Source organism: Paraburkholderia sp. BR10954, from assembly GCF_040965775.1.
Taxonomy (GTDB): Bacteria; Pseudomonadota; Gammaproteobacteria; order Burkholderiales; family Burkholderiaceae; genus Paraburkholderia; species Paraburkholderia youngii.
This window is the reverse complement of sequence record NZ_JBFRCK010000038.1, coordinates 1-57,671: the sequence shown is the minus strand read 5'-3', so window position 1 is coordinate 57,671 and position 57,671 is coordinate 1. Positions and strand designations below refer to the sequence as shown.

At 64.1% G+C, this 57,671-nt stretch carries 50 protein-coding genes and 1 tRNA gene (1 of these 51 running past the window's edge); 30 read left to right on the top strand and 21 right to left on the bottom strand.

Going from position 1 to position 57,671, the window contains the following annotated elements:
- The 4 genes from AB4Y34_RS34645 to AB4Y34_RS34630 form a co-directional block, all read left to right on the top strand.
- Positions 1-234, top strand: the end of a protein-coding gene (locus AB4Y34_RS34645; RefSeq protein WP_176109298.1) for a superoxide dismutase family protein. It extends 303 nt beyond the left edge of the window; 234 of the gene's 537 nt are visible here — the last part of the coding sequence; its start codon lies off the left edge, out of view; it ends in the stop codon at positions 232-234.
- A 180-nt stretch (positions 235-414) separates the two neighbouring features.
- Entirely contained in the window at positions 415-984 is a 570-nt protein-coding gene (gene dcd, locus AB4Y34_RS34640; protein ID WP_013088723.1) for a dCTP deaminase, read from the top strand.
- A 90-nt stretch (positions 985-1,074) separates the two neighbouring features.
- Complete coding sequence (locus tag AB4Y34_RS34635; protein ID WP_176379911.1) at positions 1,075-3,360, top strand: arginine/lysine/ornithine decarboxylase; 2,286 nt, start codon at positions 1,075-1,077, stop codon at positions 3,358-3,360.
- A 2-nt stretch (positions 3,361-3,362) separates the two neighbouring features.
- Entirely contained in the window at positions 3,363-4,109 is a 747-nt protein-coding gene (locus AB4Y34_RS34630; protein WP_176379910.1) for a lysozyme inhibitor LprI family protein, read from the top strand.
- A 31-nt stretch (positions 4,110-4,140) separates the two neighbouring features.
- On the opposite strand, the gene AB4Y34_RS34625 is transcribed toward AB4Y34_RS34630, so the two are convergent.
- The 4 genes from AB4Y34_RS34625 to zwf all read right to left on the bottom strand — a co-directional run bounded on the left by AB4Y34_RS34625 (position 4,141) and on the right by zwf (position 9,487).
- The gene (locus tag AB4Y34_RS34625) at positions 4,141-5,067 is read right to left on the bottom strand and encodes a bestrophin family protein (RefSeq protein ID WP_368718592.1); all 927 of its coding nucleotides are present in this window, start codon (positions 5,065-5,067) and stop codon (positions 4,141-4,143) included.
- A gap of 151 nt (positions 5,068-5,218) precedes the next feature.
- The gene (locus AB4Y34_RS34620) at positions 5,219-7,135 is read right to left on the bottom strand and encodes a bifunctional transcriptional regulator/glucokinase (protein ID WP_176121163.1); all 1,917 of its coding nucleotides are present in this window, start codon (positions 7,133-7,135) and stop codon (positions 5,219-5,221) included.
- Complete coding sequence (gene pgl / locus AB4Y34_RS34615) at positions 7,113-7,829, bottom strand: 6-phosphogluconolactonase (RefSeq protein ID WP_176379991.1); 717 nt, start codon at positions 7,827-7,829, stop codon at positions 7,113-7,115. The genes AB4Y34_RS34620 and pgl overlap by 23 nt, the downstream gene beginning before the upstream one ends.
- A gap of 194 nt (positions 7,830-8,023) precedes the next feature.
- On the bottom strand, positions 8,024-9,487 hold the full coding sequence (gene zwf, locus AB4Y34_RS34610) for a glucose-6-phosphate dehydrogenase (RefSeq protein ID WP_368718591.1): 1,464 nt from the start codon (positions 9,485-9,487) through the stop codon (positions 8,024-8,026).
- Between the two features lie 597 nt (positions 9,488-10,084).
- On the opposite strand from zwf, the gene AB4Y34_RS34605 reads away from it, so the two are divergent.
- The 4 genes from AB4Y34_RS34605 (at position 10,085) to AB4Y34_RS34590 (ending at position 14,505) form a co-directional block, all read left to right on the top strand.
- Positions 10,085-11,332: an ABC transporter substrate-binding protein gene (locus tag AB4Y34_RS34605; protein ID WP_176109293.1), complete on the top strand. Its 1,248-nt coding sequence runs from the start codon at positions 10,085-10,087 to the stop codon at positions 11,330-11,332.
- Between the two features lie 146 nt (positions 11,333-11,478).
- A complete protein-coding gene (locus AB4Y34_RS34600; RefSeq protein ID WP_176121165.1) occupies positions 11,479-12,417 on the top strand; it encodes a carbohydrate ABC transporter permease in 939 nt (312 codons plus the stop codon).
- On the top strand, positions 12,407-13,264 hold the full coding sequence (locus tag AB4Y34_RS34595) for a carbohydrate ABC transporter permease (protein WP_176379906.1): 858 nt from the start codon (positions 12,407-12,409) through the stop codon (positions 13,262-13,264). Before AB4Y34_RS34600 ends, AB4Y34_RS34595 begins: the two co-directional genes overlap by 11 nt.
- Before the next feature lie 125 nt (positions 13,265-13,389).
- Complete coding sequence (locus AB4Y34_RS34590) at positions 13,390-14,505, top strand: ABC transporter ATP-binding protein (RefSeq protein ID WP_368718590.1); 1,116 nt, start codon at positions 13,390-13,392, stop codon at positions 14,503-14,505.
- A gap of 85 nt (positions 14,506-14,590) precedes the next feature.
- On the opposite strand, the gene AB4Y34_RS34585 is transcribed toward AB4Y34_RS34590, so the two are convergent.
- The 4 genes from AB4Y34_RS34585 to trxB all read right to left on the bottom strand — a co-directional run bounded on the left by AB4Y34_RS34585 (position 14,591) and on the right by trxB (position 18,371).
- Entirely contained in the window at positions 14,591-15,511 is a 921-nt protein-coding gene (locus AB4Y34_RS34585; protein WP_368718589.1) for a LysR family transcriptional regulator, read from the bottom strand.
- Positions 15,512-15,641: 130 nt separating this feature from the next.
- Positions 15,642-16,301: a glutathione S-transferase family protein gene (locus AB4Y34_RS34580; protein ID WP_176121168.1), complete on the bottom strand. Its 660-nt coding sequence runs from the start codon at positions 16,299-16,301 to the stop codon at positions 15,642-15,644.
- 114 nt (positions 16,302-16,415) lie between these two features.
- The gene (locus tag AB4Y34_RS34575; RefSeq protein ID WP_368718588.1) at positions 16,416-17,183 is read right to left on the bottom strand and encodes a Smr/MutS family protein; all 768 of its coding nucleotides are present in this window, start codon (positions 17,181-17,183) and stop codon (positions 16,416-16,418) included.
- A gap of 186 nt (positions 17,184-17,369) precedes the next feature.
- On the bottom strand, positions 17,370-18,371 hold the full coding sequence (gene trxB / locus AB4Y34_RS34570; protein WP_176109287.1) for a thioredoxin-disulfide reductase: 1,002 nt from the start codon (positions 18,369-18,371) through the stop codon (positions 17,370-17,372).
- A gap of 391 nt (positions 18,372-18,762) precedes the next feature.
- Here trxB and AB4Y34_RS34565 point away from each other — a divergent pair, with 391 nt between their 5' ends.
- The 5 genes from AB4Y34_RS34565 (at position 18,763) to AB4Y34_RS34545 (ending at position 22,905) form a co-directional block, all read left to right on the top strand.
- Positions 18,763-21,072 carry a DNA translocase FtsK gene (locus tag AB4Y34_RS34565; protein ID WP_176121170.1) on the top strand — a complete coding sequence of 770 codons (2,310 nt, stop codon included), beginning with the start codon at positions 18,763-18,765 and terminating at the stop codon, positions 21,070-21,072.
- Between the two features lie 151 nt (positions 21,073-21,223).
- Positions 21,224-21,967, top strand: a complete 744-nt coding sequence (gene lolA, locus AB4Y34_RS34560) for an outer membrane lipoprotein chaperone LolA (protein ID WP_176379901.1) — start codon at positions 21,224-21,226, stop codon at positions 21,965-21,967.
- Positions 21,964-22,113 (top strand): hypothetical protein, encoded by a 150-nt coding sequence (locus AB4Y34_RS34555; RefSeq protein ID WP_368718587.1) that lies wholly within the window; start codon positions 21,964-21,966, stop codon positions 22,111-22,113. Before lolA ends, AB4Y34_RS34555 begins: the two co-directional genes overlap by 4 nt.
- A 169-nt stretch (positions 22,114-22,282) precedes the next feature.
- On the top strand, positions 22,283-22,513 hold the full coding sequence (locus AB4Y34_RS34550) for a hypothetical protein (RefSeq protein ID WP_368718586.1): 231 nt from the start codon (positions 22,283-22,285) through the stop codon (positions 22,511-22,513).
- Positions 22,514-22,716: 203 nt separating this feature from the next.
- Positions 22,717-22,905 carry a hypothetical protein gene (locus tag AB4Y34_RS34545; RefSeq protein ID WP_309240633.1) on the top strand — a complete coding sequence of 63 codons (189 nt, stop codon included), beginning with the start codon at positions 22,717-22,719 and terminating at the stop codon, positions 22,903-22,905.
- A 119-nt stretch (positions 22,906-23,024) separates the two neighbouring features.
- Here the strand turns inward: AB4Y34_RS34545 and cytX are convergent, their stop codons facing one another.
- Positions 23,025-24,341: a putative hydroxymethylpyrimidine transporter CytX gene (gene cytX / locus AB4Y34_RS34540; protein WP_368718585.1), complete on the bottom strand. Its 1,317-nt coding sequence runs from the start codon at positions 24,339-24,341 to the stop codon at positions 23,025-23,027.
- A 223-nt stretch (positions 24,342-24,564) separates the two neighbouring features.
- Between cytX and AB4Y34_RS34535 the strand changes: the two genes are divergently transcribed.
- From AB4Y34_RS34535 to AB4Y34_RS34490, 10 genes are all read left to right on the top strand, one after another.
- The gene (locus AB4Y34_RS34535; RefSeq protein WP_176121176.1) at positions 24,565-25,878 is read left to right on the top strand and encodes a replication-associated recombination protein A; all 1,314 of its coding nucleotides are present in this window, start codon (positions 24,565-24,567) and stop codon (positions 25,876-25,878) included.
- A gap of 64 nt (positions 25,879-25,942) precedes the next feature.
- Entirely contained in the window at positions 25,943-27,238 is a 1,296-nt protein-coding gene (serS, locus tag AB4Y34_RS34530; RefSeq protein ID WP_368718584.1) for a serine--tRNA ligase, read from the top strand.
- A gap of 196 nt (positions 27,239-27,434) precedes the next feature.
- Positions 27,435-27,525 (top strand) — tRNA-Ser (locus AB4Y34_RS34525).
- Positions 27,526-28,267: 742 nt separating this feature from the next.
- Positions 28,268-29,863, top strand: a complete 1,596-nt coding sequence (locus tag AB4Y34_RS34520) for a hypothetical protein (protein ID WP_176379853.1) — start codon at positions 28,268-28,270, stop codon at positions 29,861-29,863.
- Between the two features lie 487 nt (positions 29,864-30,350).
- Complete coding sequence (map, locus tag AB4Y34_RS34515; protein ID WP_176109278.1) at positions 30,351-31,136, top strand: type I methionyl aminopeptidase; 786 nt, start codon at positions 30,351-30,353, stop codon at positions 31,134-31,136.
- A gap of 92 nt (positions 31,137-31,228) precedes the next feature.
- Entirely contained in the window at positions 31,229-31,762 is a 534-nt protein-coding gene (locus AB4Y34_RS34510) for a GNAT family N-acetyltransferase (protein WP_026227959.1), read from the top strand.
- A gap of 212 nt (positions 31,763-31,974) precedes the next feature.
- Positions 31,975-32,796, top strand: a complete 822-nt coding sequence (gene minC / locus AB4Y34_RS34505) for a septum site-determining protein MinC (RefSeq protein ID WP_368718583.1) — start codon at positions 31,975-31,977, stop codon at positions 32,794-32,796.
- A 105-nt stretch (positions 32,797-32,901) separates the two neighbouring features.
- Positions 32,902-33,717: a septum site-determining protein MinD gene (gene minD / locus AB4Y34_RS34500; RefSeq protein WP_176379851.1), complete on the top strand. Its 816-nt coding sequence runs from the start codon at positions 32,902-32,904 to the stop codon at positions 33,715-33,717.
- 14 nt (positions 33,718-33,731) lie between these two features.
- Positions 33,732-33,986, top strand: coding sequence for a cell division topological specificity factor MinE (gene minE / locus AB4Y34_RS34495; RefSeq protein ID WP_008922443.1), 255 nt, complete (start codon positions 33,732-33,734; stop codon positions 33,984-33,986).
- 270 nt (positions 33,987-34,256) lie between these two features.
- The gene (locus tag AB4Y34_RS34490) at positions 34,257-34,568 is read left to right on the top strand and encodes a YXWGXW repeat-containing protein (protein ID WP_368718582.1); all 312 of its coding nucleotides are present in this window, start codon (positions 34,257-34,259) and stop codon (positions 34,566-34,568) included.
- A 42-nt stretch (positions 34,569-34,610) separates the two neighbouring features.
- Here AB4Y34_RS34490 and AB4Y34_RS34485 read toward each other — a convergent pair whose 3' ends face one another.
- Complete coding sequence (locus tag AB4Y34_RS34485) at positions 34,611-36,047, bottom strand: chloride channel protein (RefSeq protein WP_368718581.1); 1,437 nt, start codon at positions 36,045-36,047, stop codon at positions 34,611-34,613.
- Between the two features lie 235 nt (positions 36,048-36,282).
- Between AB4Y34_RS34485 and waaC the strand changes: the two genes are divergently transcribed.
- Positions 36,283-37,287: a lipopolysaccharide heptosyltransferase I gene (waaC, locus tag AB4Y34_RS34480; protein WP_368718580.1), complete on the top strand. Its 1,005-nt coding sequence runs from the start codon at positions 36,283-36,285 to the stop codon at positions 37,285-37,287.
- A 510-nt stretch (positions 37,288-37,797) separates the two neighbouring features.
- Positions 37,798-37,929, top strand: a complete 132-nt coding sequence (locus AB4Y34_RS34475; protein ID WP_255208797.1) for a hypothetical protein — start codon at positions 37,798-37,800, stop codon at positions 37,927-37,929.
- 30 nt (positions 37,930-37,959) lie between these two features.
- On the opposite strand, the gene AB4Y34_RS34470 is transcribed toward AB4Y34_RS34475, so the two are convergent.
- The 6 genes from AB4Y34_RS34470 to ppc all read right to left on the bottom strand — a co-directional run bounded on the left by AB4Y34_RS34470 (position 37,960) and on the right by ppc (position 46,652).
- Positions 37,960-38,139 (bottom strand): hypothetical protein, encoded by a 180-nt coding sequence (locus AB4Y34_RS34470; protein WP_013088754.1) that lies wholly within the window; start codon positions 38,137-38,139, stop codon positions 37,960-37,962.
- Positions 38,140-38,358: 219 nt separating this feature from the next.
- Positions 38,359-39,666 (bottom strand): MFS transporter, encoded by a 1,308-nt coding sequence (locus AB4Y34_RS34465; protein WP_176379847.1) that lies wholly within the window; start codon positions 39,664-39,666, stop codon positions 38,359-38,361.
- Between the two features lie 368 nt (positions 39,667-40,034).
- Entirely contained in the window at positions 40,035-40,565 is a 531-nt protein-coding gene (locus tag AB4Y34_RS34460; protein ID WP_176379846.1) for an energy transducer TonB, read from the bottom strand.
- A 364-nt stretch (positions 40,566-40,929) separates the two neighbouring features.
- On the bottom strand, positions 40,930-42,336 hold the full coding sequence (gene argH / locus AB4Y34_RS34455) for an argininosuccinate lyase (protein WP_368718579.1): 1,407 nt from the start codon (positions 42,334-42,336) through the stop codon (positions 40,930-40,932).
- A 152-nt stretch (positions 42,337-42,488) separates the two neighbouring features.
- Entirely contained in the window at positions 42,489-43,301 is an 813-nt protein-coding gene (locus AB4Y34_RS34450; RefSeq protein WP_368590271.1) for a helix-turn-helix transcriptional regulator, read from the bottom strand.
- A 192-nt stretch (positions 43,302-43,493) separates the two neighbouring features.
- A complete protein-coding gene (gene ppc / locus AB4Y34_RS34445) occupies positions 43,494-46,652 on the bottom strand; it encodes a phosphoenolpyruvate carboxylase (protein ID WP_368718578.1) in 3,159 nt (1,052 codons plus the stop codon).
- A gap of 543 nt (positions 46,653-47,195) precedes the next feature.
- Between ppc and hemC the strand changes: the two genes are divergently transcribed.
- From hemC to AB4Y34_RS34420, 5 genes are all read left to right on the top strand, one after another.
- Positions 47,196-48,194 (top strand): hydroxymethylbilane synthase, encoded by a 999-nt coding sequence (hemC, locus tag AB4Y34_RS34440; RefSeq protein ID WP_368718577.1) that lies wholly within the window; start codon positions 47,196-47,198, stop codon positions 48,192-48,194.
- Positions 48,194-50,185: a fused uroporphyrinogen-III synthase HemD/membrane protein HemX gene (gene hemDX, locus AB4Y34_RS34435; RefSeq protein ID WP_368718576.1), complete on the top strand. Its 1,992-nt coding sequence runs from the start codon at positions 48,194-48,196 to the stop codon at positions 50,183-50,185. The genes hemC and hemDX overlap by 1 nt, the downstream gene beginning before the upstream one ends.
- 2 nt (positions 50,186-50,187) lie before the next feature.
- The gene (locus AB4Y34_RS34430; protein ID WP_176109267.1) at positions 50,188-51,378 is read left to right on the top strand and encodes a heme biosynthesis protein HemY; all 1,191 of its coding nucleotides are present in this window, start codon (positions 50,188-50,190) and stop codon (positions 51,376-51,378) included.
- A gap of 158 nt (positions 51,379-51,536) precedes the next feature.
- Entirely contained in the window at positions 51,537-52,571 is a 1,035-nt protein-coding gene (locus AB4Y34_RS34425) for an SDR family oxidoreductase (protein WP_176379985.1), read from the top strand.
- A gap of 114 nt (positions 52,572-52,685) precedes the next feature.
- Positions 52,686-54,425: a SulP family inorganic anion transporter gene (locus tag AB4Y34_RS34420; RefSeq protein ID WP_368718575.1), complete on the top strand. Its 1,740-nt coding sequence runs from the start codon at positions 52,686-52,688 to the stop codon at positions 54,423-54,425.
- Positions 54,426-54,565: 140 nt separating this feature from the next.
- Here AB4Y34_RS34420 and AB4Y34_RS34415 read toward each other — a convergent pair whose 3' ends face one another.
- The 5 genes from AB4Y34_RS34415 to AB4Y34_RS34395 form a co-directional block, all read right to left on the bottom strand.
- Positions 54,566-55,168: a hypothetical protein gene (locus AB4Y34_RS34415; protein WP_368718574.1), complete on the bottom strand. Its 603-nt coding sequence runs from the start codon at positions 55,166-55,168 to the stop codon at positions 54,566-54,568.
- 223 nt (positions 55,169-55,391) lie between these two features.
- A complete protein-coding gene (locus tag AB4Y34_RS34410; RefSeq protein ID WP_368718573.1) occupies positions 55,392-56,006 on the bottom strand; it encodes a hypothetical protein in 615 nt (204 codons plus the stop codon).
- A gap of 223 nt (positions 56,007-56,229) precedes the next feature.
- Entirely contained in the window at positions 56,230-56,832 is a 603-nt protein-coding gene (locus AB4Y34_RS34405; protein WP_368718572.1) for a hypothetical protein, read from the bottom strand.
- Between the two features lies 1 nt (position 56,833).
- Positions 56,834-57,049 carry a hypothetical protein gene (locus AB4Y34_RS34400; RefSeq protein ID WP_368718571.1) on the bottom strand — a complete coding sequence of 72 codons (216 nt, stop codon included), beginning with the start codon at positions 57,047-57,049 and terminating at the stop codon, positions 56,834-56,836.
- Positions 57,046-57,671, bottom strand: a 626-nt coding sequence (locus tag AB4Y34_RS34395; RefSeq protein ID WP_368718570.1) for a hypothetical protein, incomplete at its 5' end; no start/stop codon positions are given. The genes AB4Y34_RS34395 and AB4Y34_RS34400, both read right to left, overlap by 4 nt.

The following is a 57,671-nucleotide window of genomic DNA, read 5'->3' as shown; positions in this document are numbered from 1 at the left end:
GCGGCCGAGCGGCTCAAGGCAGGCGCGCGCGTCGAGGGCGATCTCGGCAATATCCATGCGGACGCGAACGGCGTGGCCACCGGCTTCATCGTCGCGCCGGACGTGTCGCTCGACGGCATCCGCTCGGTGCTGCAGCGCGCGGTGCTGCTGCACCGCGACGCGACCGATCCCTACGCATACCCTCAGCATGGCGCTGGCACGGCCATCGCCTGCGGCGTGATTCGCCAGCAGTGAACGGCGAGCGCGCTTTCGCCGCCAGGCCACCGCTCGGTGGCGCACATGACGCCATTGGCGGCAGCGATTCCGTGATCGCGTAAAATAAGCGGCCTTCGCCGGCTGAGCGCCGCAGCGCCGCCGGCAGTTTTCATCTATCTTTTCGTCACACCTGACATTCACGTCGAGCAGCGTTCACCTATGACCATCAAATCTGACAAGTGGATCCGGCGCATGGCCGAGTCGCACAAGATGATCGAGCCGTTTGCGCCCGATCAGGTTCGCGTCTCACAAGACGGCCGGAAGATTGTCAGCTACGGCACCTCTAGCTACGGCTACGACATCCGCTGCGCCGACGAATTCAAGATCTTCACCAACATCAACTCGACGATCGTCGATCCGAAGAACTTCGACGAGAAATCTTTCGTCGATTTCAAGGGCGACGTCTGCATCATCCCGCCGAACTCGTTCGCGCTCGCGCGCACGGTCGAGTACTTCCGCATTCCGCGCAGCGTGCTGACCGTGTGCCTCGGCAAATCGACGTATGCGCGCTGCGGGATCATCGTCAACGTGACGCCGTTCGAGCCGGAATGGGAAGGGCACGTCACGCTCGAGTTCTCGAATACGACACCTTTGCCTGCGAAAATCTACGCGAACGAAGGCGTCGCCCAGGTGCTGTTTTTCGAAAGCGACGAGATTTGTGAAACGTCGTACGCGGATCGCGGCGGCAAGTATCAAGGTCAGCACGGCGTCACGTTGCCGAAGACCTGACGTCGGCAGCGTCTGAACCCACCAGTTATTCGGGTGACCGCTGCGCTTTCTACGTAACGCAGCGGTCGTTTTCTTTTTGGAGAATCGCCCATGAAGTTCCGTTTCCCCGTCGTCATCATCGACGAAGATTTCCGCTCCGAGAACATCTCGGGTTCCGGCATCCGGGCTTTGGCCGAAGCCATCGAGAAAGAAGGCGCGGAAGTGCTCGGGTTGACGAGCTACGGCGATCTGACCTCGTTCGCGCAGCAGTCGAGCCGCGCGTCGTGCTTCATCCTCTCGATCGACGACGACGAACTGCTGCCGTACGTCGACAACGTGGTCGTCGAAGGCGAGACACCCGAGCTCGCGGCCGCGATCGTCGCGCTGCGCGCGTTCGTGACCGAAGTGCGCCGTCGCAATGCCGATATCCCGATCTTCCTGTACGGCGAGACGCGCACCTCGCGCCATCTGCCGAACGACATCCTGCGCGAACTGCACGGCTTCATCCACATGTTCGAGGACACGCCGGAGTTCGTCGCACGCCATATCATCCGCGAGGCGAAGGTGTACCTGGATTCGCTCGCGCCGCCGTTCTTCAAGGAACTGGTGCAGTACGCGGAAGAGGGTTCGTACTCGTGGCACTGCCCGGGCCACTCGGGCGGCGTCGCGTTCCTGAAGAGCCCGCTCGGCCAGATGTTCCACCAGTTCTTCGGCGAGAACATGCTGCGCGCCGACGTCTGCAACGCGGTCGACGAACTCGGCCAGCTGCTCGACCATACCGGTCCGGTCGCGGCCTCGGAGCGCAACGCCGCGCGCATCTTCAGCGCCGACCACGTGTTCTTCGTGACCAACGGCACGTCGACGTCGAACAAGATCGTCTGGCACGGCACGGTTGCGCCGGGCGACATCGTGCTGGTCGACCGCAACTGTCACAAGTCGATCCTGCACGCGATCACGATGACCGGCGCGATTCCGGTGTTCCTGACGCCGACCCGCAACAACTTCGGCATCATCGGCCCGATCCCGCGCAGTGAGTTCGAACCGGAGAACATCCGCAAGAAGATCGAGGCGAATCCGTTCGCGCGCGAAGCGCTCGCGAAGAACCCGAACCTGAAGCCGCGCATCCTGACGATCACGCAAAGCACGTACGACGGCGTGGTCTACAACGTCGAGATGATCAAGGAGATGTTGGGCGAATGGCTCGACACGCTGCACTTCGACGAAGCGTGGCTGCCGCACGCGGAGTTCCACGAGTTCTATCAGGACATGCACGCGATCGGCGCGGGCCGTCCGCGCATCGGCGCGATGGTGTACGCGACGCACTCCACGCACAAGCTGCTCGCCGGCATCTCGCAGGCGTCGCAGATCGTCGTGCAGGATTCGAAGAACAGCCGCTTCGACAAGCATCGCTTCAACGAGGCGTATCTGATGCATACGTCGACGAGCCCGCAGTACGCGATCATCGCTTCGTGCGACGTCGCCGCCGCGATGATGGAAGCGCCGGGCGGCACCGCGCTCGTCGAGGAGTCGATCGCCGAAGCGCTCGACTTCCGCCGCGCGATGACCAAGGTCGACACCGAATACGGCGACGACTGGTTCTTCAAGGTGTGGGGCCCGGACCAGTTCGCCGAGGAAGGCATCGGCTCGCGCGAAGACTGGATGCTGCGTCCGGACGACGCGTGGCACGGCTTCGGCCCGCTCGCCGAAGGCTTCAACATGCTCGACCCGATCAAGGCGACGATCGTCACGCCGGGTCTCAACATGGACGGCGGCTTCGACGACAACGGCATTCCGGCGGCGATCGTCACGAAGTACCTGGCCGAGCACGGCATCATCGTCGAGAAGACGGGCCTGTACTCGTTTTTCATCATGTTCACGATCGGCATCACGAAGGGCCGCTGGAACTCGATGGTGACCGAGCTGCAGCAGTTCAAGGACGACTACGACACCAACCAGCCGCTGTGGCGCGTGCTGCCCGAGTTCGTCGCGCATCATCCGATGTACGAGCGTGTCGGCCTGCGCGATCTGTGCCAGCAGATCCACAGCGTGTATCGCGCGAACGACATCGCCCGTCTGACGACCGAGATGTACTTGTCGAGCATGGAGCCGGCGATGAAGCCGTCCGACGCATTCGCGAAGCTCGCGCACCGCGAGATCGACCGGGTACCGATCGACGAACTCGAAGGCCGCGTCACGTCGATCCTGTTGACGCCGTATCCGCCGGGCATCCCGCTGCTGATTCCGGGCGAGCGCTTCAACAAGACCATCGTCAACTATCTGCGTTTCGCGCGCGAGTTCAACGAGCGCTTCCCGGGCTTCCATACGGATATCCACGGGCTCGTCGGCGAAATGGTCAACGGGCGCATCGAATATTTCGTCGATTGCGTGCGCATGTGACGATGGCGTGGGTGAAGTTGCTGACGGGCCTGCCCGCTGTCGGGCCTTGGCGGCGCGGGGCCGGCGTGCTGAGCTTCGCGCTCACGGCCGGTACGCTGGTGCTCGTCGCCATCGCTAGCCCGGCGGCGCATGCCGAGGTGGCCGCCGCCGATCCGATCGATGCCGCGATGCGCACGTGTCTCGCGCGCGCCGACATGTCGACGACGATCGGGCAGGTGCAGTGCATGGACAATGCGCGCATCGGCTGGATGGCCGCGGTCGATAGCGCGTACCAGCAGTTGCTCGCGAAGGTGCCGCCCGCGCGGCGCAGGCTATGGGAAAAGAGCCAGTCGAGCTGGCTCGCGTCGCGCGATGCCGAGAAGCAGCTGCTCGCCGCCGTGTTCGCAACGACCCAGGGCTCGATGTACGTGCTTTCCGAAGCCGACATGCAACTGCAGCCGGTGCGCGACCGCGCGCTCGTGCTGCGCAGCGCGCTCGCCGATGCGAGCGGTCCGGCGCCGCGCCGGCCGCGCGCGTGCAACGCCGATGCGCGTTGCGAACACGCGATGTTCGACCTGAACCGCTACTACCGTGTGCTCGAAGCGAAGATGCCGGCGAAGTCGCGGCCGACGCTGGTGCACGCGCAACGCGCGTGGAATGCGTATCTGACGGCATCGACGCCGCTCGTCGACGAGCGCGGACGTATCGACATCATCGGCGCGCGCGTCGCGACGATCAAACGGCTCTCCGAAACGGCCGGCAACCACTGACGGCCGCCGAGCGGCGCGACCCGCCGCAGATTCAATCCCATTGAACACCGTCTGCGCGCGGCTGCGGCGGCGCGAGCGCCGGCTCGCCGCGCAGATCGCGCATCGCATCCTCGATGATCGCGGACATCGTGTTGAGCGCGAGGTCGTTGTCGTCGGTGCCGAAGGGTTCTTCGAGCTGCGACGCGATCGCTTCGTGCGCCATGAACGTGTACGCGACGAACACCGCGAACACCGGCGTAAAAATACCGATGCTGTTGACGAGCCCGAACGGCAGCGACGCGCAGAAGAAGTACACGGTGCGGTGGATCATCACCGAATACGCGAACGGCAACGGCGTCGAAGCGATGCGCTCGCAGCCGCCGATCACGTCCGATAGTCCGTTCAGATTGCGGTCGAACGCGAGCACCGTGATCGGATCGAGGGTGCCCGCGCGTGCCGCGCGCTGCAGCCATTCGCCGAGGCACAGCATCAGCGTGGCCGGCTTGTAGCGTGATCCCATCACGCGTTCGAACAGTGCGTCGGGCAGCCGCGCGGCAAGGTCGTCGCGCGGTTCGGTCTTGCGCAACTGGTGACGCAGCGCATGCGGGAGCGCGCTAAGAATCGCCAGGAACTCGGCGGCTTCTTCTTTGGGCAACTCGCGCGACGGCAACGTCAGCGCCTGGCGCGTCAGCGAGCGCGACTCGTTGAGCAATTGTCCCCACAGCTTGCGCGCTTCCCACCAGCGGTCGTAGCTCGCGTTGTTGCGAAAGGCGAGAAACACCGCGAGCGCGATGCCGACCAGCGAGAACGGCGCGATCGAATGCAGGTTCAGGCTGACGGGCAGCAGATGATCGTGCGCGGCGAGCGCAATGATCGAGATGATAAAGATCAGGAATAGCCGCGGCAGCAACTGCGGCAGCACCGAGCCGCGCCACGCGAGCAGCATGCGGAACCAGTGGAGATGCGGGCGAATGATCATGGACGCGCGGTTCGTCTGAAGCGATAGAGCGCTCATTATCGATCGCTTTTCGTGTCCCCCGAACAGAAAAACCCGCGGCGTGCGCATCGGAGACGATGCACGCGCCGCGGGTTCGTCCGCCGCAAGCGAAGCGGACAGCGCTAAGTCAGCCTCAGTCGCGCGCCGACGAAGCCGCGCCGTGACTCAGCCAGTCGAGTACGGCCGTCGCGTCGTCGTCGGCGCCTTCGCGCGCTTTCTCGACGGTCTCGGCCACTTCATCGCTCGGCACCGCGCGGCGAATCGCTACGCCGACCGCCAGAATGTCGATCATCACGAGGTGCAGGATGCGCGAGATCATCGACAGTTGCGACTCGCGAATCTCGATGTGATCGGTTTCCAGCGCGACGGTCGCGCGCTTCGCGAGCGGCGTGTTGCTCGAGGTGATCGCGATCACCTGCGCGCCGGCCTGCATCGCGACGTCGAGCACGCGCAGCAGCTCGGGCGCGCGCCCCGACTTCGACACCGCGACGATCACGTCGCCCTTGCCGAGCAGCGCGGCCGAGGCCGCCTGCATGTACAGGTCGCCATACGCGATGGTCGGAATACCGAAGCGGAAGAACTTGTAGTGCGCATCCTGCGCGACGATGTTCGAGTTGCCGAGCCCGTAGAACTCGATGCGCCGCGCGCCGTTCAGCAGGTCGATCGCGCGTTCCACGTGCTCGAAGTTCAGATGCTCGCGCAACTGCAGGATCGCCGACACGGTATTGTCGAGCACCTTCGCGCCGAAGTCGGTCGCGGTGTCGCCGAGATGCACCTGGCTGTGGCTGACCGGAATCGTGCCGGTCAACCCGGTCGCGAGCTTCAGCTTGAAATCCGACAACCCCTGGCAGCCGAGCGAGCGGCAGAAGCGGATCACGGTCGGCTGACTGACGTCGGCCTTGCGCGCGATGTCGACGATCGGATCGTTGATGATCGAACGCGGATGGTTCAGCGCGAGGTCGGCGACGCGGCGCTCGGCCGGCGTCAGCGCGTCGCGCATCTGGCGAATCCGCTCGAACACTGCCGACGAGCTGCCGCCCGCGCGGTTCGACAACTGCTCCGCGAGAATCGCCGATACGCCGAGGAACGCCGGGTATTCGGCGGTGATCACGTAGGTCGGCACGTTCTGCAGATACGCCTCGAAGCGGCCCTTCGCCTCGAAGCGCTGGCGGAACGACGAACGCGCGAACAGCTCGCCGAGACGCGGCACGACGCCGCCGCCGATATAGATGCCGCCGAGCGCGCCGAGCGTAACTGCGATATTGCCGGCGAAGGTGCCGAGGATGCCGCAGAACACGTCGACCGATTCGGCCGCGAGCGGCTCGCCTTCGTGCGCGCGCTTGACCACATCGGCCGGATTGACGCTGGCCGGCACGCGTTTCTTGTCGCGGCCCGCGAGCGCGCGATAGATCACCTCGAGGCCCGGACCCGCGGCCACCCGTTCGAACGACACGTGCGACCACTTCTTGCGCGCGTAGTGCAGCACGATCTCTTCGCGTTCGTCGGCGGGCGCGAAGGTGGCGTGGCCGCCTTCGCTGCCGAGCGCGATCCAGCGGTCGTCGGCAGGAATCAGGCCCGACACGCCCATGCCGGTGCCGGGGCCGAGCAGGCCGATCACGCTGTTGGGCCGGCGCTGGCCGCCGCCCACCTGCACGCGCTGGGTGTCGGTGAGGCCGGGCAGCGCCATCGCGAGCGCAGTGAAGTCGTTGACGACGAGCAGCGTGTCGAAGCCGAGCGTGCGGCGCGTCGCTTCGATCGAAAAGGTCCAGTCGTGATTGGTCATGCTGACCTGGTCGCCGTCGACCGGGTTCGCAATCGCGATCGCCGCGTGATTGACGCGGCCGATCTTCGTGTCCTTCAGATACGTCTTGATGACGTCGGCGACGCTCGGATACTCGGCGCAAGGATAGACCTGCACCGAACCGATTTCGCCGGGGCCAGTCTCGAGCGCGAAACGCGCATTGGTACCGCCGATGTCGGCCAGCAGCCTCGGCCCATCGGCGTGCTGGGCCGCGCCCGGCACAGCTTTAGTTTGCACACCAGTAGACATCGAGTCTCACTCCCTTGTCGTTTGCCAGTTGCGAGATGGCATTTTTTTGTAGCGCAGCGGATGCGGCGTTGAGCACGTCCATCTTGCGCGGTCCTGCAATCAGCAGAAACAGATGCTTGACGTCCTTCAGCGCGGACAGCGACCAGCTCACGCGCGCGTGCGGCGCCGCGCCCGGATGCACCGCGACGAAACGCTCGGTCGTGGTGATCGCGTGATCCCATTCGGGCGCATCGGCGAAGATCGACGCGGTGTGGCCGTCTTCGCCCATGCCCAGCACCGCGACGTCGGGTGCCGTGGCGAAGCGCGCGTCCGCGTTCAGCGCGGCAACGTGCGAGTGCAGATCCTGGCTGGTGTCGACGAGCGGCCAGAAGGTCGCGTGTTGCGCGGCGTTCTGCAGCAACGTGGCGCGCGCGAGCTGCGCGTTGCTCGCGCTGTCGGTCTCCGGCACCCAGCGGTCGTCGACCAGCGTGACCGCGATGCGGGGCCAGTCGAACGTCTGCGTCGACAACGTTTGCAGAAACGGACGCGGGCTGCTGCCGCCGGACACGGCCAGCATGGCCGGGCGCGCGAGCGGGGTTGACGTCCCGGTGCCGGCCGCCTGTGCGGCAAGCGACGCATGTAACGCGTCGCCCACCGCTTTCGCCAGCGCGTCGGATTGCGCGCGCTGGTCGTCGAAAGCGTGAAGCTCGATCACTTCTCCTCCGTGCTGCATTCTTGTTGGATCTGCGGAATCAGCCTGACTGCTGTCGCGCGATGCCTGCATGGCGGGGTGGCCGGCAGACGCCTGACGCGATACCGGCGCGACTCCGTTCAGTTCGTCGGTGGTGTTGCCGGCGCCGCGCGCCGAAATGTTCATCGCGCGCGGCGCCGTCCGTCAATTCATCAAACTCAATTCTCTTCTTCGAGCCAGCAGGTGCCGTGCTGGGCGAGCATCGCGCTCGCCGCGGCCGGTCCCCACGTGCCCGCCGCGTACGGCTTGGGCGGCTTGGTCGAGGCTTCCCATTCGTTCAGGATCGGCTCGACCCAGCGCCATGCGGCTTCCTGTTCGTCGCGCCGCACGAACAGCGCGAGGCGCCCGTGAATCACGTCGAGCAGCAGCCGCTGATACGCCTCCATCTGGCCTTCGCGGAAGAACCGGTCGAACGCGAGATCGAGGTACACGCTCGCGAGGTTCATACCCTCGCCGGGCTGCTTCGCGAGACAGTACAGACGAATCGTCTCGTTCGGCTGCAGACGGATCACGAGGCGGTTCGCGCCCGCGCGCAGCGCCGACGCGCCAAGCGCCGAATGCGGCACCGCACGGAAATTCACGACGATCTCGGCGACGCGATCGGCGAGCCGCTTGCCGGTACGCAGGAAAAACGGCACGCCGGCCCAGCGCCAGTTCTCGATCTCGACCTTCAGCGCGACGAAGGTCTCGGTGGAGCTGTCCGGCTTCACGCCGTGCTCGGTCGCGTAGGCCGGCACCGTGTTGCCGCGGATCACGCCCGAATGATACTGGCCGCGCACCGCGACCTTGCCGATTTCCTGCGAATCGACCGGTTTTAGCGCGCGCAGCACGCGCAGCTTCTCGTCGCGAACCGAGTCGGAATCCATCGAGTGGGGCGGCTCCATCGCGACGATCGACAGCAGCTGCAGCAGGTGGTTCTGCACCATGTCGCGCAGCGCGCCGGTATTGTCGTAGAAATCGCCGCGCGCTTCGACACCGAGTTCCTCGGCGATCGTGATCTGGATGCTTTCGACCCATTCGCGGCGCCACAGCGGCTCGAACAGCGCATTGCCGAAGCGTAGCGCGAGCAGGTTCTGCACCGGCTCCTTGCCGAGGTAATGGTCGATCCGGTAGATCTGCTCTTCCGCGAAAATTTCGCCGACCGCGTCGTTGATTGCATTCGACGACTTCAGATCGTAGCCGAGCGGCTTCTCGAGCACGATGCGCGCGTTGTGGTTCAGACCCACCGCGGCGAGCGCTTGGCAGATCGGCACGAACAGCGACGGACCGGTCGCCAGATAGAACACGCGGATGCCGGGCATATCCTGGATGGCGTCGCGCAGTTGCGCGAAGTCACCCGGATTGCCGAGATCGATCTTCACGAACTCGATGCGCGCGAGGAAGCTCGTCCACGCGGCTTCGTCGAGGCCGTTTTTCGACACGTGCGGCTTGACGTGCCCGTCGACCCACTGCAGGTACTCGCCGCGATCCGCGATGTGCCGCGCGACCGCGACGATCTTGCCGTTGTCGGCGAGCATGCCCCCCGCGCGGTGCGCCTCGAACAGCGCGGGCAGGATCTTGCGCATCGACAGGTCGCCGGTGCCGCCGAAGAGAACGAAGGTGAAGCTTGAGTCGGTATGCATGAGTCTCCGTCGATGTCCTGAAAGGCCGCCGCGCTGATCGGACACCGCACGTGCAGCGACCTGGAAGAGCGACCGTAGTCCGATAAAATATTTTTTGACACTGAATTGTAGTTTAACTACAATCCAAATCAAGAGGTAGCGTTAATTCGAACAAAAAAGCGTGCGCTGTGCAGACGAATTGCACGCTTTTTGCGAATCGGCGGGCGTCCCCGGCATGCTAACGGACAATGGGGCAACGCTTTCCGGTACGCGCCAGCAGGGTGCCGGCGGACCTTACGGAAAGCCGGGGAGTCGACGGGCGTGCGGGTCGTTTCCGTGGCCGACGTCAGGCTGGCGTCGGATTGGTGTATGAGGTACCTCGAGTCTGCCGCGCGATGCGGGCAGGCAAAAATCAAAAGAGGAGACAGTCAGTTGCATCCCGAACCACTCACCTCTTGAGCGTCTAGCGGCCGGACATCGGTCCGCCGGCACATGCCCTCGCGCATGCGCCCGACCGTGCTCGATCGCCCAGTTTTTGCCTGTTTGAACCAACCACAGCACCCTGGCGACATCAGGGGCCATTCGTTTTTTTGTTCAGGTGTCTGGAGGAGATAAGCAATGAAATTTCGCGCGATCATGGGCGCTCTGTGCGCTGCGGGTCTGATGTGTGGCGTGTCGGCCGTGCAGGCCGCCGAGTCGATCGAAGTGCTGCACTGGTGGACTTCGGGCGGCGAATCCAGGGCCGTCGGCGTCCTCAAGGACGACATGACGAAGCAGGGCTACACATGGAAGGACTTCGCGGTCGCAGGCGGCGCTGGCGCGGCTGCGATGACGGCACTGAAGACGCAGGTGATCTCGGGCAACGCGCCGAGCGCCGCGCAGATCAAGGGTCCGCTGATCCAGGACTGGGCTTCGCAGGGCGTGCTGGTGCCGATCGACTCCGTCGCGGGCGACTGGAAGAAGAACCTGCCGCCGCAAGTCGACAAGATCATGCAAGCGGACGGCCACTATGTCGGCGCGCCGTTCTCGGTGCATCGCGTGAACTGGCTGTACATCAACAAGGCAGCACTGGACAAGGCAGGCGGCAAGGTGCCGACCACGTGGCCTGAGTTCTTCGCGGTGGCCGACAAAATGAAGGCCGCGGGCATCCAGCCGATCGCGATGGGCGGCCAGCCGTGGCAAGACCTGACGCTGTGGGAAGACGTCGTGCTGTCGGAAGGCGCGGACTTCTACAAGAAGGCGCTGGTCGACCTCGACGAGAAGACCCTGACCTCGGAAAAGATGGTTCAGGTGTTCGACACGGTCCGCAAGATCCAGGGCTACTTCGACGCGGGCCGCACGGGCCGTGACTGGAACCTCGCCACGGCGATGGTCATCAACGGCAAGGCCGGCATGCAGTTCATGGGCGACTGGGCGAAGGGCGAGTTCACCAACGCCGGCAAAAAGTCGGGCACGGACTACATCTGCGCGGTGGTGCCGCAAACGGACAAGGCCTACACGTTCAACGTGGACTCGTTCGTGTTCTTCCAGCAGAAGGGCCAGAAGGCGGCGACGCCGGGCCAGCTCTCCCTCGCGAAGACGATCATGTCGCCGGAGTTCCAGGAGCAGTTCAGCCTGTACAAGGGTTCGATCCCGGTGCGTCTCGGCGTGCCGATGGACAAGTTCGACGACTGCGCGAAGAAGTCGTATGCGGATGAGCAGATCGCGATCAAGGCCGGCGGTTATGTGCCGTCGCTCGCTCACGGCATGGCTCAGCCGGATGCCGCGGCAGGCGCGATCTCCGACGTCGTCACGAAGTTCATGAACTCGCAGCAAGACTCGAAGACCGCGGTTCAGGCTCTCGCGAAGGCAGCGAAGACCAAGTAAGCGCAAGTACGAAGCGTTGCGTCCGGCCGCTTGCATCCGAAGCGCCGGGCGCGCCCGGGTTTCATGGAGTCACACCCAGGCCGTCGCGGTCCGGCGCCATTCGCGCACGGGCAGCCCGGCGGTACAGTTTCAGCAGGAGTCGAGTAGTGACTGCTTCCATCAGCGGGAACGGGAAAACGGCCACCGTCGCCCGCCGCACGTCGCCCATGGCGGCCCTTGCCGATCGCTATATTCCGAAGCTGGTGCTCGCACCCAGCGTCGTGATTAGCCTCATCTTCGTGTATGGCTTTATCGCAATTACCGGCTATCTGTCGCTGTCTACTTCGCGACTGATGCCTCGTTGGGAGTTCGCGGGTCTCGACCGCTATCGCGAGCTGTTCCAGAACGACGTGTTCTGGACTTCGGCCGAGAACCTCGGCTGGTTCGGCATTCCGTTCATCGGTATCTGCATCGGTCTGGGTCTGTTGCTCGCGATCCTGCTCGATCAGCAGATCCGCAACGAAGGCGCGCTGCGCGCCGTCTTCCTGTATCCGATGGCGCTGTCGTTCATCGTGACCGGCACCGCGTGGCAATGGATTCTGTCGCCGGGCATCGGCATCGAGAAGGTGTTTCACGACTGGGGCTGGACGAGCTTCGAGTTCAACTGGCTCGGCGACCCGGACCGGGCGATCTTCTGTATCGTGATCGCGGCGGTCTGGCAATCCACCGGCTTCGTGATGGCGCTGTTCCTCGCCGGTTTGCGCGGCGTCGACAGTGAAATCTTCAAGGCCGCGCAGATGGACGGCGCGGGCCTGCCGACCATCTACCGCAAGATCGTGATTCCGAGCATGCGGCCGGTGTTCTTCTCCGTGCTGCTGATTCTTTGCCACATCACCATCAAGACGTTCGACCTGGTCGTCGCGCTGACCGCCGGCGGTCCGGGCACGTCGTCGTCGCTGCCGGCCATCTTCATGTACACGTTTTCGTTCAATCGCGGGCAGCTCGGCGTCGGCGCGGCCTCGTCGATCATGATGCTCGCCACCGTGGTGGCCGTGCTCGTGCCGCTGATGTATCTGGAATCGAGGAGCACCCGCAATGCAACCTAAGATGACGATGAGCCGTGCCGTCATTTACGCGGCCCTGCTTCTGTTCGCGCTGTACTTCCTGTTTCCGCTGTACGTGATGCTGTCGACGTCGTTCAAGGACATCGATCAGCTGCGCACCGGCAACCTGCTGACGCCGCCGACGAGCTGGACCTTCGCGCCGTGGCTCAAGGCGTGGAGCGGCGCATGCACGGGCGTGCGTTGCGACGGCATGCAGCCGTTCTTCATGAACTCCGTGCGCATGGTGATTCCGGCGGTGCTGATCTCGTCGATCATCGGCGCGTTCAACGGCTACGTGCTCACGCACTGGCGCTTCCGCGGCGCCGATCCGATCTTCACGATGCTGCTGGTCGGCTGCTTCATCCCGTTCCAGGCGATCCTGCTGCCGATGGCGCGCCTCGAAGGCATCCTCGGCCTGTCGAACACGGTGAGCGGTCTGGTGCTCGTGCACGTGATCTACGGTATCGCGTTCACCACGATGTTCTTCCGCAACTTCTACGTGAGCGTGCCGGCTGAACTCGTGAAGGCGGCGCGTATCGACGGTGCGGGTTTCTTCACGATCTTCACGAAGATTCTGCTGCCGGTGTCGCTGCCGATCTTCATGGTGTGCCTGATCTGGCAATTCACGCAGATCTGGAACGACTTCCTGTTCGGTATCGTGTTCTCCGGCGTCGATTCGATGCCGATCACCGTGGCGCTGAACAATCTCGTGAACACCTCGACCGGCGTGAAGGAATACAACGTGGACATGGCCGGCGCGATCATCGCGGCGCTGCCCACGCTGCTCGTCTACATCATCGCCGGACGTTACTTCGTGCGCGGCCTGACCGCGGGCGCGGTGAAGGGCTAACCAGCTCGACCCCGGGGGCGTGCCCCCGAGAGCGCGGCGGCGCTTCGGCCAATCAGCGTGACTGAACGGGCGCCGCCGTCAGACAGACGTTTTCAGGCAGTACCAGAGACAAGAGGATTCACAGCATGGCAAGCCTTTCCATCCGTGACGTGTACAAGACCTACCCGAATGGGGTGCCGGTTCTGAAGGGTGTCAACATCGACATCGAAGACGGCCAGTTCCTGATTCTGGTCGGTGGCTCGGGCTGCGGTAAGTCGACGCTGCTCAACATGATTGCCGGTCTCGAAACCGTGACCAAGGGCGAGATCCAGATCGACGGCAAGACCGTCAACAACCTGTCGCCGAAAGATCGCGACATTGCGATGGTGTTCCAGTCGTATGCGCTGTATCCGTCGATGACGGTGCGCGACAACATCTCGTTCGGCCTGAACATCCGCAAGGTGCCGAAGCAGGAGCAGACGCAGATCGTCGAGCGCGTGTCGAACACGCTGCAGATCAAGCATCTGCTCGACCGCAAGCCGGGCCAGCTGTCGGGCGGCCAGCGTCAGCGTGTCGCAATGGGCCGCGCACTTGCGCGCGATCCGGTGATGTTCCTGTTCGACGAGCCGCTGTCGAACCTCGACGCGAAGCTGCGTATCGAAATGCGCTCGGAAATCAAGCTGCTGCATCAGCGCCTCGGTACGACGATCGTCTACGTGACGCACGACCAGATCGAAGCGATGACGCTCGGCGACCGCATCGCGGTGATGAAGGACGGCATCGTGCAGCAGTTCGGCGCGCCGCAGGAAATCTACGACTCGCCGTCGAACCTGTTCGTCGCGGGCTTCATCGGCGCACCGCCGATGAACTTCATCGAGGGCAGGCTGGTCGAGCAGGGCTCGGGCGTCGGCATCGAACTCGATACGGGCATCGCGCGCAAGGTGGTGGTGCTGCCGTTCGATTCGGCGAAGGTGCGCTCGCACGTCGGCAACAACGTGATTCTCGGTCTGCGTCCGGAGCGCATCACCGATGCGCGCAGCGCGCACGGCGACGACTCGAAGCTGCAGCCGGTCGAAGTGAAGGTCGACGTGATCGAGCCGACCGGTCCGGACACGCTGGTGTTCGCGCAGGTCAACGGCAAGCGCATCGTGAGCCGCGTGCACCCGGCGTCGAACCCGCAACCGGAGAAGAACGCGACGCTGCTGTTCGATACGTCGAAGGCGGTGTTGTTCGATCCCGCGAATGAAGAGCGGATTGCGTAAGCGGTCGCATACGCGCTAGAGACGTCGCTTCAGAAGAGCCCCATGCGTTCAGTTGCGCGTGGGGCTTTTGCTTTTTTTGCAGCCGTCATGCCGACTCTGGCAAACGCAAATCCGGGTTGCTGCGCGCGAGCTCGCCGACCCAATCGATGAACGCGCGCAGCCGCGAACTCAGATTGCGGCGGTGCGCATACAGGATCGACAGCGGCGTGCCGGGGCTCGTGTAGTTGCCGAGAATCTCCGTGAGCGCGCCTTGCTCGATCAGCTCGGCGACCATGAAGCGCGACGGCTGGATGATGCCGTGGCCCAGCACGCCCGCGGTGATGTAGACGGAGCCGTCGTTGACGGCGAGCGTGCTGTCCATCGCGATGCGCTCGATTTCGCCGTCGACTTCGAATTCGAACGGGAAGGTACGGCCGCTGCGCGCGGACACATAGTTGACCGCGCGATGCTCGCCGAGGTCGGCCAGCGTGGTCGGCGTGCCGAACTTCTGCAGATACGCGGGCGACGCGCATGTGACGATGCGCGCAAGCCCGATGCGCTTCGCGACGAGGCTCGACTCTTCGAGCGTGCCCATGCGAATCACGCAATCGACGCCGTCCTGGATCAGATCGATGTTGCGATCCGCGAGACCGAGACGCACGTCGATCGCGGGGTATTGTTCGTAGAAGTCGTCGAGCGCGGGCAGCAGCAGCGAGCGCGCGAGCGTGCCGGACGTGTCGACGCGGATCGTGCCGGCCGGATTCTCACGCTTGTTCGATAGCGACGACTCGGCATCGGCGACGTCGGCGAGAATGCGCACACAGCGCTCGTAGAACGACGCGCCGTCTTCGGTCACGCTGACCTGACGCGTCGAGCGGTTCAGGAGCCGCACGCCGACGTGTTCCTCGAGCGCCTGGATCGTGCGGCTGACCTTCGCGCGTGGCAGATCGAGCGATTCCGAGACCTTGGTGAAGCTGTTCGCTTCGACCACGCGCGTGAAGATCTCCATCGCTTCGAAACGGTCCATGGTGTGCCTTGTGGGTGGTGAGCCAAAAGAAGGGCGGGGCAGGCTTGCGACACGACAGGAAGTCTACAGCCACGAAATCAGGTTGTCTGCCGTGCCCCGTTCGCGCGAATCTACCACCGCCGCTCGCGGCTCAATCCCGGTCTGGCGCACCCAGCGGAAATAGCGGCCGATACGGCCGCGCCTCGTCGACCGCGCGGGCGAACGACGGCCGCGCGAGCAGCCGCTGCCGGTACGCGCGCACGTGCGCGAACGCGGGGTCGATCGGATGCGTCCAGTCGGCGTAGAACAGAGACGGGGCGGCGCCGCAGTCGGCGAGGCTGAAGCTGTCGCCGGCGGCCCATTCGCGCTCGGCCATGTGGCGGTTGAGCCAGGCATAAGCGGTGTCGAGCATCGCGCGTGCATCGGCGACGCCACGCGCGTCGCGCTCGGCCTCGGGACGCAGGCTATCGAACACGACCTTTTGCTGCGGCGTCGAAATGTAGTTGTCGAAGAAGCGGTCCAACATGCGCACCTCGAGCGCGGCGCGCGGGTCGGCCGGCAACAACGCGACAGGCCCCGGATACTGCAGGCCCAGATATTCGATGATGATGGTCGCCTCGACCACCGTGCGCCCGCCGTCGACGAGCACCGGGAAGCGCTTGATCGGCCACAGCGCGGCGAATTCGGCCATGATCTGCGGATCGTCGTACGCGAGCACGCGCATCTCGAACGGCGTGCCGTTTTCGTACAACGCGGTCAAGGCCTTCTGGCAGTACGACGAGAACGGATGGGCATAGAGCTTCAGGGGCATCGCGATCACCTTTGAAGGTTGCACAGCACGAATCCACGGTGGCGGCGAGAGCCACCGCGCGACGGCCAGGGTGGCCGTTTACCCCACGACGAGCGGCGGCCGAAAAAATCGACCTCAGACCTTCACATTTGTCCCATGCGGCGGCAACGACCCCGGCTGCAACAGCACGACCACCGCGCCGGCGCCGCCGTCATGCGGGCGCGCCTGACAGAACGCGATCACTTCGGCTTTCTGCACGAGCCAGGCGCGCACCTTGCCCTTAAGCACCGGCTCCTTGCCGATCGACCCCAAACCCTTGCCGTGAATCACGCGCAGGCAGCGCAGGCCGCGCTTGACCGATTCGCGGATGAATTCCGCGAGCGCCTCGCGTGCTTCCTCGCGCCGCATGCCGTGCAGGTCGATCTGCGCCTGCACGATCCAGTCGCCACGCCGCAGCTTGCGCACGACGTCGCGGCTCACGCCGGGGCGGCAATACGACAGCGTTTCGTCGGTTTCGAGCAGCACTTCGGGGTCGAACTCATCGGAAATCGCTTCGTGCAGCACCGCTTCCTCATCGAGCAGCGTCTGCACCGGCAGCGGCGGCGGGGGATTGCGCGTGAGCGTCGCACGTGGCGGAATCGCGAGCGGCGCGACTTCGCCGATCTCGCGGCGGAACAGATCGGCGTCGGCGGCTGCTTCGCGCTGCGCCGCTCGCGCCGCCGCCTGTTCACGCTCGCGTCGCTCGGCGTCACCCTTCAACGCTTCACGCAACGCACCGAGTCCGGCGAGCCCGGATGCGCGATCGAGCTTCGGCGCAACGGCGCGCGCAGCTGTTTCAGGTGCGGGGCGCGGGGCGGCTTGCGGGCGTTTCGGTTCGTTCGGATGGGGCTGATTCTTCGGCATGTCGGCAATACAGGCGGAGAGGTCGGTGGGTGGTGCGAAGCTGAGGCGGCAAAAACGACAAAGGCCGCCGGCATTGCAGCCGCGGCCTTCGTGAGCCAATGACGGCTGCGCTGCGCGCTACCGTCATTTTACTGTCGCGACCCTTGTCGCGACATTGTGCGCGGTACGGCGCCGCGGATCAGCGGATCACCGGTCCGCTTCCGCGCTCATCGCGTGCTCGCCGGCCATCTCGTTGATGGTCTCGAGATAGCGCTGTGCATCGAGCGCGGCCATACAGCCGGTGCCCGCGCTCGTGATCGCCTGGCGATAGATATGGTCCTGCACGTCGCCGGCGGCGAACACACCCGGCACGCTCGTCGCGGTAGCGAAACCGTTCAGGCCGCCCTTGGTGATGATGTAGCCGTTCTTCATCTCGAGCTGACCTTCGAAGATGTCCGTGTTCGGCTTGTGGCCGATCGCGACGAACAGGCCCTGCAGCGCGATGTCGGTGGTCTCGCCAGTCTGCGTGTGCTTGATGCGCAGGCCGGTGACGCCGGAGGCGTCGCCGGTTACTTCTTCGAGCACATGGTTCCACTTGATCTCGACGACGCCTTCCTTCTCTTTCGCGAGCAGACGGTCGATCAGGATCGGCTCGGCGCGGAACTTGTCACGGCGATGGATCACGGTGACCTTCTTCGCGATGCCGGCGAGGTACAGCGCCTCTTCGACGGCCGTATTGCCGCCGCCGATCACGGCGACGTGCTGCTGCTTATAGAAGAAGCCGTCGCAGGTGGCGCAGGCCGACACGCCCTTGCCCATGAACGCCTCTTCCGACGGCAGGCCGAGATATTGCGCCGATGCACCCGTCGAGATGATCAGCGAGTCGCACGTGTATTCGCCCGAATCGCCGATCAGGCGAATCGGCTTCTCATCGAGCTTCGCCGTGTGAATGTGGTCGAAGATGATCTCGGTGTTGAAGCGCTCGGCGTGCTCGAGGAAGCGCGCCATCAGTTCCGGGCCTTGCACGCCGTTGGCGTCGGCGGGCCAGTTTTCGACGTCGGTCGTGGTCATCAGCTGGCCGCCTTGCGCGAGGCCGGTGACGAGTACCGGCGCGAGGTTGGCGCGCGCCGCGTAAACCGCCGCCGTGTAGCCGGCGGGGCCGGAACCGAGAATCAGAACCTTGGCGTGTTTCGTTGCAGTTGCGGGCATGATCGAATCCTTGTACGGCGCGCGGCTCGCCATTGCGTAGCCGTGCGTTTTTGAACTGAAACTGTAGATGGGTATCAGACCGGCATTATAAAGGGCGGGGCCTACGGCTGCGCCATCAAGCTTTCTGATCGCCGCGATAGCGTGGCGGCGTGGGCGCTCGGTGCGAGCACGCGGCGCGATACGACGAATTCAGCGCGCGTCGCTCATCCATTTGTGGTCAAACCGCCAAGTTACCGTCATTTACAGCCTCGCGCGGGACACAGCGTTTACAATAGCCCGGATCGAAGTTTCCGGTAGCCGGGATCGGGCTCGAAGCCGCGCGCGGCGCGGCTCGGGCCGCGTTCCCGGCGGCAGTTTCAGCCTGAACCGGCTACCCCAGGCAACAGGATCAATGGCAAAAGCTCCCTATACCGCGAGCGCGCAGGCATTGCCGCACCGCATGTCGCGCCTCTTCACCGAAATCCGCTGGATTCTGCAGGTGGCCCTCGGCGTGTTCCTGCTGATGTCCCTCGTCAGCTACAGCAGGCACGACCCGAGCTGGACCCATGCCGCGCAGGTCGACCATATCTCGAACTGGGCGGGCCGCGTCGGCGCGTGGACCTCGGACATTCTGCTGCTGCTGTTCGGCCTGTCCGCCTACTGGTGGATCGTGCTGCTCGGCCGCCACATCTCCGCGAACTACAGGCGCATCACCCGCAACGAAGAGCCCCAGGACGACGACGCGCCGCGCGGCGTCAGCTGGCTCGCGGACGCGTTCGCGTTCATGCTCGTGCTGCTGTCGTGCAACGGCCTCGAGGCGCTGCGCATGTGGTCGCTGAGAGTGCAGTTGCCGCGCGCGCCGGGCGGCGTGATCGGCGAGGCCGTCGCGCGCGGCATCTCGCATGCGCTCGGCTTCACCGGCGGCACGCTCGCGCTGCTGCTCGGTCTGGGGATCGGGTTGTCGCTGTACTTCCGGTTTTCGTGGCTGTCGGTCGCGGAGAAGGTCGGCGAATCCATCATTTCCGCGGTGACGTTCGCGAAGCTGCGCCGCGAGGCCGGGCTCGATCGCAAGCTCGGCGAAGCGGCCGCCGTCAAGCGCGAAGGCAAGGTCGAGAAGGGCCGCGTGCGCATCGAGGAGCACGAGCCCGTGGTGATCGTGCCGCCGCTCGCCACGCCGGCGAAGTCGGAGCGTGTCGAGAAGGAGCGCCAGGTGCCGCTCTTCACCGATCTGCCCGGCGACTCCACGCTGCCGCCCATCTCGTTGCTCGACCCCGCGCCCGCCGCGCAGGAAACCATTTCCGCGGACACGCTCGAATTTACGTCGCGCCTGATCGAGAAGAAGCTGAAGGACTTCGGCGTTGAAGTGAGCGTGGTCGCCGCGTATCCGGGCCCGGTCGTCACGCGCTATGAAATCGAGCCGGCCACCGGTGTGAAGGGCAGTCAGATCGTCAACCTCGCGAAGGACCTCGCGCGTTCGCTGTCGCTCGTGTCGATCCGCGTCGTCGAAACGATTCCGGGCAAGAACTACATGGCGTTGGAGCTGCCGAACCAGCGCCGTCAGACAGTGAGCCTGTCCGAAATTCTCGGCTCGACCGTGTATGCGGATGCCGCGTCGCCGCTCACGATGGGTCTCGGCAAGGACATCGGCGGCAAGCCGGTGTGCGCGGACCTCGCGAAGATGCCGCATTTGCTCGTCGCTGGCACGACCGGTTCGGGCAAGTCGGTCGGTATCAACGCGATGATCCTGTCGCTGTTGTACAAGGCGAGCGCCGAGCAGGTGCGCATGATCCTGATCGATCCGAAGATGCTCGAAATGAGCGTCTACGAAGGTATTCCCCATCTGCTGTGTCCGGTCGTCACCGACATGCGTCAGGCGGGCCACGCGCTGAACTGGGCGGTCGCCGAGATGGAGCGCCGCTACAAGCTGATGAGCAAGGTTGGCGTGCGTAACCTCGCCGGCTACAACAACAAGATCGACGAAGCGGCCAAACGCGAAGAGAAGCTGCCGAATCCGTTCAGCCTGACGCCGGACGATCCGGAACCGCTGACGCGTTTGCCGAACATCGTGATCGTCATCGACGAACTGGCCGACCTGATGATGGTCGTCGGCAAGAAGGTCGAAGAGCTGATCGCGCGAATCGCGCAGAAGGCGCGCGCGGCCGGCATCCATCTGATACTCGCGACGCAGCGTCCGTCGGTCGACGTGATCACCGGCTTGATCAAGGCCAACGTGCCGACCCGGATGGCATTCCAGGTGTCGTCGAAAATCGATTCGCGCACGATTCTCGACCAGCAGGGCGCCGAGTCGTTGCTCGGCATGGGCGACATGCTGTATCTGCCGCCGGGCACTGGTTTGCCGGTGCGTGTGCACGGCGCGTTCGTGTCGGACGATGAAGTGCATCGCGTCGTCGACAAGCTCAAGGAGCAGGGCGAGCCGAACTATATCGAGGGCATTCTCGAAGGCGGCGTGAGCGGCGAGGGAGACGAAGGCTCGGCGGGAACCGCGTCCACCGAAGGCGAGTCGGACCCGTTATACGACCAGGCGGTCGACGTCGTGCTGAAGAACCGCCGCGCGTCGATTTCACTGGTGCAGCGGCACCTGCGCATCGGCTACAACCGGGCGGCGCGTCTGCTCGAACAGATGGAGAATTCGGGCGTGGTGTCGGCGATGTCGTCGAACGGCAATCGCGAGATTCTGGCGCCGGCGCGCGAAGCGGAATAGCCGCAACAAGTCATTGCGGCTATTGCGAGCGCCGCTGCGTATACCGCCCTGTGCGCTATTGCGGCTCGACGCCGGGCCAGTCCCTTTGTGTTCAGCGAGGGCGGCGACCCGGCACAGCCCATCACCGAATTCATTCAACGGAGAAATACCTATGCAAGCAATCGCGCGGCAGGATGCCCGACAGCGTCGAGCGGGCCGCCTCGGCGAGCGCGTGTGCCGCGGCATGCGCAAGATCGCGCGCGCCGCCGGCAGTGTCGCGATCGGTGCGTCGCTGCTCGTCGCGTCGCACGCGTTCGCGAGCGGCACCGAGCAACTGAAGGCCTTCGTCTCGCAGGTCCATTCGGCGCGCGGCACCTTCGTGCAACAGGAAGTGCGCGCGCCGAGCAAGGCGCAGGGCGCGAGCGGCGCGCTGTCCACCGCGAACCCGGGCAAGCCGACCACCTCGAGCGGCACGTTCATGTTCGCGCGGCCCGGCAAGTTCATCTGGCAATACGAGAAGCCCTACTCGCAATTGTTGCAGGCGGACGGCGACAAGCTCTTCGTCTATGACAAGGATCTGAACCAGGTGACGGTGCGCGCGCTCGGCAACGCGCTCGGCGCGAGCCCGGCGGCGATCCTGTTCGGCAGCAACGACCTGGAGAAGAATTTCACGCTGCGCGACGCGGGCGTGAAAGCCGGCATCGACTGGCTCGAACTGACGCCGAAGGCGAAGGACACGCAGTTCGAGCGCGTCGGCATCGGCTTCAAGGACGGCAATCTGGAAGCGATGGAATTGCACGACGTGTTCGGTAACGTCACGCTGCTGACGTTCTCGAACATCCAGAAAAATCCGCCACTGCCGTCCGATGCGTTCAAGTTCACGGTGCCGAAGGGCGCGGATGTGATCAACGGATGAATCGCGCGGTGCGCGCCGGCGAAGCCGCGCTTGTCGAGCGCGGCTTTTTTATTGCGCGCGGCACGTGGCGCGTGGATTGCTCAAGCTGCGCGCTCTGTGCCGCGATTAAAAATCAAATCGTCGTGCCGGCAGACGTAATGATTTAGTGCGAGACTGCAAAGACCGGCATCGCTGATCGGCTGAGTTAGCGCGTACGATCATTTCCAGGATTGGGCGCGCAGTCTCTAACAATTTTTTGCTGCAACGCAACAAAATAACGCCTAAACTGATTGAAGCTGGTTGTCGCTTCGAATGTCTGGAAAGGTGAGGCATGTCATGAGATTGTCTTCTTCACACGAGTTACGCTTGTCCCCGTCCCTCCATGTATTCGAGCAGGAGGGCGGATGGCATTGGGGAATCACGGTTCCACGGTCGGCCGGAAGTGGTTTCAAGGTCGTGGCATACAGCGAAAAAACCTTTAGCGATGAGGCCGAAGCCCATCGGGAAGGTAATCGCGCGCTTGAACGTTTTGCCGACGAGCCATCGGTTTCCCTCGAACGGCAATAACGCCCTAGATTTTTATGCATATAACGTGCACATTATTTCGATCGCCGGTGAAAACCGCAATGGTTACCTGTCGGTAGTACTTTGGTATGCAACGAATTGCATATCTTTTTTGATTTCCGAAAAATCGTAGCGATAATGTCTCATTTTGAGGTATCGCTCTTACTTTGACTTTCGCGGAATATGAAACCACCCACGCGCTCAGCGTGGAACTGGACGGCGTGAACTATGCCGGAACCTATCGCGTCATGACGGGCACCGTCGTTGTCCACTTCGCGAACGAGAGCAAATTCGCGTCGTACGCACCGAACCGGCCCGAGACCGTCGCCCGTTGGCTGCTCACGGACCTGTGTCGAAAGGTCGAATCGCGTCGGCGCAAAGCCGCGAAAAAATAGCCGGCGGCGCGAACAGCGGCTGGCGGTTTCAGGTCATAAAAAAAGACCTGCAATTGCACTGCAGGTCTTTGTTACTTTCTGGCAGCCGCGTCTAACGCAACGCGCTAAGACTAGTGCGCTCATGCATACGCAATCTTGCGCGCCGATACGAAGACGTAGTAGCACGCCGCACCGATCGCGAGCGACGGCAGCGTCGCGCCAAGATTCGGCAGCCATTGATTGATCACCTGGTACGACGCGATGCCGATCGCCCATGCGACGAACGCGCTCAGGTGCCAGCCGCCCGAGAAGCCGTAGCGGCCGCGCACATCGGCGAGCACCGCGGCATCGATGCGACGCTTGCGCACGATGAAGTGATCCATCAGCACGACGCCGAACAGAGGCGCGAATACCGAGCCGATCAACAGCAGGAAATTCTGGTACTTCGCCATCGGCACGAGCAGCGCGATCAGCGTGCACAGCGCGCCGAACGCGGCCGACAGCAACGGCACGCTCGCGCGTGTCCAGAACGTGCCGGTCGACACCGCGGCCGAGTGGATATCGGCGAACGCATTGTCGATTTCGTCGATCAGGATCAGCAGCAGCGCAAACCCGCCGCCTGCTTGCGCGAGCGCGCCGGTCAGCAATGCATCGCCGCCGCCGGCCGCGAGGCCATAGACCGCGCCGAGCGCATAGAACCAGATGTTCGCGATGCCGTACCCGTACAGCGTGCCGCGGAACGTCTCGCCGGCACGGCGGCCGAAGCGCGTGTAGTCGGCGATCAGCGGCAGCCACGAAAGCGGCATCGCGACTACGAGGTCGACCGCGCCGCCGAACGACATCTCGCCGGTGCCGGGACGCTGCATCAGATCGGCGAGATTGTGGCGCGCGAGCAGGTTCCACGTGAGCCACGCGGCGCCCGCGAGCAGCAGCCAGATCCCCCACTTGCGCAGAAAGCGCCGCACGAAAGACAGCGGGCCGCTGATTGCGAGCAAGGTTGCGAGCAGGCCGAAGATCACGGTCCACACGAGCGGCATCGACAGGCCGAAAGCCTGCTTCGCGAGCGCATCGGCGGAATCGCGCATCACGATCACCTCGAACGAGCCCCAGCCGACCAGTTGCACCATGTTCAGCACGGCCGGCACCGACGCGCCGCGCACGCCGAGCGTCGGACGCAGCGACGACATCGCCGCGAGCCCGGTGTCCGTGCCGATCACGCCCGCGAGCGCGAGCAGCACGACGCCGATCACGCTGCCGAGCGCGATCGCGACGAGCGCATGCGGCAGCGACAGCCCAGGCACCAGCAGCGCGCCCGCCTGGGCGACGAGCAGGCCGATGCCGAGCGAGAACCACAGCGCGAACGCGTCGCCGGTACGGAACGCGCGGCGCGCGTCGGGCACCGGCGAGAGCGGCGCGTAGGTGGAGCCGGCTTGGCCGGCGACAGAATCTTGAGCCATCTGATGTGTGTTCCTCCTGGTGGTGCGGTGAAGCTCTGCTGTGAATTTATGCGCTGTCGGCGCGCCGGGTCGGCCATCGCGCGGTCGCCGTCACTGTCATAATGCAGGAGTTGCCCGTGTTGTTGCCTCTGCTTGCGGCCGTGCGCGGGCTTTGCGCTTGTCCGGCGCGGCGCCGCTCGAACGCGGTGCGTACCCGGAAAGCCGAGATTATCCCCAAAACGTCATGTTTGAAGAAACCCGTGCAAATGTTCCGCTCGCCGAACGCCTGCGGCCACGCAATATCGACGAAGTGATCGGCCAGTCCCATCTGCTCGGTCCGAACAAGCCGCTCAGGGTCGCGTTCGAATCGGGCGAGGCCCATTCGATGATCCTGTGGGGCCCGCCCGGCGTCGGCAAGACCACGCTCGCGCGGCTGATGGCCGATGCGTTCGACGCGCAGTTCATCGCGTTGTCCGCGGTGCTGTCGGGCGTGAAGGATATCCGCGAGGCGGTCGAGACCGCGCAGATCCATCGCGCGAACGGCCATCAGACGCTGGTGTTCGTCGACGAAGTGCATCGCTTCAACAAGAGCCAGCAAGACGCGTTCTTGCCGCACGTCGAGTCGGGCCTGTTCGTGTTCGTCGGTGCGACGACCGAGAATCCATCGTTCGAGGTCAACAGCGCGCTGCTGTCGCGCGCCGCCGTCTACGTGCTGAAGAGCCTGACAGACGACGAACAGCGCGAGTTGCTCGAGCGCGCGCAAAAAGAACTCGGCGGCCTCGCGTTCACCGACGAAGCGCGCGCCGCGCTGATCGGCTCCGCCGACGGCGACGGCCGCAAGCTGTTGAACAACCTCGAGATCGTCGCGCGCGCGGCCGCCCAGCAGAAGACCACCGAAATCGACGGCGCGTTATTGGGCAGCGCGCTCGCGGAAAATCTGCGCCGCTTCGACAAGGGCGGCGACGCATTCTACGATCAGATCAGCGCGCTGCATAAATCGGTGCGCGGCAGCAACCCGGACGGCGCGCTGTACTGGTTCTGCCGCATGCTCGACGGCGGCGCCGACCCGCGCTATCTGGCGCGTCGCATCGTGCGTATGGCGTGGGAAGACATCGGCCTCGCGGACCCACGCGCCGCGCGCATCACGCTCGACGCCGCCGAAACCTACGAGCGTCTCGGCTCGCCCGAAGGCGAACTCGCGCTCGCGCAGGCGATCATCTATCTGGCGGTCGCGCCGAAATCGAATGCCGGATACAACGCGTACAACGAGGCGCGGCGTTTCGTCGGCAAGGACCAGTCGCGCGCGGTACCGGTGCATCTGCGCAACGCGCCGACGAAGCTGATGAAGGAACTCGGCTACGGCCACGACTATCGCTATGCGCACGACGAACCCGATGCGTACGCGGCCGGCGAGACCTATCTTCCGGACGGCATGCGCGAGCCGCATTGGTACGAGCCGACGCCGCGTGGCCTCGAAGGCAAGATCGGCGAAAAGCTCGCGCGGCTTGGCGAGCTCGATGCGCGGTGGCGCGCCGAGAACAAGCCGAAGAAGGCTTGAGGCGTTTCGCCTTGGCCGGTGCGTTAAAATCGCGGTTTCATACAACGAACATCCGTCCCATCTCATGCTCGACATCCAGTTGCTGCGCAAAGACCTCGACGGCGTCGCCAAACGCCTCGCCGACCGCGGCTATACCCTCGACGTCGCGGCCTTCACCGCGCTCGAAGCGGAACGCCGCGATACCCAGGCCCGTACCGAAGAACTGCAGGCGCGCCGCAACAGCCTGTCGAAGCAGATCGGCGCGATGAAAGGGCGTGGCGAAGATACGTCGGCGGTAATGGCCGAAGTGAGCGGCATCGGCGACGAGATGAAGGCGTCGGCGGTCAAGCTCGAAGACATCCAGAAGCGTCTGTCCGATCTGCTGCTCGGCGTGCCGAATCTCGCGCACGAAAGCGTGCCGGTCGGCAACGACGAAGCCCATAACGTCGAAGTGCGCCGCTGGGGCACGCCGCGACAGTTCGACTTCGAAGTCAAGGATCACGTGGACGTCGGCACGCCGCTTGGCCTCGACTTCGAGACAGGCGCGAAGCTGTCGGGCGCGCGCTTCACGATGCTGCGCGGCCAGATTGCGCGGCTGCATCGCGCGCTCGCACAGTTCATGATCGACACGCACACGCAGCAACACGGCTATACCGAGATATACACGCCGTACATCGTGAATCCGGACATCCTGTACGGCACCGGCCAGCTGCCGAAGTTCGCGGACGATATGTTCCGCGTCGAGAAGGGCGGCGGTGAAAGCACGGTCACCCAGTATCTGATCTCGACCTCGGAAATTTCGCTGACCAACACGGTGCGTGAGAGCATCGTCGAAGCGGACGCACTGCCGATCAAGTTGACTGCGCACTCGCCGTGCTTCCGCTCGGAGGCGGGCTCGTACGGCCGCGACACGCGCGGCATGATCCGCCAGCATCAGTTCGACAAGGTCGAGATGGTGCAGGTCGTCGCTCCTGACGCATCGTACGACGCGCTCGAGCAGATGGTCGGCCATGCCGAGGCGATTCTGCAGAAGCTCGAACTGCCGTATCGCGTGATCACGCTGTGCACCGGCGACATGGGTTTCTCCGCAGCGAAAACCTATGACCTCGAAGTATGGCTGCCCGCGCAGAACACCTATCGTGAGATTTCGAGCTGCTCGAATACCGAGTCGTTCCAGGCGCGACGCATGCAGGCGCGTTTCCGAAACGCGCAGGGCAAGCCGGAGCTGGTGCATACGCTGAACGGCTCGGGTCTCGCGGTTGGCCGCACGCTCGTCGCGGTGCTAGAGAACTTCCAGAACGCCGATGGCTCGGTGACGGTGCCGGCGACACTGCGGCCTTACCTCGGCGGCGTGGAGCGGCTGGACGTGCCGGCGGCCTGAGCGTCACCGGCATGTGCGCAGGCGCGGTATCGTCGCGTGTCTGACGGTGCCGCTGCCGGCACCCAGGCCTCTCGAAAAAATTTGGAAGTTTTTTCGTCGAGGGGCTTGGAAAACTGATTCAAGCTGTTTTATAATCTTTTTCTCCCAAGCAACGGCCCGCTTGGATCCGACGAAGCAGCAGCGAGTTGGAATACCCGGAAAGGTGGCAGAGTGGTCGAATGTACCTGACTCGAAATCAGGCGTACGGTTTCCCCGTACCGTGGGTTCGAATCCCACCCTTTCCGCCAAATTCTGAAACCCCTTGATTTCACCGAGATCAAGGGGTTTTTTGTTTTGGCTTTTCGAATTGTGTTGCCAAGGCAATCCGATGTTGTTCAAGCATCATTTCTATTGGCGAAATCCATTGTTTCAATTTTTTGTACATGAGCTATTCGTTGCTCGTGGGTCTTTTTCATTCGATTTCCATACAAATACCTTAAGCGATACCTGCTGCGCTGTCTTCTCATTCATTTGCGGGGACATATTCGGGATATGGCCGTCGCGCGCTATAAGGGGTCGAAGTAAGAAAATTTGCGGGCGACCCGCCCCCCGATCGACTTCTTAAAGTGCGAATCTTCGCGGACCCAACACATCTCCGCAAGATCTGCCTTTTTTTACAAATAAATACGATTTTTGGCTGGGCTCGGTCATTCGTTCAGGGTACGATTTACGCCGTCAGCAGCTTTTACGGGAAGAATTTTCCTACAAGTCAAGAGTTGCGGCAGCAATCGGTAAAAGGTTCGCAAGGCAAACGTTTGCGGACTGACGCGCACCAGCTTTGTCAATCTGGACCACCGCGAGGAGCCTCTTCGCGAGCATCGGTTCAATCGGACATCACAGACGTGCGTTCCACGGCACCTCAGGACAAATGTTTTTAAGGAATGCAAATTCATTTGCATCGAATCCTTATGCATTGTCCGTCCGAATCACAGCGAATTCACCTTTGGTCTTTTTATCGGGAATTTTCCCGACATTTGGAATTACTCTGCGATGATAAAACGACGTCAATTCATTGGGGGTCTCACGGCCCTGAGCGCAAGTTATCTTTTGGCCGCATGTGGTGGCGGCGGATCCGGCACCGCGGACGACAAGACTGCTGCTGCTGCCGCCGCAACCGGCGCTTCCGGTACCGCGGCTTCCAAAACGGCCGTCGCAAAGACGAGCGATCCGAACAGTGTCTCGATTCCGCCCGCCTCGTCCATCACGGACAACTCCGGCAACGTCTGGACGCTGTCCGGAGGTGTCGGTGGCTCGGTCTACTGCAACGGTTCGCCGGCAAGCAACACCTACAACGTGCAGATGGTCCTGTTTTACGCCGGCGTGATCTATCACGAGGGCACGGGTGGTCAGTTCTACCAATGGACGGGCTCGGGCTGGAAAGGTTGCATCGACCCGCGCCTCGGTGGCACCTCGGCTGATGGCACCACGATCCCCGGTTCGTCGTACATCATCGACAAATCCAACAACATCTGGACGGTGAACAACGGTGTCATTCTCTGCAATGGGGCGCCCGTAGGCAACACGTACAACGTCTCGCTGCTATTGTGGTACGGCGGCAAGATCTGGCATTGCGGCACGGGTGGCCAGTTCTACGTGAACAACGAGACCGCCGGTCATTGGCTGCCATGTAGCGATCCGCGCACCGCGATCGCACCGGCCGCGGGCATGTTCTACGGCATGAACGGCCACTTCGACTACACCTACACGCCTCAACAGGTCGTGTCGATCCTGAAGGGCATGGGCTGCACCAGCTATCGCGTGGGCTGCACCAACACTTCGAACCAGCTGAACGCACTGATCGGGCTTGCGCAGGCTTTCCAGTCGGCGGGCATGACGTTGATCGTGCTGATCAATCAGGGCGTCTACGACTCCAATGGCAACGTGTTCGCCAACGAGAGTGCCGCTTACAACCAGGGTTACTCGGTCGCCCAAGGCATCGCGAACGCACTGAAGCCGTATGGCGTGACCATATACGAATGCGGCAACGAGTTGACGCGCACGAACGCCACCGTATTGGACTTCACCAGTGCGGGCACGAAGGCGTCGGACTTCAACAACGCGAACTGGCCGGCGATGCGCGGCGTGATGCGCGGCATGATCGACGGCGTGAAGTCGGTTCAGTCCAACGCGAAATGCGGCATCAACTTCTGCGTGAACGATGTCGGCGCAGCGGACGCGCTGTGGGAAGGTATGCAGCCCGATGGTAGCGGCGGCCACCCGACCGTGCGCTGGGATATCACCACGTGGCACAACTACGAGGTGTATGGCGACGTGTTCTCCCTCGGTGCGGACGGCGCTCAACCTGGCTTCGATCTGCCGACCTATTGCAAGGCCCGTTACGGCGTGCCGTTCCTCATCACCGAGTGGAACACCGGACCGGAACGAGACGAGACCTATCGCGGGAACTACATCACGACCAAGCTCGGCGAGTTCTATCAGAATCGCAAGACGCACAATATCCAGGGCGTCATGTATTACGTGCTCGATAGCGGCGACGAGACGTTCGGCATCATGAAAAACGGCACACCGTTGAATCCGGCGTACAGTGCGTTCCAAAGCTTCACGGCGGCGAATCCCGACAACTAAGCCGCAGATATCGACGCAAGCCAGCCTGAGCGTCGGTAAGAATCGCGCCCGACCCCTTGCCTCAGCGTATCGAGGCGAAGGGGTGGGCGCCTCATCCGACTCGAAACCCTCCATCACCTTCCTCAACGCGCCCGGCGACGACCGCGAAGCCGAGCGGACCCACCATTTAGTTCGGGAAACCGAACGATGGGCGTTGCATGGCTCGACAAAGATTCGAGCCTTTTCGCCGCAAGTCCATGTGAACCCGCAGGCCGGGCAAGCCCCACCACCCACGAACGGAGTCACTCTGATTCGGGCGCGAGCCCGAAATCGCCCCGCTAGCGCCGCCGCCTTCCGAGCATCTTTTCAGCCGGTTTGCTCGGGGTCCCTCCGCGATCCTCTGTACAATTGCCCGAAATCGCCCATCGAGCGGCGGTTGCGGGCCGCCGGGCTTTCGGGCGCGGCGGGTCATCTCGCGTTTGACCCGCGACTCACATCGACTGAATTCATGGCCATTACCTACAAGACTCCCGACGATATCGCGAAGCTGCGCATTGCAGGCCGCCTCGCGGCCGATGTGCTGGCAATGATCGGCGAGCACGTCAAGGCAGGCGTCTCGACCGACGACCTCGACGCGCTGTGCAACGACTACATCGTCCATACGCAGAAGGCGATTCCGGCCAACGTCGGCTATCTGGGCTTTCCGAAGACCGTCTGCACGTCGGTGAACCATGTCGTGTGCCACGGCATTCCGAATCGCGGCGAGATCCTGAAGGACGGCGACATCATCAACATCGATGTCGCGATCATCAAGGACGGTTATTTCGGCGACACCAGCCGCATGTACTGCGTCGGCCAGCCGAGCACGGTCGCGCGTGCGCTGATCGACACGACCTACGAGGCGATGGTGGCCGGCATCCGCGAGGTGAAACCGGGCGCGACGCTCGGCGACGTCGGCCACGCGATCCAGAAGGTTGCGCAGCGCGAGGGCTTCTCGATCGTGCGCGACTACTGCGGGCACGGCATCGGCAAGATCTATCACGAGGACCCGCAGGTGCTGCACTACGGCCAGCCGGGGCAGGGCGTTCGCCTGAAGCCGGGCATGGTCTTCACGATCGAGCCGATGATCAACGCGGGCCGCGCCGGCACATCGGTGCAGCGCGACGGCTGGACCGTGATCACGAAGGACCGCTCGCTGTCGGCGCAATGGGAACACATGGTCGCCGTGACCGACGACGGCTATGAACTGTTGACGCCGTGGCCGGACGGCACCGGCGACTACGACGCACCGTGAGCGGGATCGCATATTCTGGTCAATAATAAATTTGACTCGCCGGCCGGTTCGGTTAAAGCTACGCGTTAGGGTTTCCAGGGGTTTTCGTCTGCATGAGTCCGTCATTGACCGTTCGCCGCATCACTGCTGATCAGGGCGCCGTTTTTCGCGAACTCCGCACCGCCTCGCTGCGGGAGGCGCCATATGCGTTCGGCGCGACGCTCGAGGATGCGTTGTCGGCCGATGCCGCCAGTTTCGACGCGACCGCGGCGAATCACGCGGTTTCGCAGTCCGTCGGCACCTTCCTGCTCTACACCGAGGGCCATCCGGCCGGCCTCGTCGAGGCGCATTTCGACGACACCGCGGCGCGCCGCGCGTTCGTCTGCGAATTATGGGTGGCGCCGGCCGTGCGTCATCTGCGCGGCGGCGAACTGCTGGTCGACACCGCGAGCAGCTGGCTCGCGAATGCGGGCGCCACGGAAATCTACGCGTGGGTCGCCGACACTAACCGCAACGCGATGCGCTTCTACGAGGCGCTCGGCTTTGGCCCGACCGGCGAGCACCGGCGCGTCGAGCGCGCGCCCGAGCAGGTCGAAAGTCTGCTGGTGCGTCACGTGCCGACTACCTCGCAGGTGCTTCAACAGTGATCACCCGAGCGGCGCGTTGCGCGTGCCGCTCGTCTTCGCCGTCCGTTCATCACGGTCTTTTTCCGGCCAGCATTTTTCTTGCGCACCGTCGCGCGTCGATAGCATCGACGACACGCGTCGCGCCCACGCGCGCGAGCACCGATTCTCCCGGGAAAAATAGTGGCCGCGCGCACGTACGCCTGTAAAATACGCAAAATTTTTTGCCGAACGCTATGTCGCCCAAGAAATCGCCCTTTTTCGAACTGCGCAGCGGCTCTGTCGACACGCTGATGTTCGTGGTCAAAACGACCGACCTCGATGCGATGCGTGCCGAGCTGACGCGACGCTTCGAGGCGACCCCCGAATTCTTCGCTAACGATGTCGTCGCGATCGACGTACGGCGTCTCGCCGACAGCGAACGCGTGCCGCTCGCCGATATCGCGCAACTGCTCGACAGCGTGCGCATGCGTCCGGTCGGTGTGGTCGCGAATGCGGAGCAACAGTGGGCGACGGAGTCGGGATTGCCGCTGCTCGAAGCGCGCGACCGACGCGGCGCGCCGGCCAGACAGGCCGATGAGGACAGCACGGCGAGCGCGGCAAGCGCGGCGGCAAGCGCCGGCACGAGCGCGGCCACCAGCACCGCATCCGCAACCGCCAGCACGGCTTCCGCCGCCGTCGAACTCACCTCCGCCGCCGAGCCGGTGCGCCTCGCCACGTCGCCGCAAACGATGGTGGTCGACAAGCCGCTGCGCTCCGGCCAGCGCATCTACGCGAAAGGCGATCTGGTGGTGCTCGGTCTCGTCAGTTATGGCGCCGAGGTGATCGCGGAAGGCAACATCCATATTTACGCGCCGCTGCGCGGCCGGGCATTGGCCGGCGTGCAGGGCAATCACGACGCGCGCATCTTCTGTACGTGTCTCGAACCGGAACTGATCTCGATCGCGGGCATCTATCGAACGACCGAGAACCCGCTGCCGGCCGACGTGCTCGGCAAGCCGGTGCAGATCTGGCTCGAAGACGAAAAACTGATGATCGAACCGCTGCGGCTCACGTAAAGCGCCGAGAAACGCGCGCTGCCCGAGCGATTTCGGCATGCGGCGTTTCAGGGCGACGCGCGCCGCGCATCAATTGACGCATTTGACGAACACAAGGTAAGGGTAATGGCAAAAATCATTGTGGTGACTTCGGGCAAGGGTGGCGTGGGCAAGACGACCACGAGCGCGAGCTTTGCGTCGGCCCTCGCGTTGCGCGGCAGCAAGACCGCCGTGATCGACTTCGACGTCGGCCTGCGCAACCTCGACCTCATCATGGGCTGCGAGCGCCGCGTCGTGTACGACCTGATCAACGTGATCCAGGGCGAAGCGAATCTGAACCAGGCGCTGATCAAAGACAAGAAGTGCGAGAACCTGTTCATCCTGCCGGCCTCGCAGACGCGCGATAAGGACGCGCTGACGATGGAAGGCGTCGAGAAGGTCATCAACGATCTGATCACGATGGACTTCGAATACATCGTCTGCGATTCGCCGGCCGGTATCGAGTCGGGCGCGCTGCTTGCGATGCACTTCGCCGATGAAGCGCTGATCGTGACGAACCCGGAAGTGTCGTCGGTGCGCGACTCCGATCGCATTCTCGGCATCCTGTCGTCGAAGACCAAGCGTGCGATCGAAGGCAAGGAGCCGATCAAGGAGCATCTGCTGATCACCCGCTACAACCCGAAGCGCGTCAGCGAAGGCGAAATGCTGTCGCTCACCGACATCCAGGAAATTCTGCGCATCGATCTGATCGGCGTGATTCCGGAGTCGGAAGCGGTGCTGCACGCGTCGAACCAGGGTCTGCCGGCCGTGCATCTGGACGGCACCGATGTGGCCGAAGCCTATAAAGACGTGGTGTCGCGTTTCCTCGGCGAGCAGAAATCGCTTCGCTTTGTCGATTACCAGAAGCCCGGGCTGCTGCAGCGCCTCTTCGGCACCAAGTAAGGGGAGCGCACGTAATGTCGATTCTTTCGTTTTTGCTGGGCGAGAAAAAGAAGTCCGCGTCGGTAGCGAAGGAACGCCTGCAGTTGATCATCGCGCACGAGCGCGCCGGCGGCCATGCGCCCGCCGATTATCTGCCTGCGTTGCAACGCGAACTGGTGGCCGTGATCTCGAAGTACGTGAAGATTTCCGATGACGACATACGCGTGAGTCTCGAGCGTCAGGACGATCTCGAAGTGCTCGAAGTCAAGATCGAAATACCGCAGGCCTGAGCTTCCGATGGACCGCGGTCCATCTCGCATCATGTGCAGGACGTCGCATTGCATCGTGTTGGATCGACGCGATGGCGTGCGGCGTTCGGCTGTTCCTCTGGCTTCTGTCTGAAGCCGTCTCTTCGCGCCTGCACGGCGCTCGTCATTTCCCGGTCGAAATAAACCGTTGCACTTCAGCGGGTGCCGTTACACGCGCATCGTCAGCCTCGTGTCGCCCTCGCGCATTAAACCGGTAACGCCGCATCCGGTGTTCAACCTAAGAGGGAAATCATGAACCGAATCTTTCGCCTGCTGCTTGCCAACATCGTTCTGATTGCCGCGGGTGCCGCCGCGATGGCCTCGGCTTCGGCTGCGGAAGTCATCCTCGTCGCGCCGTCCGCGCCGCCCGTCGAACGCTTCGAAGCGGTGCCCGCGGCGCGCGCCGGCTATGTGTGGGATCACGGTCACTGGCGCTGGGATCACGGCCGCTACGTGTGGGTCGCCGGGCACTGGCAGGCCGAGCGCGTCGGCTATCACTGGATGCCCGGCCACTGGATCGAGCATGGTCCGAACTATCGCTGGGTACCGGGACACTGGGCTTGATGCGGCCGTCGATCGCGCTTGCGACGCGCCGCGCGTGGTCGTCTACTGACGCGGCGAGCCGGAAGCATCCGTCGTGATGTCGTCTGCGGCATCACCGGCGGGCGGCTCGCCGTCGACGCTTCCCGCTTCCGGCACCTCGACCTCGGGCACTTCCGGCACCGGCGCGGGCGTCGGTTGCGGCAGCGGCGCCATGTAGCGCTCGGCGAGCGACTCATAAAGCGGCGGTGCGAACAGGCGCGACACGCGGCTCGCGATCAGCGCGGTGGCCATCAGCGAAATCACGAGCGCGTGACCGTCGATCATCTCCATCACGATCACGAACGACGTGATCGGCGACTGCGTGACCGCGGCCAGATAGCCGACCATCGCGAGCGCGATCAGCATCGGCAACTGCATCGAATCGAACACCATGTGCAGCAGATTGCCGAAGCCCGCGCCGATCGACAGCGACGGCGCGAAGATGCCACCCGGAATGCCGGGCAGGTACGAGCCGACCATCGCGATCATCTTCAGGAACGGATAGAACACCGACAACTGCCCGTGTCCCTCCAGCAGGCCACGCGCTTCGGTATAGCCGCTGCCGAACGTCGTGCCGCCCGCGATCACGCCGACCACGGCGATTGCGAAGCCGCACAGCGCGGCGAACACGACCGGCCGCTCGCCGTGCAACTGACGCAGCGGCGCCGGAATCCAGCGCGCGGTGTTGAGCAGCAGCCAGCCGAAAATGCCGCCCGCGATGCCCGTGACGATTGCGGTGAGCACTACCGCGACGGCGAGCAGATCGGGGAAATGCGCGCCGATTCTGATCGTGCCGAAATACGTGTAGTTGCCGTTCAGGCCCAGCGCGACTACACCCGCAACGACGATCGCGGTGATCAGCACACCGCTCGTGCGGGCCTCGAAGCTGCGCGTCAATTCCTCGATTGCGAACACGACGCCCGCGAGCGGCGTATTGAACGCCGCCGATAAACCCGCTGCCGCGCCCGCAAGCGCGAGCTGCCGTTCGATTTGCGCATTCGAGCGCGGGTAGAAGCGGCGCAGATTGAACATCAGCGCGGCGCCGACCTGCACGGTCGGTCCTTCACGGCCGATCGTCAGGCCGCCGAGAATCGCGATAAACGATACTCCGATCTTGCCGAGCAGAATCCGCAGCGAGAGCAGCCTCGCGCCGTACCCGCGCTGCTTCGTGTGCAGCGTCGCGATGACCTGCGGGATGCCGCTGCCCTCGGAGCCGCGAAAGAACTTGCGCGTGAGCCAGACCGCGAGCGCCGCGACCAGGGGTGTGATCACGAGCGGTGCCCACGGATATCGCTGCCGGACATCGAGAAACGCGTCATAACCCCAGTCGATCAGACGCGCATAGAGCACCGCGACCAGACCGACGGCGATGGCACCGAGCCAGAAGATGCCGTATTGCCGCCACAGGCGTTTCGTGCGACGCATGACAGCGTGCGAACGGGAAGGGAAGGGCCGGGACATGAATTGGATTCGTGCAAAGGGCCCAGTATAAAACGTGCGGGACAGGCCAGAATGCGTGAAAGACTTTTGAAAAAATGAACTACGATGGATTGTCAGGCGTATATCTTTTGTTGCGTATATCTTTTGTTGTAATTCGCCGTATTGAAAACCGGACCGGGCACAATGCCCATTTGGCAGGGGGCGGTAATAACGTCGGCTAGAATAGTTTCCACTTCGGAAAACGAAGAGACCCTCAATGAAGCGAATCCTAATCGTCAAGGTCACTTCACTAGGCGATATCGTGCAGGCGCTGCCAGTCGTCGCCGATATCAAACGCGCATTTCCTGGTGTTCAGGTGGATTGGGCGGCGGACGAAGCATTTGCACCAGTCGTGCAGTGGAGCCAGGGCGTCGATCGCGTGCTATGCGCGCCGCTGCGCCGCTTCAAGAAGTCGCGTCGCTGGAGCGATCTGAAGGCGATCTGGGCATCGATCGGCGAGCTGCGCGCGTATCACTACGACTACATCATCGATATCCACGGCGTCTACAAGAGCGCGATCATCGCCTTCCTCGCGCGCTCGTCGCGGCGCTTCGGCTATCAGTCTCAGGATCTGGGCGAGCGGGGCGCCTCGTTCGCCTATACCGGGCGTTTCGGTCCACGCCCGCAAGGCAGCGCGTGGCACGGCATGCGCATCAGCGCTAGCGAGGCGCTCGGCTACGAAGTGGAAGGCCCGCCCATCTACGACCTGCGGCTTCCTGCAGTCGTGCCGCAGCCGTTCGCGACGCAGGACGCGCCTGTCGCGGCGCTCTTTCATGCCACCTCGAAAGCCGAGAAGAAATGGCCGCTCACCCATTGGGTGGCTGTCGGGCGCGAGTTGAGCGAGCGCGGGTTTCGTGTGGTTCTGCCGTGGGGTTCGGACGGTGAGCTTGCTGAAGCCTTGCAGATTTCCGCACAGGTGCCGGGCGCGACCGTGCTGCCGCAAATGAGCGTGACCGAAGTCGCGCAGATGATCGACGCGTGCGCGCTCGTGGTCGGTACCGATACGGGCTTCGTGCACCTCGCGCATGCGCTGCAGAAGCGCACCGTGATGATCTTCGTCGCGACGTCGCCATCGCATTGCGGCGTCGAGACGCCGTATCGCTCGACCTCGATCGGTGACGGTCGCTCGGTACCGCCCATTAGCGCGGCGCTCGAAGCGATCGACTATGTACACGCGGCGGAGCCAGTCCTCGCTATGCAGCACGGATCGGCCGCCGCCTGAGTTCACGCAATCGTTTGCGCAAAAGAAAAAGAGGCGCGACGCGTAGTCCACCCCTGCGGGCGGGGACTGCATCGTCGCGCCTCGAAGAACGCCCGTGTCGGGGAACAGCGGGCGGAGAGGAATCGATTACACGTCTGTTAAAACTGTCGCTTTTCGTTGGACGCCGCAGCGTCCGATGCGCGCACGACAAGGCGGCCAGCTGGTAGGTCGCGGTGCATCGAGGCTCGCGCGGCGCGCGTTGAACCGCTCGATTGCGGCGACGCTGGCGCGGCCAGCAAGGCTTCTATCGCGACAGTGCGCTCAACGGAGTATAGGCGGTGTTTTTCGCCAGGGCGGCGTGATCAGGTGATAGCGGGGCAGGTCGTTCGAACACGCCGGTCCAACGCGCCGATCCTGTAACAGCCCGGTGATCTTCCCTTACAAATCGCAACGTTCGCCGGGGCGCGCGTCGTGTCCAATCGGGTCATTCGGGGTTTGCGCTCGAATCAATCCGACTCGATGGAGAACAACATGAAACGCTTGATCCTGACTCTCGTGGCCGGCGCACTGCTGGCATCGGCGCTCGGCGGCTGCGTCATTGCGCCGGCGCCGGGCTACTACTACGGCGGCGGTGGCTACTACCATCACGGCTACTACCACTAAGCCGCGCTCGAGCTCCTCGAGCCACTGGTCTCAGGCGACCAGCATTTCGAATGCGACCACCGCGGCAATAGCCGCGGCGTTCGCGGCCAGCGCCTCGACGACGATGGATTTCCATGACGCCGGACGGAAGCGCAGCGCGAGCAGCAGCGAGCCGAGCAAGGCCAGCGCGATGATCATCACGATATCGGCATTGTGAAGATGGACGTTCATGCGAGTCTCCCTGTTTTTTATAGGGTTATGTCAGGGAGTATAGGGAAGTCAAAAAGACGCGCAAGGCGGGGGATTACCCGGGCCGCCGAGCGGAAACGTCGAAGCAATAATGCCCGTTGCATACTGGCGCAGACGCGTAAAAACTGCGCGTGAGCGGCATCGGTCGAACTTCGGCAAACGCGAATCGACGCAAGCGTGGTTGCGTCGATTCGCATTGCATCACTTCATCAGACTCGCGTCACGCGTCTCGCGCATGCAAAGCACGCCGACGAGACTCACGGCCGCCGCGACCGACACGTACGCGCCGACCCATGGCAAGCCGCCATGCGCGGCCAGCACCTGCGCGATATACGGCGCGACCGACGCACCGAGAATCCCGCCGAGGTTGTATGCGACGCCGGCACCCGTGTAGCGCACATTGGTCGGAAATAGCTCTGGCAGCAGCGCGCCCATCGGCGCGAACGTTACGCCCATCAGGAACAGCTGGATTACGAGGAACAGCAGTACCAGCAACGGCTCACCGCTGCCGAGCAGCGGCGCCATCGTGAAGCCCGACAGGATCGCCGCGATGATGCCGACGATCAGCACCGGCTTGCGCCCGAAGCGGTCGCTCGCGCGGGCCGACAGCGGCGTCGCGATCGCCATGAACACGACCGCGATGCACAGCAGGCCGAGGAACGTCTGCCGCGGAATATGCAGCGAGCCGACGCCGTACGACAGCGAGAACGTCGTCGCGTTGTAGAACAGCGTGTAGCAGACCACCATCGCGAGCGCGCCGAGCACGGTCGGCACCCAGTGCTGCGAGAACAGCGTCGCGATCGGCACGCGCACGCGTTCCTTGCGCTCGATCGCTGCCTGGAACGCGGGCGTCTCGGCGATCTTCAGCCGCACGTACAGGCCGAGCGCGACCAGCACCGAGCTGACGAGGAACGGCACGCGCCATCCCCAGCTACGGAACTGCTCGTCGGAGAGCGACATGGCGAGCGCGAAGAACAGGCCGTTGGACGCGAGAAAGCCGATCGACGGTCCAAGCTGCGGAAACATGCCGAACCAGCCGCGTTTGCCGGCCGGCGCGTTTTCGGTGGCGAGCAGCGCGGCGCCGCCCCATTCGCCGCCGAGGCCGATACCCTGGCCGAAACGCAGCACGCACAGCAGGATCGGTGCAAGGCTGCCGATCGCGTCGTAGCCCGGCACGAAGCCGATCAGCGTGGTCGACAGGCCCATCACGAGCAGCGACGCAACCAGAGTCGACTTGCGGCCGATGCGATCGCCGAAGTGGCCGAACAGGAACGAGCCGATCGGTCGCGCGACGAACGCGATGCCGAACGTGACGAACGCGGACAGCGCTTGCGCGGTGGCCGAGCCATGCGGGAAGAACACCGGTCCGATCACGAGCGCCGCGGCGGTCGCGTAGACATAGAAATCGTAGAACTCGATCGCGGTGCCGATGAAGCTCGCGAAGATGATCCGCGCGCTACTATTTTGCCCGCTTGCGGGCTGAGCCGCGGAAATCGGCGAAGTGGACATGCAGGGGTCTCCAATTGTAGTGAGGCCGCGGCGCGCCGAGCCTTGCTTCGCAAGGCGGCGCGCGAGGTCGGCATCCTCGTTGAGGTATAGGTTTGGGCGCCGCACGCGGGTGGCGCCGCGGCACTGCAGTCGGCTCATGCGCCGCGCCGACGGGTGTGCGGGCGGCGTGAGCCATGCCGGAAGGCTCCGGCGCGGGGAATCGGAAAATTATAGCGAGCGCGCTCGTCGCGCAGCAATGGCGGCGTAAGCTTGCGCGGCAACGAGGGGTGCGTTGAGAGCTATGCGCAATGACTCGAGCAGGTCACCTGTGGCCTGCCCGATGCGGTGATGCGCGAGATGGCGCGTGTCAGCGCACCCGCCAGGCACGCTCATTCGTACGTTTCCGCTTGCGGCGAGGCGAGTTCGCGCAACTGGAACTTGCCGTTGTCGTTGAACAGCCAGTCTTCGAACAGCTCGAGCTGGCCGCGGCCGTTCAGCAGCTTGCCAGGCGGTAGCGGCAGCGGCGCGGAGCGGCGCAGCGACGCGAGCGCGGTGCTTTCGGCTTCGTCGTCCCCGTTGGTGCGATACACCGACGACTGGACGATGCGTCCATCACGATCGACCGTGAACGACACCACCACCAGCGAGCGCAGCATCGGCTGAGGCCTGCCCTGGAGCACATACGACGGATTGCGCTCGACGATTCGTCGTGCGACCGCGTCGCGATATTGATCGAGTGTCGCGCTGTTGATCGCGGCGACCGGTGTGCTGACGGTTTCGTGCGGCGCGAGCGGAGTGATCGTGCAACCGGCCACAGCGACGAGACCAAGCGCGGCGAGCAACAGCCGATGCCTGGGTGCTGCGGTGAAGAAGTGGGGGGCCACACGGGGAACAGAACGGGGAGAAGTGCGTGAGAGCATCGTCGACCAACCGCGAGGAGAACCTGATTGAATGGTAGTCAAAAACCGGCGGGATTCAATTGGCGTTCGCCCGCTGAATGTGATTGCGCGTGACGCGATGACGCGCCTTGCTTGCCGATGTAATGGCCGGAAATATGCGCGCGTTGGTCGCCGGGCGGAACCCGCCTACACTCTGGCGGCCTCATGCTGAGGCATCGGTGAAAGCCTTTTTTCAGCCCGCTTCTCGCGGGCTTTCTTTTACCTGCGATTCGCCAATTACACGCGGCAACAAAAAAGGCGAACCCGCCAAACGGGTCCGCCTTTTCGCTCTCGGTTCAACCAGCCACGCCGCAAGCCCAGGCTCACGGCGCTGCCCAATCATCGATTACTTCAACGCCGCACGCGCTGCCTTCACCGCGGCCCGCACCTGCTCAGGCGCGGTGCCGCCCGGATGATTGCGGCTCGCCACCGAGCCCTCGAGCGTCAGATACGAGAACACGTCGTCGCCGATCAGATGCGCGACGTTCGGCAGTTCGCTGCGCATTTCGTCGAGCGTCAGGTCCGCGAGGTCGCAGCCGCGGTCGGCGCATACGCGCACCGCGAGCGCGACGGCTTCGTGCGCGTCGCGGAACGGCAGGCCGCGCTTGACCAGATAGTCGGCGAGGTCCGTCGCGGTCGAGAAGCCTTGCAGCGCGGCGTCGCGCATCGCCTGCGGCTTGACCGTGATGCCGGCGACCATTTCAGCGAAGATGCGCAGCGTGTCTGCGACCGTATCGACGGTGTCGAACAGCGGCTCCTTGTCTTCCTGGTTGTCCTTGTTGTACGCGAGCGGCTGGCCCTTCATCAGCGTGAGCAGCGCCATCAGATGACCGTTCACGCGGCCGGTCTTGCCGCGCGCGAGCTCGGGCACGTCCGGGTTCTTCTTCTGCGGCATGATCGACGAGCCGGTGCAGAAACGGTCGGCCAGATCGATGAAGCCGACGCGCGGGCTCATCCACAGCACCAGCTCTTCGGAGAAGCGCGACACGTGTGTCATCACGAGCGCGGATGCGGCTGTGAATTCGATCGCGAAGTCGCGGTCGGAAACCGCATCCAGCGAATTCGCGCAGATGCCGTCGAAGCCGAGCGTCTTCGCCACGGCGTGACGATCGATCGGATAGCTGGTGCCGGCGAGCGCAGCCGCGCCGAGCGGCAGACGGTTCACGCGCTTGCGGCAGTCGACCATGCGCTCGGCATCGCGCGAGAACATCTCGACGTAGGCGAGCAGGTGATGGCCGAACGTGACCGGCTGCGCGACCTGCAGGTGCGTGAAGCCCGGCATGATGGTCGCGGCGTTCTGCTCAGCGATGTCGAGCAGCGCTATGCGAAGTTCGGTGAGCAGCCCGCCGATGCGGTCGATCTCGCCGCGCAGCCACAGGCGGATGTCGGTCGCGACCTGGTCGTTGCGCGAGCGGCCGGTATGCAGGCGCTTGCCGGCGTCGCCGATCAGCGCAGTCAGGCGCGCTTCGATGTTCAGGTGCACGTCTTCGAGATCGAGCTGCCATTCGAACTCGCCGCGCTCGATTTCACCCTTGATCTGCGCCATGCCGCGCTCGATCGCGGCGAGGTCGTCGGCGGAAATGATCTTCTGCGCGGCGAGCATCGACGCGTGCGCGAGCGACCCTTCGATGTCGACGAACGCCAGACGCTTGTCGAAGAAGACCGACGACGTATAGCGTTTGACGAGCTCCGACATCGGCTCCGAGAAGCGTGCCGACCAGGCTTCGCCTTTTTTGTGCAGTTGGGACGTCATGGTGTTGAGCGGTAAAAACGAGCGGTGAAGAGGCTGGCGACGCGAGTGCGCGAGTCGTGCAGAAGCGCCGCCGCAGCGAAGAAAGACGGAGATTTTAACACCGGGCGAGGGCGGCCAAGGCGCTGCCGCCCATCGCGGACCCATTCGCGTGCCTATTCGCGCACCAGCACCACCAGCTTCAGATCTTCGCGATGCGCGGGCTTGAACGTGATCTGGTCATAAACGATGCGCCCGTCGCGCGGATGGTTGAACTCGCGCCTGCCGCCCTCGCGCCCGCCGACGTCCTGCGAGGCCCAGTAGCGCGCGAACTCGTCGCTCGCGGCTGAAAGCGAATCGATCAGCCCACGCGTGGGCGCATCGTTCAGATGGCGGATCGAGTCGGCGCGGAACTCGGCGGCGAGCCGTCGCGCGCGCGTTTCCCAATCGACGATCAACGCGCGCGCGGCCGGCTCGGTGAACGTGTAGCGCAGCAGGTTGCGGTCGTGCGCGCCGTCGAGCCAGCCGACGAACAGATCGGCCGCGCGCTCGTTCCACCCGAGCGCATTCCATTGCCGGTCGAGCACGTAGGCCGGCGTGTCGATGAGCTGCACGGTTTGCAGCAGCGTGGCGGGTGCATCGGCGGCGGCCGGATCGGGCTCGGCCGGATCGCGCTGCGCGGCCAGCTCGAACAGATACGCGCGCTCGGCGCGCGACAGCTGCAACGCGACCGCGATGCGCGCGAGCGCATCGGCGGAAGCGGACACCGGCCGGCCCTGCTCGATCCACGTGTACCAGGTCGGGCTCACGCCGCATAACTGCGCGACTTCCTCGCGCCGCAGACCGGGCGTGCGGCGGCGCGGCCCTGGCGGCAGACCGACCGCCTGCGGCGACAGCCGCTCGCGATGGGCGCGGATGAAGTCGCCGAGTGCGCGGGCCGGCGTGGCGTCGAGCGGCGGCGGGTGGTCGGCGGAGGACGGCGTCGTCATGCTATCGGCTGAGCGTGGAGGGGAGTAATAGAGATACCAGAATAATTGCCGGACTTGTACTGGTACATGGCGGGCTCTATTGTAGCGGCTGGATTCGCGCAACGCGTTGTTCGCGGTGTCGACGCGCAATGAAAAAAGCCGGGTGTGGCCTGCGTCGGCCGCACCCGGCTTTTGCCTGCTTCAGCGTCGAGCTCAACCGGTATTGCGTAACCCCGCCGCGATCCCGTTGATGCACAAATGAATGCCGCGCCGCACGCGCGCATTGGTGTCGCCCGCGCGATAGCGTTTGAGCAGTTCGACCTGCAGGTGATTGAGCGGGTCGAGGTACGGGAAGCGGTTCTTGATCGAGCGCGCGAGCAGCGGATTCTCGGCGAGCCGCTCGCTCTTGCCGGTGATCTCCGACAACACCTTCGACGTGCGTTCCCACTCGGCAACGATGCGCTCGAACACGTGCTTGCGCAGCTTCTTGTCGGTCACGAGCGCCGCATAACGCGACGCGACTGCGAGGTCGGTCTTCGCGATGACCATGTCCATGTTCGACATCAGGTTCGCAAAGAACGGCCAGCTCTTGTGCATCTTCTTCAGCAGCGCGAGGCGGCGCGCGCGTTCCGCGTCCGACGGCGCGCTGTCCAGATGCTCGGTGACCGCGCTGCCGAAGCCGTACCAGCCGGTCAGCAGCAGCCGGCATTGGCCCCACGAGAAGCCCCAAGGGATCGCGCGCAGATCCTCGATCTTGCGCTGCTTGGGGTCCTGCAGCTTGCGCGACGCGGGGCGGCTGCCGATGTTCAGCTCGGCGATCTCCGCGATCGGCGTCGACTCGAAGAAATACTCCTTGAAGCCCGGGGTTTCGTAGACGAGCGCGCGATACGTGGCCATCGCCGTATCGGACAACTGCTGCATCGTTTCCTCGTACACCGGCAACTCGGCCAACGTGTGGTCGTGCGGCAGCAACGACGCTTCGAGCGTCGCGGCCACGACGGTTTCCAGATTGCGCCGGCCGATTTCCGGATTCGCGAACTTGCTCGCGATCACTTCGCCCTGCTCGGTCAATCGGATCTGACCGTCGACGGTGCCCGGCGGCTGCGACAGGATCGCCTGATAGGTCGGGCCGCCGCCGCGGCCGACGGTGCCGCCGCGTCCATGGAACAGACGCAGCGTCACGCCGCGTTCGTTGAACAGCGACAAGAGCGCCAACTCCGCGCGATACAGCTCCCAGTTCGACGTCAGGAAGCCGCCGTCCTTGTTGCTGTCCGAGTAGCCGAGCATCACTTCCTGCTCGTTGCCCTGATGTTCGATCAGCGTGCCGATGCCCGGCAGCGCGAACAGATCGCGCATGATGTGCGGCGCATTGCGCAGATCGGGGATCGTCTCGAACAGCGGGATCACCATCAGGCCCGCGCGCGCGGGGTCGTGCTCGTCGCCCAGACGCCCGCGCAACAGGCCGGTTTCCTTCTGCAGTAGCATCACCTCGACCAGATCGGAAACGGTCTCCGTGTGCGAAATGATGTAGTTGCGCACCGCGCGCGCGCCGAATTTCTCGCGCGTGACGCGCGCTTCCTCGAGCACCGCGAGCTCGCTCTTCACGAGGTCGGAGTACTCGGCGTAGGGCACGCGCAGCGCGCGCGGCTGCGCGAGTTCGGCGAGCAGCACGTTCAGCTTGTCCGTTTCCGACAACCCCGCGTAGTCGTCCTCGACACCGGCGCGCTTCAGCAGCTCGGCGATCACCGCTTCGTGGATGTCGGAGCTTTGCCGCAGATCGATGCTCGCGAGATGGAAGCCGAACACTTCGGCCGCGCGAGCGAGCGGTGCGAGACGCGGCGCGGCGAGCGGCGCACCGTGATGCTCGGCGAGCGAATCGATCAGCACGTGCAAGTCGCGCACGAAGTCGGCGGCGTCGTCGTAAGGGGTCGCGCGAATCGGCGCGACGCCGCGGCCGGCGCTGCGCAGCGGCACGCTGCCTTCGCCGAGACGTACGCGCGCGCTCGCCGCGAGCCGCGTGTAGATCCCGATCAGCGCGCGACGATACGGCTCGTCGGTGCGATGCGGCGAGTGGTCGGGCGAGATGGCCGCGAGCTCATTGAGCGCATCGCTCACGCCGACGAGCACATTCGACATCGACAGCTCCTCGCCGAGCTTGTGCACCTGCACCAGGTAGTGCTCGAAGATCACCGCGGCCTGACGGGTGATCGCGTTTTCGAGCGTTTCGGCGGTGACGTTCGGATTGCCGTCGCGATCGCCGCCTATCCAGCTGCCCATCTGGAAGAACGGCGGCAGGCGCGCTTCGAGGCCATGCTCCTTCAGCGCCTCCTCGATGTCGGCGTACAGCGCCGGCACTTCTTCGAGGAAGGTGCTGCGGTAGTACGACAGCGCGTTCTCGATTTCGTCGGCGACCGTCAGACGCGCGTCGCGCAGCATCCGCGTTTGCCATAGCGACGTGACGCGCGCGCGCAGCATCGCTTCGTTGTGCGCGCGCTCGCGATTCGTCAGCGGCTGGTCGCGCTCGGCGAGCAGCCGCGCGATGTCGTGCTGCGCGTCGAGAATGCTCTTGCGCTGCACCTCGGTCGGGTGCGCGGTCAGCACCGGCATGATCAGCGCGTCGTCGAAAAACCGCTGCAGCACCGGCGTCGCGGCGGCACCGGCCGCGACGAGCCGCTCGAGCGCATGCGCGATCGTGCCCGGCTGCGAGGCCGAGCCCGCGAGAGCGTGAATGCGGTGACGACGGTTGCGGTGGCGGTCCTCGGCGATGTTCGCGAGATGCGAAAAATAGCTGAACGCGCGCACGACGCTCACGGTCTGCTCCGGCGTCAGCGAGCGCAGCTTCTTGTCGAGCGTCTGCGCGGCGGCGCTATCGTCCTCGCGACGGAAGCGCACCGCGTTCTGCCGGATCGTTTCGACGACGTCGAATACGGCGTCGCCTTCCTGCTCGCGCAGCACGTCGCCGAGCAGCCGGCCGAGATAGCGGATGTCCTGGAACAGCGGGTGGTCCTTGTCCTCGCGCGTGCGGCCGCCGTTCTTCACGGTGGGCGCGGCGGCGGGCTCAGCTTGCGACACGGCCTCGAGCTTTTCCGTTTTAGCGGCGCGCTGGGGTGTCGCGTCTCCTTCGATCTTGATCTTGACCTTGGCCGGCTTGCTGGCGGTGGCCGAAGTCGCGGCTTTTTCGGCCTTGCCGGATTTCGTTGCTTTGGGCGCCTTGTCCTGATCGACGGGCACAGAGGTTTGCGAGGCCTTCGAGGCCTTGGCGGCTTGCGCGGCAGCGTTGGACAGGACGTCGGGCGCCGCGGCGTCGGCCGGGCGAGCGGTGGGCGAGGCAGTGTTGCGGCGGGCGGGGCGCGCCGATCCGGAAGACGTCACGATGAGTTTCCTCGGGGAAGCCAGGGTCTGTTGATTGATGAACTGCGACTGCGAACTGCAACCAGCAAGTACAACGTGAACTGCGTGCAACAGGGACTGCGCAACGGACTACAAGACAGACTGCTAATGCGACTGCAACAAAGACTTGCGACGGCGGACTGCAAACGGCGACTGCCGACCCGCTATGAAGCGAGCCGCGCGTGCCGCACCGCGTGCGACGAACCGCGCAAGCGCTGCCGATCGCGCGACGCCGACGAGGGAGAAGGGAGCCACGGGCTGCCAGCCCGCGAAGAGACTGAACACGCGGCACGCATTGCCGCAGCGTGTTCGCCGCATTGCATCATCCCGCATGCCGCCGCGCGGCGCGCGAACGACCGTGCGTGACTACGCTGAATGGGGGCCGTCGCGCGCGGCGCGAAGCCCGTCTCCTCCATCGATAGCGCTTGCGCACGGCGCCCCGCGGTGCCTTGGAACCCAAGGGCACAAATAAGGGCGCGTGCTAACATTGATTGTTATTCCATCCCGACATCAAGCAGCAAGCTAATGAACACCGAGACGTTTTCCACGCCACCCCACACGCTTGTGATTGCGTCGCGAGAGAGCCGCCTTGCCATGTGGCAAGCCGAGCACGTGCGATGTGCGCTGCACAAATTATATCCATCTTGTGACGTAAAAATCCTCGGAATGACGACACGTGGTGATCAGATTCTCGATCGCACGCTGTCGAAGGTTGGTGGTAAGGGGCTCTTCGTGAAAGAGCTCGAAGCCGCGCTCGCCGATGGCCGCGCCGACCTTGCGGTGCATTCGCTGAAAGACGTGCCGATGGAGTTGCCCGCCGGTTTCGCGCTGTCCACCATCATGGAGCGCGAGGACCCGCGCGACGCGCTCGTATCCAATCGGTACGACTCGCTCGCCGCGCTGCCGGCCGGTGCCGTGGTCGGCACCTCGAGCCTGCGCCGTGAAGCGATGCTGCGCATGCGCTATCCGCATCTCGACGTGCGGCCGTTGCGCGGCAATCTCGATACCCGACTCGCCAAGCTCGATCGCGGCGATTACGCGGCGATCATTCTGGCTGCGGCCGGGCTGAAGCGGCTCGGTCTCGCCGAGCGCATCCGCGCGCTGCTCGATCCCGAGGATAGTCTGCCCGCGGCGGGCCAAGGCGCGCTCGGCATCGAGATTCGCGCCGATCGCGCGGACCTCGCCGCATGGCTCGCGCCGCTGCATCATCAGCACACGGCGGCGGCCGTCGAAGCGGAGCGGATGGTGTCGCGCGCGCTCGGCGGCAGCTGCGAGGTGCCGCTCGCCGCCTACGCAACCTGGGGCGACGGCGCGCTGCATCTGCGCGGCATCGTCGCGACGCCGGACGGCCAGCGCGTACTGAGCGCGCAGGCGTCGGCGCCGGCGCCCACCATCGAACGCGCGCTCGCGCTCGGCGAGGAAGTGGCGCAGTCGCTCGCGCAGCAAGGCGCACTCGAGATCGTCCGCGCGCTCAGCACCGCGAGCGGTCCCGCGGCCGCGCCCGGCGCGGCGGCCAGCGAGTGATGGCCGCCGGCACGCCCGGGAAGGCGCCGTTCACGGTCGTGATGACGCGGCCGGCCGGCCAGTCGAGCGAACTCGTCGAACGGCTCGAAGCAGCCGGACTAGCGTCGCTCGACTTCCCGCTGATCGATATCGCGCCCGTCATCGACGACGCGCCGTTGTGCGCCGCGCTCGCGTCGCTCGAACGCTACGCGCTGGTCGTGTTCGTGTCGCCGAACGCGGTCGATCACGCGTTCGCGCGCCATCACGATATCTGGCCGCACGCGCTGCCGGTCGGCGTGGTCGGTCCGGGCAGCGTGCATGCGCTCGCGCGCCACGGCGTCAGCGCGCCGGAGCATCGCGTGATCAGCCCCGCGGCGGGTGCCGACGACGAATCGACGAGCTTCGACTCCGAGGGCCTGTTTGCGGCGATCGAGGCGCAATTCGGCGCCGCGGGCCTCGAAGGCAAGCGCGTGCTGATCGTGCGCGGCGACGGCGGCCGCGAATGGCTCAGCGAGCGCCTGCGTGAAGCTGGCGCCGAAGTCGACACGGTCGCCGCGTACCGGCGCATCGTGCCGGAGCCGTCGATCGGCGCCTGGGCGCGCGTGCACGAACTGCTCGCGGGCGCGCCGCACGCATGGCTTCTGACCAGCTCCGAAGGCGTGCGCAATCTGCAGGAACTCGCGCACGAGCATCTGACCGCCGGCGAGATCGAGCAGCTCAAACACGCGCCGCTCGTCACCCCGCATCCCCGCATCGCACAGACCGCGCGGGCATTGGGTTTTGATAGGATTACGGTGTCCGGCGCGGGCGACGAGCGCATGGTCCGCGCCCTCGTGGCCGCGGCCGCCGTGCCTCCCGTCGTCCAACCGGTACCCTCCAACCCGGCTCAACCACGCATGACTGAAACGAACGCATCCACGAACGCCTCACCTCAGCCGCCGGCAAGCACCGCCTTGCCGCCGAATCAACCCTTCACGCCGTACGAAGCGCAAAAGCGCCGCAGCACGAGCGGACCGCTGCTGTGGTTTGTCATCGTGGTGATCGCATGCGCGGTGGGCGTGGGCGGCTTCGCGATGAACCGCAAGCTGGTGCGCACCGAGCAGGAGCTCGCGCAGCGTCAGCAGGCCAACGACACGCAGACCAACGAGCTGCGCATCAAGATCGACCAGGCGCTCGCCACCGTGCATCAATCGGACGCGCAGGTCGCGCAGCTCGAAGGCAAGCTCGCCGATGCGCAGGCCGCGCAGCAGGCGCTGCAACAGCAGTACGCGGATCTCGCGCGCAATCGCGACGACTGGACGCTCGCCGAAGTCGGGCAGATGCTGTCGGCGGCCAGCCAGCAGTTGCAGCTGACCGGCAATACCCAGCTCGCGCTGTTCGCATTGCAAAGCGCCGATACGCGCCTCGCGGCGTCCGATAGCCCGCAGGCGCTCGCCGTGCGCAAGGCGATCGCGCAAGACATCGACAAGCTGAAGGCCGCACCGTCCACCGATCTGACCGGCCTCGCGATCAAACTCGACAACGCGATCGATCACGTGAGCGGCCTGCCGCTCTCGGGTGAAGCACCGATTCCGCGTGCCACGCCGCACGCGGCCACGTGGGCCGACACCGCGAAGGTGGCGGCGGCCACCGGCAAGCCGCGCTGGGAAGTGTGGATCGACGAGGTCACGCACGGCATCGGCGAACAGCTGTCGAGCCTCGTGCAGGTGCGCCGTATCGATAACGCCGACGCGATGCTGGTCACGCCGGATCAAGGCTACTTCGTGCGCCAGAACCTGAAGCTGCGTCTGCTATCGGCGCGTCTCGCGCTGCTGTCGCGCAACCAGACCACGCTGAAGTCCGACCTGCAGGCGGCGCAGTCCGCGTTGACGCGCTACTTCGACACTTCGTCGAAAGACACGCAGATGGTCGTCGATCTCGTCAAGCAGGTGGACGCCGGTTCGGCCGCGGTCGAGCTGCCGAACCTCGATACGAGCCTGCAGGCCGTCAATCAATACCGGAACCGGGGTTAATCATGGCGATCCGGGGACTTCTGTGGCTCGCGGCGCTGTTCGCCGTCGCGGTCATGCTCGCGGTGGGCGGGCGCTTCGACGCGGGGCAGGTGCTGCTGATCTATCCGCCGTACCGCGTCGACATGTCGCTGAATCTGTTCATCGTCGGGCTGGTGGTGCTGTTCATCCTTCTCTACGCGCTGTTGCGCATCATCCGCAATATCTGGCGCATGCCGCAGCGCGTCGCCGCGTACCGGGCGCGCGCGCGTGTCGCGAAGGCGCACGCGGCGTTGCGCGACGCGATCGGCAACCTGTACGCGGGACGTTTCTCGCGCGCGGAAAAGGCTGCCAAGGACGCGCTCACGAATGGCGACAACAAGGGCGCGGCCGGTTTGATCGCGGCGACCGCCGCGCATCGCATGCATGAGTACGGGCGGCGCGACGAATGGCTCGCGCAGATCGACGAGGCCGAGTGGCAGGACGCGCGCCTGATGGCCACCGCCGACATGCGCGCCGACGGCCGCGACGCCGACGGCGCGCTCCATGCGCTGACCGAGATGCAATCGCAAGGGGCGCGGCGCATCCACGCGCAGCAGATCATGCTGCGCGCGCAGCAGCAATTGAAGAACTGGGGCGAAGTGCTGAAGCTCGTGAAGACGCTGGAGAAGCGCGAGGCGATCCATCCGGCGGTCGCGGTGCGGCTGCGTCAGCTGGCGGCGGAAAATTTGCTCCGCGATCGTCGCCACAACGCTGAGGCGCTGCTCGAATTGTGGCATTCGCTGTCGGCGACCGAGCGTCATTCGCCGCGCCTCGCCGATACAGCCGCCGAACTGCTGGTCGCGCTGAATCGTCCGCAGGAGGCGCGCAAGATCGTCGAGGAAGCGCTTGCGCAGAACTGGGATGCGCGGCTGTTGCGGCGCTATCCGGACACGGCCGGCGGCGATGCGTTGCCGCTGATCCAGAAGGCCGAGGCGTGGCAGAAGGATCGGCCGGAAGACGCGGACCTGATGTTCGCGCTGGGGCGTCTGTGCCTGCATCAGCAGTTGTGGGGCAAGGCGCAGTCGTTCCTCGAACGCGCGCTGAAGCTCGCCGACAACGAGACGCTGAAGATCCGTTCGCATCGCGCGCTCGCGCGTCTGCACGAGCAGCTTGGAGATACCGACAAGGCGAGCGAGCACTATCGCGAGAGTGCGTTGGCGATGAACGTGACGTGAGTTAAGCCTCTTTAGCCGCTACCGGATGGCCGCAGCCTCGTGCTGCGGCCATTTGTTTTTCCGGCGCCGCTGTCCGGCTCGAATCGGCGGGACTGCGCTTTGCTTCACACCTCACCGGATGCGCAACCTAGGAGGTGTTCAAAGTGGCCAGCGACGCTATGACGGTGCAAACCGACACCCGCAGCGGCGACGTCGAGCGCAAGGGCGTCGTCGTCATTACAGGGGCAAGTGCCGGCGTGGGGCGCGCCACCGCGTCCGAGTTCGCGCGGCAGGGCTATGACGTTGGGCTGATCGCGCGCGAGCCGCGACGGCTCGCGCGTGCCGCCGAGGAGATCGCCGCGACCTATGGCGTGCGCGCACTCGCGTTGCCCGCCGACGTCGCCGATGCAGATGCGATCGAGCGCGCCGCGCAGCGCGTGAATCGCGAGCTGGGCGGCATCGACGTGTGGGTCAACGTCGCGATGGCGACCGCGTTTGCGCCGGTGTCCGCGCTCAGTGCGCGCGATGTCGAACGCGGCACGCAGGTGACCTATCTGGGGCAGGTCAACGGCATGCTGGCGGCGCTCCCCGTGATGCGCGCGCGCGGGCACGGGACGATCGTCAATGTCGGCTCGGCGCTCGGGTACCGGTCGGTGCCGTTGCAGTCGATCTATTGCGGCGCGAAGTTCGCCGTGCGCGGCTTTACCGATTCATTGCGTTCCGAGTTGCTGCACGACGGGGTCGATATCCATCTGACGATGGTCGATCTGCCCGCGGTCAATACCCCGCAATTCGACTGGGCGCTCAATCGCACGGGGCGCAGGGCGCGGCCGGTGGCGCCGGTGTTTCAGCCGGAAGTGGCGGCGCGGGCGATCTACTTTGCGGCCACTCATCGGCGGCGGCAGGTGTGGGTCGGGTGGTCGACGGTCAAGGCGATCCTCGCGAACCGGATCGCGCCGACGCTGCTCGACCACTATCTCGCGCGTGCGGGTTACGACGGGCAACTGACCGATGAACCATTGCCCGCCGATGCGCCCGCGAATCTCTACGAGCCGGTGCCCGGCCACTACACCGCGCATGGCCGCTTTGACGATGAAGCGCGCGCGTACTGCTGGGAGCTGTTTACCGATCGGCATCGCAACGCGGTGTATGGCGCGGCGGTGCTGGCGCTGGCAGGGGCCGTCGGGTGGCTGCTGAGGCGCAAGCGGCCTTGATACGCAATCGGTGTGCCTCCTCCCTGTCGCCGATGAAAGGCCTGGACTATCCTACGAATGACAGTGCCGCACACAATCCGTGCCGCGGCGTCCTCAACTGCGCACATTCCAAAAATGGAAGCGGACAGGCCCGTTCCTCACAAAGAGCAGACCATTGCAAGCAGCGCGCACCGCTGGATGCGCTGGCTGCCGGGACTGACAGTGCTCAAGGCGTACCGCTTGAGCTGGCTGCCGAGTGATCTGACGGCCGGACTGGTACTGACCACGATGCTGGTGCCAGTCGGGATCGCTTACGCGGAGGCATCGGGGGTCCCCGGCGTGTTCGGCCTCTACGCGACGATCGTCCCGTTGCTGGCGTACGCGCTGTTCGGCCCGAGCCGGATTCTCGTGCTCGGCCCCGACTCCGCGCTTGCGGCTCCGATTCTGGCGGTCGTCGTGCAAGTGGCGGCGGGCGACCCGTCGCGCGCGATTGCGGCGGCCAGCATGATGGCGATCGTGTCCGGGGTGTTCTGTATCGTGATGGGCTTGCTGCGGCTGGGATTCATCACAGAATTGCTGTCTAAGCCCATTCGATACGGCTATATGAACGGCATCGCGCTCGCCGTGCTGATCAGTCAGTTACCCAAATTGTTTGCCATTTCGATCGAAGAGCGCGGGCCATTGCGGGACATCGTGAGCCTCGTGCAGGCCATCGCCGATGGCAAATCCAACTGGTACAGCTTCGCGGTGGGCGCGGGAAGCCTCGTGCTGATCCTGTTTCTCAAGCGCTTCGAGAAACTGCCGGGCATCCTGATCGCCGTGATCGTCGCGACGTTGTGCGTGAGCGCATTGCACCTCGATAACGTCGGCGTGAGAGTGCTCGGCAAGATCCCTCAAGGCCTGCCGACCTTTGCACTACCGTGGCTCACCGATGCCGATCTGGTGAAGATACTGCTCGGCGGCTGCGCGGTCGCGCTGATTTCGTTCGCGGATACCAGCGTACTGTCGCGGACTTTCGCGGCACGTTTTCGCAGCCGCGTCGACCCCAATCAGGAGATGGTCGGGCTCGGCGTGGCCAATCTGGCGGCGGGCCTGTTCCACGGTTTCCCGATCAGCAGCAGTTCGTCGCGCACGCCGGTCGCCGAGGCGGCGGGCGCGAAGACGCAACTGACGGGCGTGGTCGGCGCGCTGGCGGTCGCGGCGCTGCTGCTGGTCGCGCCCAACCTGATGCACTACCTGCCCAACAGCGCGCTCGCCGCGGTTGTCATCGCGGCGGCGATCGGCCTGTTCGAGATCACGGACCTGAAGCGGATTTTCCGCATCCAGCAATGGGAGTTCTGGCTGTCGATGGCCTGCTTTGCCGGCGTCGCGGTGTTCGGCGCGATTCCAGGCATCGGCTTCGCGGTGGTGATCGCGATCATCGAGTTTCTGTGGGACGGCTGGCGACCACACTACGCGGTGCTCGGTCGCGTCGAGGGTTTGCGCGGCTATCACGACCTGGAGCGTTATCCGCACGCGGAGCGAATCCCCGGACTCGTGCTGTTTCGCTGGGATGCACCGCTGTTCTTTGCGAATGCCGAGCAGTTTCAGGAGCGCCTGCTCGAAGCCGTCGCCGACTCGCCGGCACCCGTCAAGCGCGTGGTGGTGGCGGCCGAACCGGTGACGAGCGTGGACGTCACCTCGGCCGACATGCTGCGGGAGCTGACGCGCTCGCTCGACGAGCGCGGAATTGCACTGCACTTTGCGGAGATGAAAGATCCGGTTCGCGATAAGCTCAGGCGCTTCGAGCTGACCGATCTGATCGGCGATGCGCGCTTTCATCCGACGGTCAGTAGCGCGGTTGATAACTATGTCGAGACGGTTGGGGAGGAATAGTTTTCGGAGCTGAGGCTAGATCACCGGGGAACGGGTTTGCGCCTGGCGTTTGCTTTAGAAATGGCTGTGAAAACGGTTTGGGACCGCGCCAGTTCACTCCTGTTCTTGGTCATCCCGCGACGCCCTTTGCCACCATCTGTTCACGACGGATTCTGTTCACGGTGGCGCGGTCGCAGCGCGGAATAGTCACGATCAAGATGAACGTCCATCAGGACCGGCGTTTTGGATTCGTCGGGCGCCGGGTCCTTTGGGTCGGGGTCCCCGAAAGCAAACTCGACGTCCACCGGAAATCGGCTGGTTGGCAGGTCTGAGGCACGATAGCGATAGTGATGCAGACGAACCTGCGGCGGTACTGTTCCCATATCGTTGCCGGGCCGCCGCTCGCCATTGCCGTCGATCCAGTAACCGATATCGACCTGGAGGAGATCTTCCAGTGTCGAGCGGTTAACGTCGGTCAATAGTGGACTGAAGCGGATCGTGAAGTGCGTCGCGACTTGCTTCACTTTTGCGCGGTCGGGGGAGGGGACGAGCGGATCGGGTATCGCAACTACGATGATTTGCGTATCCGGCAAGACCGGATTCACGAAGGAATACTCCGTAACACCTACTACACCGCGCTCAGGCCGCGCCGCAAGAATTTGGCCGAATATCGTATGCGCGGGATCGAAGGGCTGGTCGTCCCGCAGGATCGCCATTGCCGTGGTCAATATTCTGAAGGCCATGTCGCGCTGCTCGTCGGTCACAGTGTCCCTCGTCTCAGTTTCTGGCGCTGACGGTCCTGTGAGCGTCGACGTACTGGGCTGTGCAGGTACTGAGTTTGCGAACGTGAGGATCATCAGGATTCTGCCAATCGGTCTTAACCACCTCCGCGCAAGCGTCGGCATCTTCTTCATGAAGTTGGCTCCTATAGTTAGCTTCGAATTGCGCCATCTTTTGTGCTGTTTCCGCAGACGTTCAACAGGCCGCTCAAGACGGGCTCTGTCCACGGCGTCGCGGTTTCAGCGCGGAATAGTCACGATTCAGGAGAACGTCCATCAGGACCGGCGTTTTGGGTTCATCAGGCGCTGGATTGTTTGGGTCTGGGTCGCCGAAAGCTAATTCGACATTCACCGGATACCGGCTCGTCGGCAGATTCGAAGCACGATAGCGATAGCTATGCAGCCGAATCTGTGGCGGAGCCGTGCCCATATCATTGCCGGGCCGCGGCTCGCCATTGCCGTCGACCCAGTAACCGATATCGACCTGCAGGAGATCTTCCAGTGTCGAGCGGTTAATGTCGGTCAATAGTGGACTGAAGCGGATCGTGAAGTGCGCCGCGACTTTCTTCACTTTTGTGCGGTCGGCGAAGGGGTCGAGCGGATCGGGTACCGCTAAGACAATGATTTGCGTCCGCGGGAAGGCCGGATTCACGAAGGAATACTCTGTACCGCCTCCTTTGCCGCGCAGAGGGTCAGCCGCAAGAAGTCGGCCGAATATCGTATGTGCGGGATCGAAGGGCTGGTCGTCCCGCAGGATCGCCATTGCAGTGGTCAATATCCTGAAGGCCACGTCGCGCTGGGCGTCAGTCACAGTCTGTCTCATCTCAGCTCCTGCCCCCGACAGTGCTGAGGGCGTCGGCGTACTGAGCTGGGCAGGTACCGGGATTGCGAGCGAGAGGATCACGAGGATTCTGCCAGTACGCCTGGACCACCTCCGCGCAAGCGTCGGCACCTTCTTCATGAAGTTGGCTCCTATAGCCGGTTTCGAATTGCGCCATTTTTTGTGTGGGAGCAGAAACGTTTAGCAGGTCACACCAAGACGGCCTCTAATCATGATGTCGCGGGCGCAGCGCGGAATAGTCACGATCAAGGTGCACGTCCATCAGGACCGGCGTTTTGGATTCGTCAGGCGTCGGATCGTTTGGATCTGGGTCGCCGAAAGTAAATTCGACGTCCACTGGGAACCGGCTCGTTGGCAGAGTCGAAGCGCGATAGCGATAGTGATGCAGACGAACCTGCGGCGGCACCGTGCCCATATCATTGCCCGGGCGCCGCTCGCCGTTGCCGTCGATCCAGTAGCCGATATCGTCCTGGAGGAGATCTTCCAGCGTCGAGCGGCTAATGTCTCTCAATAGCGGACTGAAGCGGACTGTGAAGTGGGTCACGACTTGCGTGACTTTCGTTCGATCGGCAGAGGGGGAGGCAGGATCCGGCGCCACAAATAGAATAATTTGCGTCCGCGGGAAAGCCGGATTCACGAAGGAATACTCCGTAGCACCTACTTGACCACGCAGAGAATCAGCCGCAAGAATCTGGCCGAATATCGTGTGCGCGGGATCGAAGGGCTGGTCGTCCCGCAGGATCGCCATTGCGGTGGTCAATATCCTGAAGGCCATGTCGCGCTGGGCGTCGGTCACAGTCGGTCTCATCTCAGCTCCTGGCCCCGACGATCCTGAGGGCGTCGGCGTACTGAGCTGTGCATGTACCGGGATTGCGAACGAGAGGATCATCAGGATTGCGCCAGTAGGCCTGAACCACTTCCGCGCAGGCGTAGGCATCTTCTTCACGAAGTTGGCTCCTGTAGCCGGTTTCGAATTGCGCCATTTTTTGAGCTGTTTCAGCAGAGACATTCAGCAGGTCACTCAAGAAGGGCTCTGTCCATGGTGTCGCGGTTTCAGCGCGGAATAGTCACGATTCAGGAGAACGTCCATTAGGACCGGCGTTTTGGATTCGCCAGGCGTCGGATTGTTTGGGTCTGGGTCTCCGAAAGCCAAATCTACATCCACCGGGAACCGGCTCGTTGGCAGATTCGAAGCACGATAGCGATAGCCATGCAGACGGACCTGCGGCGGCAACACTCCCATATCATTGCCGGACCGCCGGATGCCGTCCCCATCGATCCAGTAGCCGATATCGAGAGGAAAGAGGTCTTCCAGCGTCGAGCGGCTAATGTCTGTCAATAGTGGACTGAAACGGATCGTGAAGTCGGTGACGACTTGCTTGACTTTCGTGCGGTCGGCGGAGGGGTCGAGCGGATCGGGTATCGCAACTACGATGATTTGCGTCTCCGGCAAAACCGGATTCACGAAGGAATACTCCGTAACACCTACTACACCGCGCTCAGGCCGCGCCGCAAGAATTTGGCCGAATATCGTGTGCGCGGGATCGAAGGGCTGGTCGTCCCGCAGGATCGCCATTGCGGTGGTCAATATCCTGAAGGCCATGTCGCGCTGGGCGTCGGTCACAGTCGGTCTCATCTCAGCTCCTG

What these genes read in the sequence shown, in the direction of transcription:
- AB4Y34_RS34565 (WP_176121170.1), top strand. Translation starts at nt 18,763, where the DNA reads ATGGCAAAAGCTCCCTATACCGCGAGCGCGCAGGCATTGCCGCACCGC.
- AB4Y34_RS34475 (WP_255208797.1), top strand. Translation starts at nt 37,798, where the DNA reads ATGAAACGCTTGATCCTGACTCTCGTGGCCGGCGCACTGCTGGCATCG.
- AB4Y34_RS34485 (WP_368718581.1), bottom strand. Translation starts at nt 36,047, where the DNA reads ATGTCCCGGCCCTTCCCTTCCCGTTCGCACGCTGTCATGCGTCGCACG.
- AB4Y34_RS34410 (WP_368718573.1), bottom strand. Translation starts at nt 56,006, where the DNA reads ATGAGACAGACTGTGACTGACGCCCAGCGCGACGTGGCCTTCAGGATA.
- AB4Y34_RS34590 (WP_368718590.1), top strand. Translation starts at nt 13,390, where the DNA reads ATGGCAAGCCTTTCCATCCGTGACGTGTACAAGACCTACCCGAATGGG.
- AB4Y34_RS34420 (WP_368718575.1), top strand. Translation starts at nt 52,686, where the DNA reads ATGGAAGCGGACAGGCCCGTTCCTCACAAAGAGCAGACCATTGCAAGC.
- AB4Y34_RS34425 (WP_176379985.1), top strand. Translation starts at nt 51,537, where the DNA reads ATGACGGTGCAAACCGACACCCGCAGCGGCGACGTCGAGCGCAAGGGC.
- map (WP_176109278.1), top strand. Translation starts at nt 30,351, where the DNA reads ATGGCCATTACCTACAAGACTCCCGACGATATCGCGAAGCTGCGCATT.
- AB4Y34_RS34580 (WP_176121168.1), bottom strand. Translation starts at nt 16,301, where the DNA reads ATGCCCCTGAAGCTCTATGCCCATCCGTTCTCGTCGTACTGCCAGAAG.
- AB4Y34_RS34630 (WP_176379910.1), top strand. Translation starts at nt 3,363, where the DNA reads ATGGCGTGGGTGAAGTTGCTGACGGGCCTGCCCGCTGTCGGGCCTTGG.
- AB4Y34_RS34575 (WP_368718588.1), bottom strand. Translation starts at nt 17,183, where the DNA reads ATGCCGAAGAATCAGCCCCATCCGAACGAACCGAAACGCCCGCAAGCC.
- waaC (WP_368718580.1), top strand. Translation starts at nt 36,283, where the DNA reads ATGAAGCGAATCCTAATCGTCAAGGTCACTTCACTAGGCGATATCGTG.
- AB4Y34_RS34625 (WP_368718592.1), bottom strand. Translation starts at nt 5,067, where the DNA reads ATGATCATTCGCCCGCATCTCCACTGGTTCCGCATGCTGCTCGCGTGG.
- AB4Y34_RS34510 (WP_026227959.1), top strand. Translation starts at nt 31,229, where the DNA reads ATGAGTCCGTCATTGACCGTTCGCCGCATCACTGCTGATCAGGGCGCC.
- minE (WP_008922443.1), top strand. Translation starts at nt 33,732, where the DNA reads ATGTCGATTCTTTCGTTTTTGCTGGGCGAGAAAAAGAAGTCCGCGTCG.
- serS (WP_368718584.1), top strand. Translation starts at nt 25,943, where the DNA reads ATGCTCGACATCCAGTTGCTGCGCAAAGACCTCGACGGCGTCGCCAAA.
- AB4Y34_RS34585 (WP_368718589.1), bottom strand. Translation starts at nt 15,511, where the DNA reads ATGGACCGTTTCGAAGCGATGGAGATCTTCACGCGCGTGGTCGAAGCG.
- AB4Y34_RS34490 (WP_368718582.1), top strand. Translation starts at nt 34,257, where the DNA reads ATGAACCGAATCTTTCGCCTGCTGCTTGCCAACATCGTTCTGATTGCC.
- AB4Y34_RS34430 (WP_176109267.1), top strand. Translation starts at nt 50,188, where the DNA reads ATGGCGATCCGGGGACTTCTGTGGCTCGCGGCGCTGTTCGCCGTCGCG.
- AB4Y34_RS34605 (WP_176109293.1), top strand. Translation starts at nt 10,085, where the DNA reads ATGAAATTTCGCGCGATCATGGGCGCTCTGTGCGCTGCGGGTCTGATG.
- AB4Y34_RS34405 (WP_368718572.1), bottom strand. Translation starts at nt 56,832, where the DNA reads ATGAGACCGACTGTGACCGACGCCCAGCGCGACATGGCCTTCAGGATA.
- lolA (WP_176379901.1), top strand. Translation starts at nt 21,224, where the DNA reads ATGCAAGCAATCGCGCGGCAGGATGCCCGACAGCGTCGAGCGGGCCGC.
- minC (WP_368718583.1), top strand. Translation starts at nt 31,975, where the DNA reads ATGTCGCCCAAGAAATCGCCCTTTTTCGAACTGCGCAGCGGCTCTGTC.
- dcd (WP_013088723.1), top strand. Translation starts at nt 415, where the DNA reads ATGACCATCAAATCTGACAAGTGGATCCGGCGCATGGCCGAGTCGCAC.
- AB4Y34_RS34465 (WP_176379847.1), bottom strand. Translation starts at nt 39,666, where the DNA reads ATGTCCACTTCGCCGATTTCCGCGGCTCAGCCCGCAAGCGGGCAAAAT.
- hemC (WP_368718577.1), top strand. Translation starts at nt 47,196, where the DNA reads ATGAACACCGAGACGTTTTCCACGCCACCCCACACGCTTGTGATTGCG.
- AB4Y34_RS34620 (WP_176121163.1), bottom strand. Translation starts at nt 7,135, where the DNA reads ATGTCTACTGGTGTGCAAACTAAAGCTGTGCCGGGCGCGGCCCAGCAC.
- trxB (WP_176109287.1), bottom strand. Translation starts at nt 18,371, where the DNA reads ATGCCCGCAACTGCAACGAAACACGCCAAGGTTCTGATTCTCGGTTCC.
- AB4Y34_RS34535 (WP_176121176.1), top strand. Translation starts at nt 24,565, where the DNA reads ATGTTTGAAGAAACCCGTGCAAATGTTCCGCTCGCCGAACGCCTGCGG.
- argH (WP_368718579.1), bottom strand. Translation starts at nt 42,336, where the DNA reads ATGACGTCCCAACTGCACAAAAAAGGCGAAGCCTGGTCGGCACGCTTC.
- AB4Y34_RS34450 (WP_368590271.1), bottom strand. Translation starts at nt 43,301, where the DNA reads ATGACGACGCCGTCCTCCGCCGACCACCCGCCGCCGCTCGACGCCACG.
- AB4Y34_RS34520 (WP_176379853.1), top strand. Translation starts at nt 28,268, where the DNA reads ATGATAAAACGACGTCAATTCATTGGGGGTCTCACGGCCCTGAGCGCA.
- zwf (WP_368718591.1), bottom strand. Translation starts at nt 9,487, where the DNA reads ATGCATACCGACTCAAGCTTCACCTTCGTTCTCTTCGGCGGCACCGGC.
- AB4Y34_RS34595 (WP_176379906.1), top strand. Translation starts at nt 12,407, where the DNA reads ATGCAACCTAAGATGACGATGAGCCGTGCCGTCATTTACGCGGCCCTG.
- AB4Y34_RS34550 (WP_368718586.1), top strand. Translation starts at nt 22,283, where the DNA reads ATGAGATTGTCTTCTTCACACGAGTTACGCTTGTCCCCGTCCCTCCAT.
- AB4Y34_RS34460 (WP_176379846.1), bottom strand. Translation starts at nt 40,565, where the DNA reads ATGCTCTCACGCACTTCTCCCCGTTCTGTTCCCCGTGTGGCCCCCCAC.
- hemDX (WP_368718576.1), top strand. Translation starts at nt 48,194, where the DNA reads ATGGCCGCCGGCACGCCCGGGAAGGCGCCGTTCACGGTCGTGATGACG.
- AB4Y34_RS34470 (WP_013088754.1), bottom strand. Translation starts at nt 38,139, where the DNA reads ATGAACGTCCATCTTCACAATGCCGATATCGTGATGATCATCGCGCTG.
- cytX (WP_368718585.1), bottom strand. Translation starts at nt 24,341, where the DNA reads ATGGCTCAAGATTCTGTCGCCGGCCAAGCCGGCTCCACCTACGCGCCG.
- minD (WP_176379851.1), top strand. Translation starts at nt 32,902, where the DNA reads ATGGCAAAAATCATTGTGGTGACTTCGGGCAAGGGTGGCGTGGGCAAG.
- AB4Y34_RS34555 (WP_368718587.1), top strand. Translation starts at nt 21,964, where the DNA reads ATGAATCGCGCGGTGCGCGCCGGCGAAGCCGCGCTTGTCGAGCGCGGC.
- AB4Y34_RS34635 (WP_176379911.1), top strand. Translation starts at nt 1,075, where the DNA reads ATGAAGTTCCGTTTCCCCGTCGTCATCATCGACGAAGATTTCCGCTCC.